Origin of the sequence: Streptomyces sp. NPDC048383 (assembly GCF_040651775.1) — a bacterium.
In the GTDB taxonomy this organism is placed as follows: Bacteria; Actinomycetota; Actinomycetes; order Streptomycetales; family Streptomycetaceae; genus Streptomyces.
This window is the reverse complement of the sequence record NZ_JBEZKS010000014.1, coordinates 56,143-113,042: the sequence shown is the minus strand read 5'-3', so window position 1 is coordinate 113,042 and position 56,900 is coordinate 56,143. Positions and strand designations below refer to the sequence as shown.

General features: G+C 73.7%; 47 protein-coding genes and 3 pseudogenes (2 of these 50 only partly in view). 23 read left to right on the top strand and 27 right to left on the bottom strand.

The features are described from left to right. The 3 genes from AB0D46_RS12950 to AB0D46_RS12940 all read right to left on the bottom strand — a co-directional run. Window positions 1–168, bottom strand: the 5' portion of a protein-coding gene (locus AB0D46_RS12950; RefSeq protein WP_362877359.1) for a nucleotidyltransferase domain-containing protein. 525 nt of this gene lie to the left of the window's left edge; 168 of the gene's 693 nt are visible here — the first part of the coding sequence; it begins with the start codon at window positions 166–168; its stop codon lies beyond the left edge, outside the window. A gap of 28 nt (window positions 169–196) precedes the next feature. Continuing rightward, window positions 197–652: a Rieske (2Fe-2S) protein gene (locus AB0D46_RS12945; RefSeq protein ID WP_362877358.1), complete on the bottom strand. Its 456-nt coding sequence runs from the start codon at window positions 650–652 to the stop codon at window positions 197–199. Between the two features lie 81 nt (window positions 653–733). Further along, window positions 734–1,075, bottom strand: coding sequence for a DUF952 domain-containing protein (locus AB0D46_RS12940; RefSeq protein WP_362877357.1), 342 nt, complete (start codon window positions 1,073–1,075; stop codon window positions 734–736). A 172-nt stretch (window positions 1,076–1,247) separates the two neighbouring features. Here AB0D46_RS12940 and AB0D46_RS12935 point away from each other — a divergent pair, with 172 nt between their 5' ends. The 5 genes from AB0D46_RS12935 to der all read left to right on the top strand — a co-directional run bounded on the left by AB0D46_RS12935 (window position 1,248) and on the right by der (window position 5,930). Then, complete coding sequence (locus AB0D46_RS12935) at window positions 1,248–1,700, top strand: YidB family protein (protein WP_362877356.1); 453 nt, start codon at window positions 1,248–1,250, stop codon at window positions 1,698–1,700. A 115-nt stretch (window positions 1,701–1,815) separates the two neighbouring features. Next, the gene (locus AB0D46_RS12930; RefSeq protein WP_362877355.1) at window positions 1,816–2,904 is read left to right on the top strand and encodes a prephenate dehydrogenase; all 1,089 of its coding nucleotides are present in this window, start codon (window positions 1,816–1,818) and stop codon (window positions 2,902–2,904) included. A 144-nt stretch (window positions 2,905–3,048) separates the two neighbouring features. Further along, the gene (gene cmk / locus AB0D46_RS12925; RefSeq protein ID WP_362877354.1) at window positions 3,049–3,750 is read left to right on the top strand and encodes a (d)CMP kinase; all 702 of its coding nucleotides are present in this window, start codon (window positions 3,049–3,051) and stop codon (window positions 3,748–3,750) included. Window positions 3,751–3,806: 56 nt separating this feature from the next. After that, entirely contained in the window at window positions 3,807–4,394 is a 588-nt protein-coding gene (locus tag AB0D46_RS12920; protein ID WP_362877395.1) for a lysophospholipid acyltransferase family protein, read from the top strand. Window positions 4,395–4,469: 75 nt separating this feature from the next. Further along, complete coding sequence (gene der / locus AB0D46_RS12915; RefSeq protein ID WP_362877353.1) at window positions 4,470–5,930, top strand: ribosome biogenesis GTPase Der; 1,461 nt, start codon at window positions 4,470–4,472, stop codon at window positions 5,928–5,930. A 12-nt stretch (window positions 5,931–5,942) separates the two neighbouring features. Here der and AB0D46_RS12910 read toward each other — a convergent pair whose 3' ends face one another. Next, complete coding sequence (locus AB0D46_RS12910) at window positions 5,943–6,323, bottom strand: hypothetical protein (RefSeq protein ID WP_362877352.1); 381 nt, start codon at window positions 6,321–6,323, stop codon at window positions 5,943–5,945. Window positions 6,324–6,539: 216 nt separating this feature from the next. After that, window positions 6,540–7,352, bottom strand: coding sequence for a hypothetical protein (locus tag AB0D46_RS12905; RefSeq protein WP_362877351.1), 813 nt, complete (start codon window positions 7,350–7,352; stop codon window positions 6,540–6,542). Between the two features lie 292 nt (window positions 7,353–7,644). Between AB0D46_RS12905 and AB0D46_RS12900 the strand changes: the two genes are divergently transcribed. Beyond that, on the top strand, window positions 7,645–8,421 hold the full coding sequence (locus AB0D46_RS12900; RefSeq protein ID WP_362877350.1) for a transglycosylase family protein: 777 nt from the start codon (window positions 7,645–7,647) through the stop codon (window positions 8,419–8,421). Window positions 8,422–8,493: 72 nt separating this feature from the next. Continuing rightward, window positions 8,494–8,743 (top strand): annotated as a pseudogene (locus AB0D46_RS12895) (WYL domain-containing protein); the annotation flags it as partial. Window positions 8,744–9,071: 328 nt separating this feature from the next. Here the strand turns inward: AB0D46_RS12895 and AB0D46_RS12890 are convergent. Next, complete coding sequence (locus tag AB0D46_RS12890; protein WP_362877349.1) at window positions 9,072–10,178, bottom strand: phosphatase PAP2 family protein; 1,107 nt, start codon at window positions 10,176–10,178, stop codon at window positions 9,072–9,074. A 282-nt stretch (window positions 10,179–10,460) separates the two neighbouring features. After that, window positions 10,461–11,585 carry a glycosyltransferase family 39 protein gene (locus AB0D46_RS12885; protein WP_362877348.1) on the bottom strand — a complete coding sequence of 375 codons (1,125 nt, stop codon included), beginning with the start codon at window positions 11,583–11,585 and terminating at the stop codon, window positions 10,461–10,463. A gap of 347 nt (window positions 11,586–11,932) precedes the next feature. On the opposite strand from AB0D46_RS12885, the gene AB0D46_RS12880 reads away from it, so the two are divergent. Together AB0D46_RS12880 and AB0D46_RS12875 are read left to right on the top strand one after the other, a co-directional pair. Next, the gene (locus AB0D46_RS12880) at window positions 11,933–13,645 is read left to right on the top strand and encodes an MFS transporter (protein ID WP_362877347.1); all 1,713 of its coding nucleotides are present in this window, start codon (window positions 11,933–11,935) and stop codon (window positions 13,643–13,645) included. A gap of 96 nt (window positions 13,646–13,741) precedes the next feature. Continuing rightward, on the top strand, window positions 13,742–14,944 hold the full coding sequence (locus tag AB0D46_RS12875; protein WP_362877346.1) for an acyl-CoA dehydrogenase family protein: 1,203 nt from the start codon (window positions 13,742–13,744) through the stop codon (window positions 14,942–14,944). A 9-nt stretch (window positions 14,945–14,953) separates the two neighbouring features. On the opposite strand, the gene sepF is transcribed toward AB0D46_RS12875, so the two are convergent. Further along, window positions 14,954–15,412, bottom strand: a complete 459-nt coding sequence (sepF, locus tag AB0D46_RS12870; protein ID WP_362877345.1) for a cell division protein SepF — start codon at window positions 15,410–15,412, stop codon at window positions 14,954–14,956. 285 nt (window positions 15,413–15,697) lie between these two features. Here sepF and AB0D46_RS12865 point away from each other — a divergent pair, with 285 nt between their 5' ends. From AB0D46_RS12865 to AB0D46_RS12850, 4 genes are all read left to right on the top strand, one after another. Then, on the top strand, window positions 15,698–17,068 hold the full coding sequence (locus tag AB0D46_RS12865; RefSeq protein ID WP_362877344.1) for a DUF5685 family protein: 1,371 nt from the start codon (window positions 15,698–15,700) through the stop codon (window positions 17,066–17,068). 119 nt (window positions 17,069–17,187) lie between these two features. Further along, the gene (locus tag AB0D46_RS12860) at window positions 17,188–18,009 is read left to right on the top strand and encodes a DUF1684 domain-containing protein (RefSeq protein ID WP_362877343.1); all 822 of its coding nucleotides are present in this window, start codon (window positions 17,188–17,190) and stop codon (window positions 18,007–18,009) included. A gap of 159 nt (window positions 18,010–18,168) precedes the next feature. Next, complete coding sequence (locus AB0D46_RS12855) at window positions 18,169–19,062, top strand: S1 family peptidase (protein ID WP_362877342.1); 894 nt, start codon at window positions 18,169–18,171, stop codon at window positions 19,060–19,062. 120 nt (window positions 19,063–19,182) lie between these two features. Beyond that, window positions 19,183–19,647, top strand: a complete 465-nt coding sequence (locus tag AB0D46_RS12850; protein ID WP_362877394.1) for a hypothetical protein — start codon at window positions 19,183–19,185, stop codon at window positions 19,645–19,647. A gap of 28 nt (window positions 19,648–19,675) precedes the next feature. On the opposite strand, the gene AB0D46_RS12845 is transcribed toward AB0D46_RS12850, so the two are convergent. The 6 genes from AB0D46_RS12845 to AB0D46_RS12820 all read right to left on the bottom strand — a co-directional run bounded on the left by AB0D46_RS12845 (window position 19,676) and on the right by AB0D46_RS12820 (window position 30,537). Next, window positions 19,676–20,572, bottom strand: coding sequence for a DUF4231 domain-containing protein (locus AB0D46_RS12845; protein WP_362877393.1), 897 nt, complete (start codon window positions 20,570–20,572; stop codon window positions 19,676–19,678). Between the two features lie 85 nt (window positions 20,573–20,657). Then, window positions 20,658–24,644, bottom strand: coding sequence for an FxSxx-COOH system tetratricopeptide repeat protein (gene fxsT, locus AB0D46_RS12840; protein WP_362877341.1), 3,987 nt, complete (start codon window positions 24,642–24,644; stop codon window positions 20,658–20,660). Next, window positions 24,628–26,076, bottom strand: a complete 1,449-nt coding sequence (locus AB0D46_RS12835; protein ID WP_362877392.1) for a TIR-like protein FxsC — start codon at window positions 26,074–26,076, stop codon at window positions 24,628–24,630. Before AB0D46_RS12835 ends, fxsT begins: the two co-directional genes overlap by 17 nt. A gap of 43 nt (window positions 26,077–26,119) precedes the next feature. Continuing rightward, window positions 26,120–26,935 (bottom strand): AAC(3) family N-acetyltransferase, encoded by an 816-nt coding sequence (locus AB0D46_RS12830; protein WP_362877340.1) that lies wholly within the window; start codon window positions 26,933–26,935, stop codon window positions 26,120–26,122. Beyond that, window positions 26,932–29,196, bottom strand: a complete 2,265-nt coding sequence (gene fxsB, locus AB0D46_RS12825) for a radical SAM/SPASM protein FxsB, inactivated metallohydrolase extension form (protein ID WP_362877339.1) — start codon at window positions 29,194–29,196, stop codon at window positions 26,932–26,934. Before fxsB ends, AB0D46_RS12830 begins: the two co-directional genes overlap by 4 nt. 438 nt (window positions 29,197–29,634) lie before the next feature. Continuing rightward, window positions 29,635–30,537, bottom strand: a complete 903-nt coding sequence (locus AB0D46_RS12820; protein ID WP_362877338.1) for an alpha/beta hydrolase — start codon at window positions 30,535–30,537, stop codon at window positions 29,635–29,637. A gap of 304 nt (window positions 30,538–30,841) precedes the next feature. On the opposite strand from AB0D46_RS12820, the pseudogene AB0D46_RS12815 reads away from it, so the two are divergent. Then, window positions 30,842–31,531 (top strand): annotated as a pseudogene (locus tag AB0D46_RS12815) (aldehyde dehydrogenase family protein); the annotation flags it as partial. A 70-nt stretch (window positions 31,532–31,601) separates the two neighbouring features. Here AB0D46_RS12815 and AB0D46_RS12810 read toward each other — a convergent pair. Further along, window positions 31,602–32,222, bottom strand: a complete 621-nt coding sequence (locus AB0D46_RS12810) for a TetR/AcrR family transcriptional regulator (protein ID WP_362877337.1) — start codon at window positions 32,220–32,222, stop codon at window positions 31,602–31,604. Window positions 32,223–32,364: 142 nt separating this feature from the next. Here AB0D46_RS12810 and AB0D46_RS12805 point away from each other — a divergent pair, with 142 nt between their 5' ends. Both AB0D46_RS12805 and AB0D46_RS12800 read left to right on the top strand, forming a co-directional pair. Further along, window positions 32,365–33,765 (top strand): cytosine permease, encoded by a 1,401-nt coding sequence (locus AB0D46_RS12805; RefSeq protein WP_362877336.1) that lies wholly within the window; start codon window positions 32,365–32,367, stop codon window positions 33,763–33,765. A gap of 49 nt (window positions 33,766–33,814) precedes the next feature. Continuing rightward, a complete protein-coding gene (locus AB0D46_RS12800; protein WP_362877335.1) occupies window positions 33,815–35,473 on the top strand; it encodes an amidohydrolase in 1,659 nt (552 codons plus the stop codon). A 187-nt stretch (window positions 35,474–35,660) separates the two neighbouring features. Here the strand turns inward: AB0D46_RS12800 and AB0D46_RS12795 are convergent, their stop codons facing one another. Further along, window positions 35,661–36,779, bottom strand: a complete 1,119-nt coding sequence (locus AB0D46_RS12795) for a DUF3533 domain-containing protein (RefSeq protein ID WP_362877334.1) — start codon at window positions 36,777–36,779, stop codon at window positions 35,661–35,663. Between the two features lie 159 nt (window positions 36,780–36,938). On the opposite strand from AB0D46_RS12795, the gene dnaE reads away from it, so the two are divergent. After that, a complete protein-coding gene (gene dnaE / locus AB0D46_RS12790) occupies window positions 36,939–40,451 on the top strand; it encodes a DNA polymerase III subunit alpha (RefSeq protein WP_362877333.1) in 3,513 nt (1,170 codons plus the stop codon). Further along, window positions 40,448–41,449, top strand: coding sequence for a hypothetical protein (locus AB0D46_RS12785; protein ID WP_362877332.1), 1,002 nt, complete (start codon window positions 40,448–40,450; stop codon window positions 41,447–41,449). Before dnaE ends, AB0D46_RS12785 begins: the two co-directional genes overlap by 4 nt. 1 nt (window position 41,450) lies before the next feature. Here the strand turns inward: AB0D46_RS12785 and AB0D46_RS12780 are convergent, their stop codons facing one another. Further along, entirely contained in the window at window positions 41,451–42,557 is a 1,107-nt protein-coding gene (locus tag AB0D46_RS12780; protein ID WP_362877331.1) for an acyl-CoA dehydrogenase family protein, read from the bottom strand. A 206-nt stretch (window positions 42,558–42,763) separates the two neighbouring features. On the opposite strand from AB0D46_RS12780, the gene AB0D46_RS12775 reads away from it, so the two are divergent. Next, a complete protein-coding gene (locus tag AB0D46_RS12775) occupies window positions 42,764–43,627 on the top strand; it encodes an alpha/beta fold hydrolase (protein WP_362877330.1) in 864 nt (287 codons plus the stop codon). A gap of 96 nt (window positions 43,628–43,723) precedes the next feature. Here the strand turns inward: AB0D46_RS12775 and AB0D46_RS12770 are convergent, their stop codons facing one another. The 4 genes and pseudogenes from AB0D46_RS12770 to AB0D46_RS12755 form a co-directional block, all read right to left on the bottom strand. Beyond that, window positions 43,724–44,809 carry a lytic polysaccharide monooxygenase gene (locus tag AB0D46_RS12770; RefSeq protein ID WP_362877329.1) on the bottom strand — a complete coding sequence of 362 codons (1,086 nt, stop codon included), beginning with the start codon at window positions 44,807–44,809 and terminating at the stop codon, window positions 43,724–43,726. 290 nt (window positions 44,810–45,099) lie between these two features. After that, window positions 45,100–46,268, bottom strand: a pseudogene (locus AB0D46_RS12765) (serine hydrolase domain-containing protein). A gap of 171 nt (window positions 46,269–46,439) precedes the next feature. Continuing rightward, window positions 46,440–46,925, bottom strand: coding sequence for a DUF402 domain-containing protein (locus AB0D46_RS12760; RefSeq protein ID WP_362877328.1), 486 nt, complete (start codon window positions 46,923–46,925; stop codon window positions 46,440–46,442). Continuing rightward, entirely contained in the window at window positions 46,922–47,863 is a 942-nt protein-coding gene (locus AB0D46_RS12755; protein WP_362877327.1) for a GNAT family N-acetyltransferase, read from the bottom strand. Before AB0D46_RS12755 ends, AB0D46_RS12760 begins: the two co-directional genes overlap by 4 nt. A 71-nt stretch (window positions 47,864–47,934) precedes the next feature. On the opposite strand from AB0D46_RS12755, the gene AB0D46_RS12750 reads away from it, so the two are divergent. After that, window positions 47,935–48,321, top strand: coding sequence for a GntR family transcriptional regulator (locus AB0D46_RS12750; protein ID WP_362877326.1), 387 nt, complete (start codon window positions 47,935–47,937; stop codon window positions 48,319–48,321). 42 nt (window positions 48,322–48,363) lie between these two features. Here the strand turns inward: AB0D46_RS12750 and AB0D46_RS12745 are convergent, their stop codons facing one another. Further along, entirely contained in the window at window positions 48,364–49,461 is a 1,098-nt protein-coding gene (locus tag AB0D46_RS12745) for a DUF5925 domain-containing protein (protein ID WP_362877325.1), read from the bottom strand. 205 nt (window positions 49,462–49,666) lie between these two features. Between AB0D46_RS12745 and AB0D46_RS12740 the strand changes: the two genes are divergently transcribed. After that, the gene (locus AB0D46_RS12740) at window positions 49,667–50,470 is read left to right on the top strand and encodes an SGNH/GDSL hydrolase family protein (protein WP_362877391.1); all 804 of its coding nucleotides are present in this window, start codon (window positions 49,667–49,669) and stop codon (window positions 50,468–50,470) included. Between the two features lie 44 nt (window positions 50,471–50,514). On the opposite strand, the gene AB0D46_RS12735 is transcribed toward AB0D46_RS12740, so the two are convergent. Next, window positions 50,515–52,179 (bottom strand): serine/threonine-protein kinase, encoded by a 1,665-nt coding sequence (locus AB0D46_RS12735; RefSeq protein ID WP_362877324.1) that lies wholly within the window; start codon window positions 52,177–52,179, stop codon window positions 50,515–50,517. A gap of 258 nt (window positions 52,180–52,437) precedes the next feature. On the opposite strand from AB0D46_RS12735, the gene AB0D46_RS12730 reads away from it, so the two are divergent. Beyond that, window positions 52,438–52,707: a hypothetical protein gene (locus tag AB0D46_RS12730; protein WP_281205829.1), complete on the top strand. Its 270-nt coding sequence runs from the start codon at window positions 52,438–52,440 to the stop codon at window positions 52,705–52,707. Between the two features lie 49 nt (window positions 52,708–52,756). Here AB0D46_RS12730 and AB0D46_RS12725 read toward each other — a convergent pair whose 3' ends face one another. Together AB0D46_RS12725 and AB0D46_RS12720 are read right to left on the bottom strand one after the other, a co-directional pair. After that, a complete protein-coding gene (locus AB0D46_RS12725; protein WP_362877323.1) occupies window positions 52,757–54,007 on the bottom strand; it encodes a CaiB/BaiF CoA-transferase family protein in 1,251 nt (416 codons plus the stop codon). 125 nt (window positions 54,008–54,132) lie between these two features. After that, the gene (locus AB0D46_RS12720) at window positions 54,133–55,254 is read right to left on the bottom strand and encodes a type ISP restriction/modification enzyme (RefSeq protein ID WP_362877390.1); all 1,122 of its coding nucleotides are present in this window, start codon (window positions 55,252–55,254) and stop codon (window positions 54,133–54,135) included. Window positions 55,255–55,414: 160 nt separating this feature from the next. On the opposite strand from AB0D46_RS12720, the gene AB0D46_RS12715 reads away from it, so the two are divergent. Next, window positions 55,415–55,576 carry a hypothetical protein gene (locus tag AB0D46_RS12715; RefSeq protein ID WP_362877322.1) on the top strand — a complete coding sequence of 54 codons (162 nt, stop codon included), beginning with the start codon at window positions 55,415–55,417 and terminating at the stop codon, window positions 55,574–55,576. A 146-nt stretch (window positions 55,577–55,722) separates the two neighbouring features. On the opposite strand, the gene AB0D46_RS12710 is transcribed toward AB0D46_RS12715, so the two are convergent. Together AB0D46_RS12710 and hmgA are read right to left on the bottom strand one after the other, a co-directional pair. Next, on the bottom strand, window positions 55,723–56,505 hold the full coding sequence (locus AB0D46_RS12710) for a GntR family transcriptional regulator (protein WP_362877321.1): 783 nt from the start codon (window positions 56,503–56,505) through the stop codon (window positions 55,723–55,725). Window positions 56,506–56,677: 172 nt separating this feature from the next. Then, on the bottom strand, window positions 56,678–56,900 hold the 3' portion of the coding sequence (hmgA, locus tag AB0D46_RS12705) for a homogentisate 1,2-dioxygenase (RefSeq protein WP_362877320.1). 1,100 nt of this gene lie beyond the right edge of the window; 223 of the gene's 1,323 nt are visible here — the last part of the coding sequence; its start codon lies beyond the right edge, outside the window — the gene reads right to left on this strand; it ends in the stop codon at window positions 56,678–56,680.

Genomic DNA, 56,900 nt, shown 5'->3' with positions numbered 1-56,900 from the left:
CCCCTCGACGTGCGTCGGAGGCTTCTCGAACCGCCAGAACAGCGGCGTGGGGGCGAGGTAGACACCGCGCACGTCGGTGTCGCTCGCCTCCGTCGCCAGACCGAAGGCCCGGGAGCCCATGACGCAGCTGTAGATCGTGTGGTCCCGTACCAGGCCGAGGTCGTCCATCCCGGGAGGTTAGGCGGGCCCGGGCCCGCTAGGCGAGCGAGATACTGCCGTCGGCCGCCACTGTGATCTTCTTCTCGGGCAGCGGGCGGGTGGCGGGGCCCTTGGTGGCCGCGCCGTCGGTCACGCTGAACGTGCTGCCGTGGCAGGGACAGTCGATCTGCCCGTCCCGGACCTTGTCGACCAGGCAGCCCTGGTGCGTGCACACGGCCGAGAAGCAGCGGAAGGACCCGGCGGTCGGCTGGGTGACCACCACCTTCTCCTCCTTGAGCACCGTGCCGCCGCCGACCGGCACCTCGGAGGACTTCAGCAGCGCCTTCGCCGCGGGGGCGGCGGTGGACCCGCCCGGCTCACCGGTGGAGGCGCCGCCCGGCTCGCTCGCCGGCTTCTCCGAGCCGCCGCCGCAGGCGGTGATCGTGCCGGCCGCCAGGGCGGCGGCTCCGGCCGCGAGTACGGTGCGCCGGGCGGTCTGCGTGGGGTCGCTCATGTGATCTCCTCGCTGGGGTGCCGGGATGGCGTGGAGCATCCTGGCGCGTGGCGGGCCCCAGGTGAAGCCCGCCACACCGGTTCATCCCTCCGGCTGCCACGGCGTCAGTTCCGCCGGGCGGCCGGGGGCTCGTACGACTTCCCACACGCGGGCCACCGCGTTCCGGTTCAACGGACCGTGCACATGGGGGTAACGGCCGTCCGACTCATCCGACCGGCGGACCTCGGCCGTCAGCGCCGTCTCGTCCAGCTCCACGGCGAGCAGGGTGCCGGGCGTCCGCCGGTAGTGGGCCTCCGCGATGGCCAGCAGGGTCGCCCGGTCCGCCGAGCAGTGGACGAAGCCCTCGGAGGCGAGCGAGGCGGGGGCGTACGGGAGCTCCGGCGCGGCGCTCCAGTCGGCGAGCGGGACGATGTGGAAGATCATGCCGGTCGTTCTACCGCACGGCGCGGGCGGCGGCGCGTGGAGGCCCGCCCTACCGGGGGCACGCGTGTACGGCGAGTGGCGGCTCGGATCGATTCGGGTGACATTGTCCGTGTCTCGACGCCGGGCGCCGCGCTGGATGAGCGGGCCCGCTCCCTCTTCGAAAGGCGTGACCATGGCGGGTAATGACCTCGGCTCCCTGCTCGGCTCCCTCCTCGGCGGCGGCCAGGGCGGCCAAGGCGGCCAGGGCGGCGGCGCGGGCAACATCCTGGGCGCCCTGCTCGGAGCCCTCGGCGGCGCGGGCGGCGGTGGCCAGGGCGCCCAGGCGGCGGGCGGCGGCAGTAACCCGCTGGGCGGGCTGTTGGACATGCTGACCAAGTCCGGTCTGGTCGACCAGGCCCGGTCCTGGGTCGGCACCGGCGAGAACAAGGCCGTCAGCGGAGCGGAGATCGCGCAGGCCCTGCCGGACGAGGCCCTCCAGAAGGTCGCCCAGCAGACGGGCGTCAGCCCGGAGCACGCCGCCGACCAGATCGCCCGGGCGCTGCCCACGGCGGTCGACAAGTTGACCCCGCAGGGTTCCCTCCCGTCGGGCTCGCTGGAGGACATCATCAAGCAGCAGAAGCTGTAGGCGGCAGCCCGCCCCGGGCCCGGCGCCGTCCCACGGGGTGGCCGCCGGGCCCTCGCGCCGTACCGGCCGGCTACCCTGAGTGGGGCCTGCCGTCCGCGATCACCCTGGAGCACCCGTGAGAACCGCCGTCGTCATCGGAACCGGACTGATCGGCACCTCCGCGGCGCTCGCGCTGACCGCCCGCGGCATCACCGTCCACCTCGTCGACCACGACCCCTCCCAGGCCCGGACGGCCGCCGCCCTCGGCGCCGGCACCGACGAGGCCCCCGAGCACCGCGTCGACCTCGCGATCGTGGCCGTCCCCCCGGCGCACGTGGCGTCCGCCCTCGCCGACGCGATCGGACGCGGCCTCGCCCGGGCGTACGTGGACGTCGCCAGCGTCAAGGGCGGCCCGCGCCGCGAGCTCGCCGCGCTGGGTGTCGACGCCGGGGCGTACATCGGCACGCACCCGATGGCCGGCAAGGAACGATCCGGCCCGCTGGCCGCGACGGCCGACCTCTTCGAGGGCCGCCCCTGGGTGCTGACCCCCACCCGCGACACCGACCACGAGGTGCTGAACCTGGCGCTGGAACTCGTCGCGCTGTGCCGGGCCGTCCCCGTCGTGATGGACGCGGACGCCCACGACCGGGCCGTGGCCCTCGTCTCGCACACCCCGCAGCTCGTGTCGAGCATGGTCGCGGCCCGGCTGGAGGAGGCCGACGAGACCGCGGTCCGGCTGTGCGGGCAGGGCATCCGGGACGTGACGCGGATCGCGGCGTCCGACCCCCGGATGTGGGTGGAGATCCTCTCCGCGAACCCCGGGCCCGTCGCCGACGTCCTCTCCGGGATCGCCGCCGACCTGGAGGAGACCGTGGAGGCCCTGCGCGGACTACAGTCCGCCGACGAGGCCAAGCGCCGCGGCGGCGCCGCCGGCATCGAGGACGTCCTGCGGCGCGGCAACGCCGGCCGCGTCCGGGTCCCCGGCAAGCACGGCGCGGCCCCCACCGCCTACGAGACGGTCGGCGTCTTCATCAGTGACCGCCCCGGCGAACTGGCCCGGATCTTCGCGGACGCGGGCCGCGCCGGCGTCAACATCGAGGACGTGCGCATCGAGCACGCCACCGGCCAGCAGGCGGGCCTGGTCCAGCTGATGGTGGAGCCGCGCGCCGTCCCCGGCCTGGAGGCGGAGCTGCGCGAGCGGGGCTGGGCCCTGCGCCAGCAGTAGCCCCGTCGGGCCGGGCCGCTCCCGGCCCCCGCGGGGGCCGCCCTCCCGGGCGGAGCCGGCGGGTGCCGGGGCCCGGTAACCTGGGGGGAGGGGCGCTTTTGGCGCGCCCGGACACGTACGCGCAACCAGGAAGGTGCCCGCACCGTGGAAACCGCAGCTCCGTCCGCCGTGATCGTCGCCATCGACGGTCCCTCCGGCACGGGCAAGTCCAGCACCTCCAAGGCCGTGGCCGCCAAGCTCGGACTCCGCTACCTGGACACCGGCGCCCAGTACCGGGCCATCACCTGGTGGATGATCACCAACGGCGTCGACACCGACGACCCGCAGGCCGTCGCCGTCGCCGCCGGCAAGCCCACCCTCGTGTCCGGTACGGATCCGGCCGCCCCCACGATCACCGTGGACGGCCTCGACGCCGCCGCCCCCATCCGCACCCGGGAGGTCACCTCCAAGGTCAGCGCCGTCAGCGCCGTCCCCGAGGTGCGCACCCTGATCACCGACCTCCAGCGCTCCATCGCCGCCGAGGCGGCCGAGGCGGGCGAGGGGATCGTCGTCGAGGGCCGGGACATCGGCACCACCGTGCTGCCCGCCGCCGACCTCAAGGTCTTCCTGACCGCCTCGGCCGAGGCGCGCGCCGCCCGCCGCAGCGGCGAACTGCGCGGCAAGGAGGCCACGGACCTCGCGGCCACCCGGGAAGCCCTGGTCAAGCGGGACGCGGCCGACTCCGGCCGCAAGACGTCCCCGCTGGCCAAGGCCGACGACGCCGTCGAGGTCGACACCACCGAACTCACCCTCGACCAGGTCATCGAGTGCGTCGTGACCCTGGTCGAAGAGCGGCGCACCAGGTGAGCGCAACGCCCTCCTTCAAGGGCGCGGCGGTCGGCAGGCGCATCGGCATCGGGCTCATGTACGGGCTGTGGAAGCCCCGCGTGCTGGGGGCCTGGAAGGTGCCCGTCTCCGGCCCCGTCATCCTCGCGGTGAACCACGCCCACAACATCGACGGACCCATGGTCATGGGCACCGCCCCGCGCCCCCTGCACTTCCTGATCAAGAAGGAAGCGTACGTGGGGCCCCTCGGCCCCTTCCTCGACGGCATCGGGCAGGTGAAGGTGGACCGCGGCGGCGCCGACCGCACCGCCATCACCCGCGCGCTCGGCGTGCTCGACGGCGGCGGCGCCCTGGGGATCTTCCCCGAGGGCAGCCGCGGCGACGGCGACTTCGGGTCCCTGCGCGCCGGACTCGCGTACTTCGCGGTCCGCAGCGGCGCCCCGATAGTGCCCGTCGCCGTGCTGGGCAGCACCGAGGCCAAGGGCCGCGTCGTCAAGGGGCTCCCCCCGCTGCGCAGCCGGGTCGACGTCGTCTTCGGCTCCGCCTTCGACGCCGGGGACGGGACGGGCCGCCGTACGCGGACCGCGCTGGACGCCGCCACCGTACGCATCCAGGACCGGCTGACCGCCCACCTGGCCGACGCCAAGCGCCTCACCGGGCGCTGAGCGAGACTTGAACCAGTAGTGGAACCGCGCTGCGCGGGCACCACCGATCACCACGAACGACGAGGAACGGACTTCATGAACGACCAGCAGGACCACGGAGCACTTGGCGACGCCGAGTACGCGGAGTTCATGGAGCTCGCCGCGGAGGAAGGCTTCGACGTCGAGGACGTCGAGGGCGCGATCCAGGAGGCGGGCCACGGCCCGCTCCCCGTGCTCGCCGTCGTCGGCCGCCCGAACGTCGGCAAGTCGACCCTGGTGAACCGCATCATCGGCCGCCGCGAGGCGGTAGTCGAGGACAAGCCGGGCGTCACCCGCGACCGCGTGACCTACGAGGCCGAGTGGGCCGGCCGCCGCTTCAAGGTCGTCGACACCGGCGGCTGGGAGCAGGACGTCCTCGGCCTCGACGCCTCCGTCGCCGCCCAGGCTGAGTACGCCATCGAGGCGGCCGACGCGGTCGTCTTCGTCGTCGACGCCAAGGTCGGCGCCACCGACACCGACGAGGCCGTCGTCCGGCTGCTGCGCCGCGCCGGCAAGCCCGTCGTGCTGTGCGCCAACAAGGTCGACGGCCAGAGCGGCGAGGCCGACGCGGCCTCCCTGTGGTCGCTGGGCCTCGGCCAGCCGCACCCGGTGTCCTCCCTGCACGGCCGCGGTACGGGCGACATGCTCGACGCCGTGCTGGAAGCCCTGCCGGAGGCCCCCGCGCAGACCTTCGGCACCGCTGTCGGCGGCCCCCGCCGGATCGCGCTGATCGGCCGCCCGAACGTCGGCAAGTCCTCCCTCCTGAACAAGGTCGCCAAGGAGGACCGGGTCGTCGTCAACGAGCTGGCCGGCACCACCCGCGACCCGGTCGACGAGCTGATCGAGCTCGGCGGCGTCACCTGGAAGTTCGTCGACACCGCGGGCATCCGCAAGAAGGTGCACCTCCAGCAGGGCGCCGACTACTACGCCTCGCTGCGCACGGCCGCTGCCGTCGAGAAGGCGGAGGTCGCGGTCATCCTGATCGACACGACCGAGAACATCAGCGTCCAGGACCAGCGCATCATCACCATGGCCGTGGAGGCCGGCCGCGCCATCGTGATCGCCTACAACAAGTGGGACGACCTCGACGAGGAGCGCCGCTACTACCTCGAGCGCGAGATCGAGACGGAGATGCAGCAGGTCGCCTGGGCGCCCCGGGTGAACGTCTCGGCGCTCACCGGCCGCCACATGGAGAAGCTGGTCCCGGCCATCGAGACCGCGCTCGCCGGCTGGGAGACCCGCATTCCCACCGGTCGGTTGAACGCCTTCCTCGGCGAGGTCGTGGCGGCCCACCCGCACCCGATCCGTGGCGGCAAGCAGCCCCGCATCCTGTTCGGCACCCAGGCGGGCAGCAAGCCGCCGCGGTTCGTCCTCTTCGCCTCCGGCTTCCTGGAGCACGGCTACCGCCGCTTCATCGAGCGCCGCCTGCGCGAGGAGTTCGGCTTCGAGGGCACCCCGATCCACATCTCGGTGCGGGTGCGCGAGAAGCGCGGAGCGCAGTACAAGAAGAAGAAGTAGGCGACCGCGGGGTCAGTAACCCCGGCGCGGAGCGGGCGGCAGGGCCGCCGGGATGTGTTGCATCCCGGTCTGGTGCTGCCGCCCGCCGCCGTATCCGGACCCGGTGGTGCCGGCGTGGGCGTACGAGGCCTGCGGGGAGGGCGTGGCCGGGACCGGGAGCGGGGCGTGGACGGGCTGCCAGGGGTCGCTCGGCCATGTGGAACTGTTCCATCCGCCGGTGCCGTACGAGCTGTACGAGGCACTCTGGGAGAACGCCGTGAAGCCGAGGTGCTCCTCGCCCGACCGGTCGCCCGGCAGCGCCCGGAAGGAGCGCCGGTACTCCGAATAGAGCGTGTCGTAGATCGGGGTGTGCGAGGCGGCCGGAGTGGTCTCCCGATCCCGTGAAGGGCGCATCGGGGGGACGCTGCTCGGAAAGGACGGGGCGCGGGATGGGTCGTATGAATGCACGTATCAGCCAACGAACCCGAGGCCGTGCGGATGCGGGGTGACGGGACGGAAAACGCAGATCGCCGGGGGTGCGCGGGACGGACCGCGCACCCCCGGCGCATGCCGCCCGGCCCCTGCGGAGGGGCGGGCGGCCGTTTCGGCGGGGAAGGTGAAGGGGGCGGATCAGGCGCCCGGCGTACCGGCCAGCGGCATGGAGGCGGCGACCAGCTTGCCGTTGCTCGCGGCCTTGTCCAGGGCGTCGCGGAGCAGGTCCTCGCGGGGCTGCTGACCGATGGAACCGACCGGCGCGGCGTAGATCAGCACGCGCTGGGTCCTGTTCACGGCGGCCCGCCAGCCGTCGGTGACGCTCAGCGCCTGGTGCGCCTGCCACCAGGCCACCTGGGGCCCGCCGTCGACTCCCGGCTGGAGGACGGCGTGCAGCTGGCCGCCCGCGAGCAGCACGGACCAGCCGCTCAGCGCCGACGGGACCTCGGCGGTGTCGGTGACCGGGATGAAGCCCTGCTCGATGAGGAGCGGGAGGAAGTCGTCGCCGGGGCCGGTGGTGCCGGGGCGGGCGATCGGGGCGGTCGGCTCGACGACCAGCGCCGGGTGCAGGTCACCGTGGAGCAGGACCAGACCGCTGGTGATGCCGAGGACGGCCTGGCCGCCGGGAACCGCCTGCGGGCCCTCGCCCTCGGGCATCGGGGCGGGGGCCGGGCTGTCCCCGGTGATGCTGCGGACCGCGCCCTGGAGCTGCTCCTCGGAGACGGTGACCACCTGCGAGGGAATGCAGTTGGCGTGGGCGAACGCCAGGACGGCGGTCTCCTCGCCGACGAACAGCACCGTGCTGGTGGGGTCGCTCTCGGGGTCGCCGGGGGTACGGCAGGAGGTGCAGTCGTAACTGCGCGGGGCGTCGTCGCCGGTGAGCAGCCTGTCGGCTTCCTCGTCACCGATCTCGGCACGTACCTCAAGACTGACGTCGAGCATGCGCGGCACGGGTTGGCTCCTCATTCGTGCGGAGGCCGGGAGGCTCCCGGCTCGCCGGGCTCAACGCGGAAGCGACGGCCGGGGTCACGCCGTTTGAGGGAACGGAATCGAACCGGACACCCGGAAGAGTGAACCGGCCGCGGCCCGCTTCGTGCTCGTGTCAACTCTTGTCCGGATGTGCCCAGTTGGTGGCCGCCGTCGGCCGTTTCGGGAGGGGTGGGCGGTCCGCCGTACGGGTGGGGTCGACGGCCGCGCCGCGTGGCGGGGTCGGCCGCCGGTGGGCGCCGCGTACCGTGTGCCGATGCCCGACCTCCGTCCTCGGATGCGGTGGGCCGCGGCCCGCGCCGCCGCCGCGCTGGTGCTCGTCCTCCCGCCGGGCGCGGCCACGGCCGCCCCCGCCGCCGGGTCCCTCGCACCGCCACCCCCCGCACCCGGACCCGCCGGCGCCGCCCACCCCGGCTCGCCCGGGGTGATCGGGCACGGGCCGGGGGACTGCGGGCCGGGCGGCGAGTGGCCCTGGGACTGCGTCGCCGACTGCGAGAGCGGCGGACGCTGGGCGGTCAACACCGGCAACGGCTTCTACGGGGGACTGCAGTTCTGGCAGCCGACCTGGGAGGACCACGGCGGCCTCGCGTACGCGGCCCGCGCGGACCTGGCCACCCGCGCCCAGCAGATCCGCGTCGCCGAGGAACTCCTCGGCACCCAGGGCTGGGAGGCCTGGCCGGTGTGCGCGAAGCGGTACGGGCTGGCCGGGCGGGCGCACGTGGTGCGGCCCGGGGAGACCCTGGCGGGCATCGCCGCCAAGCACCGGGTACCGGGCGGCTGGCGGGCGCTCCACGAGGCGAACCGGGCGGCGCTCGGCGAGCGGCCGCAGCACCTGACGGTGGGTACCCTGCTCAGCCTCCCGCCCGCCACCCCGCCCGCGCCGCGGCCCACCCCGGCCCCCGCTCCCGCGCCGTCGGCCTCGAACCCCACCGCGCCGGTGCCCGCGAGGCCGTCCGCGACCCCGCCCGTACTCGCGCCGCCGGCCCCGGCCCCGGCCCCCACCGCGTCCGGGCCCGTGCCGGGGGCCCGGTAGGGGAGCCGAGGCGGTCGGCGAGACTACGGGGATGCTGGAGACCTCCGTACGGGCCCGGCCAAGCTGGAACAGGTGCGGCTGCGGATCCCGGTCGAGGAGGCCGCCCGGCTCGTGGGTCCCGCGGACGGGGCGCCGGAACCGCTCGACGCGGGACAGCTGTCTGCTGCGCACCGGAGCGGTCGGCCTCGACGTCCTGGTCATTCACCTGATGCTGCTCGGCTGTGAGTTCGAGGTGGTGCAGCCCGCCGAGCTGACCGAGCGGATCAGGTCCGCCCGGGACCTTCTCGGCCGCGCCCTGGAAGGCGTAACGGACAAAAGGTGAGGGCGGCGGCCGGGCTTGCGGGGGTGTGGCGCCGCCCAATGCGCGAGGGGAATTCGGTGCCTTGCGGGCGGAATTCGAAAGGGGTTCCGACGGAGGTGCGCGGGAGGCGGGGAGGAATGCCGTCCGGCTCCGGGCGGCGGATCGCGCGCCGACCCCGGCGGGCATTCGACCGTCGACAACCCGTGACACAAGCGTGACCCGGTACGGAGGAACATCCGGGCGCGAGACTGACGGGCCGGGCATATGAACGACGAAGGCGGGCCGGTCAGGTGACCGGCCCGCCTTCGTGCGCGCGGGGAGGGTGTGCGTACCGTCCCGCGCGGTGTCCTCAGCCTCCGGTGGCCGGACGGGCCGCCGCTCCCCGGCTCCCCGTCCGCTCGGTGTGCGCCGGTCGGCGGCTGCCGGCCGGGGTGACCGGGGTGCGCTCGGAGCGGATCAGGTGCGGCCGGGGAGACGCGTGGGTCGCGGGGCGCAGCGCGGGCGAGTGCCCGGCGGGCGCCGCCGTCGCGGGGGCCGGGGCGGCGACCTGGGCCACCACCGGGGCGGCGACCGGGGCGGCGACCGGCGGGGCGGCCGGTGCCCCGGACCCGCCGGCGCGCCGGGGCTGCCACTTGCCGCCCGCGGAGAGCAGCGGGGTGAGCGCGGCGGCGACGGGCTCGGGGATCCGACCCTCCTCCAGCCGGCGCCGGAGCATCTCGCGCAGCTCGAAGACCCAGGCCTCGGCGCGGGCGATGAGCGGCTCGAACCAGGGCAGCGCCAGCATGATCAGGAGGCCGGCCGTCCAGCCGAGCAGGACGTCGGACACCCAGTGCGTACCCAGGTACACGGTGGTGGCGCCGACGCTCAGGGAGACCACCGCGGAGACGATGGACAGCACCCGCCGGGTGACCGTGGTGGACGCCAGGTAGGCCAGGATTCCCCAGGTCACGACGGCGTTGGCGGTGTGGCCGGAAGGAAATATATCGCCGCCCGCGAAGAGTTCGGCGGAGCCGATCTGGGTCGCGTAGTGGGGGCCGAGCCGGCCGAGGCCGAGCTTCACGGCGCCGACGGTGATGTTCAGCAGCAGCAGGGCCACGCCGAGGGTGATCAACGGGCGCAGCGTGTGCTGGCGCCAGGAGCGCCAGCCGAGCCAGGCCGCGACCATCACGGCGGTGGGGCCGCGCTGGCCCAGGACGACGAGGTAGTCGAGGAAGGCGTGCAGCTGAGGCCACTGCTCGTAGGGCCGGAAGAACATGATCTGCCAGTCCAGCCGGACCAGCCAGGACGTCATCAGCACGGCCACGACGATCGCGAGGTAGAACGCGAGGGTCGAGGCGAGGAGCACGACGCGGTGCCGGCTCATCCGCGGGGTTTGCAGATGAGCCGGCCGCTCGGGTTCCCGGTCCAGCCGGGCGAACACCGGCTCCAGCCGGGTCAGCAATTGGTCGGTACGCACTCAATCGACGTTACCGCGCGTCGAAGGGCAGCCCGGTCGAATCGCGGGCTTTGTGATGACCATGTGATGTGGAGTGCGTCTCACGCAGTACTTAATTCCCGTTATTGCGACACCCGTTGGAACTCCGGGGATTCAACTCCCGTGGCCCCGGCGGCGTAATTATCTGCATACTTACCCGACGCTTATTGCCGCAGGTCAATTCCTTTGCCCAATCATGGATTGGAATGATCCGTTCCGTGATCGCGGCCTCCTGACCGGTCCGGAGGCCTTCCCGCGGCCGTCCTACGGAGGTCCGGACCCGTTGAGCCAGAAGGCCCCGTACACCGCCGAGCCGACGGCCACCGCGCCGAGCACCGCCGCCGCGCGCCGCGTCCCCCACCGGCCCAGGGCGGCCGCCACCGGCAGCAGCAGCGGGAACGCCGGCAGCAGCAGCCGGGGCTTGGAGCCGAAGTACCCGGAGGCGCACAGGGCCAGCGCCACCACGATCCCGCAGTACACGAGCAGCGCGGCGGGCTGCCGCTGCCGGACGCACAGCCGGTACAGCCACAGCACCAGCAGCACGCCGACGACCAGCCCGACCCCGGCGAGGAAGGCGGAGGAGGCGAGCCGCGCCCCGATGAAGCGGGCGAAGGCCCAGCCCCCGTCGAAGCCGTTGCCCCAGCCGGCCTGCACGTCCAGGTACCCCAGCAGCCCGCCACCGGTGCGCCGCCCCACCCACAGCACGTACGCCGCCGCCCCCAACGGAGCCAGCACCACCCCGGTGGCCGTCCGCCAGGAGCCCTCGCCGCGCCGCCACGCCAGGGCGGCCCCCACCCAGAGCGCCGCGACGACGGCGGCGCCGACCGGGCGGGTCAGTCCCGCCCCGGCCGCGAGCAGGCCCGCCGTGATCCAGTGCCCGCGCAGCACCCCGTACAGCGCCCACGAGGCCAGCGCCGTGAACAGGGCCTCGCTGTACGCCATGGACTGCACGACGCCGACGGGCAGCGCCGCCCACAGTGCCACCGCGAGGATCCCGGCGCGGCGCCCGAGGAGCAGATCCGCCACCGCGAAGATCCCCCAGGCGGCGGCGAACCCCGCCACCACCGAGACGACGAGGCCCGCCGACCCGTACGAGAGCCCGGTGACCGCCGCAACGAGCCGCTCCAGCCACGGCAGGAGCGGGAAGAACGCCAGGTTGGAATGGACGGCCCCGCTCGGCAGGACCACCTCGTACCCGTACCCCTCGGCGGCGATCCGGGCGTACCAGAGCGAATCCCAGCGTGCCGAGAGCAGCGTGTGGGGACTGCTGCCGGCCACCGCCCCCCAGAGCGCGAGGACGGCGAGGCCGAGCAGGCGGACGGCCGCGAAGGCGGCCAGGGCGGGAGCGGCCCGCCGCAGCCGGGACGGCGCCGCGGGGGGCTCGCTCACGTCTGTCTCGGGGGGCACGGGGGGCACGGGCGTGTCGTTCACCCCGACAGTCTCGCGGGCCCGGCTCCCGGCGCCCGCGCCGCCCGGCCGCACCGCCGGCGCGGAACCACGGAACGTGCGTGCGCGCGCACCGGGAGAAAAGGGGGAATCGGGGGAGTGGCGCACACCACAGGCCGGCCGTCGTCGAGGTGAGAGCTTGACCACGTGTCGGACACGCGAACTCGCGTACGCTGACCGTTCACTCGCGTGTCGATGCCGGACCCCGTTGGACGCCGCAAGCGCACCACCCGCGGCGGGCCGACGACGCAGGTCCGCCGAGTGTGAGGGATCACCTGGGAGGTACATGCATGTCGGGCACGCACATGACCGGCGACAGGACCCCTTCCTTCCGGCAGCGGCTCAGCGCGGTCTCCGGCGGGGCGAACCGCTGGTGGGTCCTCGCGGTGCTGTGCGTCAGCCTGGTGCTCGTCGCGCTCGACGCGACGATCCTGCACGTGGCCGTCCCCTCCGTCACCGAGGACCTGCGCCCCGGCGCGATGGAGCTCCTGTGGATCGTCGACGCCTACCCGCTGGTCTGCGCCGCGCTCCTGATCCTCTTCGGCACCCTCGGTGACCGCGTCGGGCGACGCCGCGTCCTGCTCCTCGGCTACGCGCTCTTCGGCGTCGCCTCCGCCATCGCCGCCTTCGCCGACAACGCCCAGCTCCTGATCGCCGCGCGCGCCCTGCTCGGCATCGGCGGCGCGATGATCATGCCGGCCACGCTGTCGATCCTGCGCCAGGTCTTCCCCGACCGGCGCGAGCGGGCCCTGGCCATCGGCATCTGGACCGCCGTCGCCGCGTTCGGCGCGGCCGGCGGGCCCGTGCTCGGCGGATTCCTCGTCCAGCACTTCTGGTGGGGCTCCGTCTTCCTCATCAACATTCCGTTGATGGCCCTGATCCTCCCGCTCGGCCGCTGGCTGTTGCCCGAGTCCAAGGGCTCCTCCGACGGACCCTGGGACGTCCTCGGCGCGCTGATGGCCGCCGCGGGCGTGCTCGGCTCGGTGCTCGGCATCAAGCGGATCGGCGCCGAACGCGACCTCGCCGACCCCCAGGCGCTGATCCCGCTGGCCGTCGGCGCGGCGCTGCTGATCCTCTTCGTGCGCCGCCAGAAGCGGCGCGAGCACCCGCTGATCGACATGCGGATGTTCTCCCGGGCCGCGTTCTCCACCTCCGTCGGCTGCATCGTGCTGGCCATGCTGGCCCTGGTCGGCCTCGAACTCATCGCCGTCCAGTACCTCCAGCTGGTGCTGCACCTGAGCCCGTTGGAGACCGGGTTGCGGCTGCTGCCGCTCACCTTCGCGGCCATGGCCGCGGGCGCCACCGGCTCGTACACCCTCCAGCGGGTCGGCCCCCGCACGATGGTCTCGCTGGGCTTCGTGCTTACCGCCGGCGCGGTCCTGCTGCTGACGCTGATGGGCCAGCAGGACAGGCCCCTGCTGCTGACCGTCGGCTTCGTCCTGCTCGGCTTCGGCCTCCAGACGACCCTGTTCGCCGCCTACGAGTCCATGCTGAGCGAGGCCCCGTCGGCCACCGCCGGCGGCGCGGCCTCCATAGGCGAGACCTCGTACCAGCTCGGCGCGGGCATGGGCATCGCGCTGCTCGGCAGCGTGATGAACGCCGCCTACGCGCCCGGCCTCCACCAGGTCCCCGGCGTCTCCGCCGCCGACTCGGCGGGGGCCGCGCACTCCCTCGGCGAGGCCTACCAGATCGCCGCCCGGCTCGGCGGCCCGGCGGGGGAGTCCCTGTACGCCGCGGCGCGGCACTCCTTCGTGCAGGGCCTGCACGTCACCCTCGTCGTCAGCGCCGCCCTGCTGCTGGCGGGAGCCGTCATGGCGCTGAAGCTGCCGCGCGCCATGGACGCCACCGAGCCGGTCGGGGACGAAGAAACCGGAGCGGAATGCTCCGTACGGCTCCCCGCGCAGTCGACGGCCCCCGCCGCGAACGCCGGGGCGCGGATCCCGGGGCCGACCGGGTCCGACCGCGACCCGGCCGTCGGCGGGCGGCCCGGCCGCACCGCCTGACGGCACGCTCCCGGAAGTCGGGGGTGGACCCGGGGCCCGACCGGCGACAAACTTGCACTGCTAGGTTTCGCCCACGTGCCTGCCGGGAGGCCCCTCTTGTCCGCCTCGTCCGCGTCATCCGCGCCGAAGACGCCCTTCGTCCCCACCGATCCGCTCGGCCTCGACGAGCTCCTCGCCCCCGAGGACCTCGCCGTCCGCGACACCGTCCGTTCCTGGGCCGCCGACCGGGTCCTGCCGCACATCGCCCAGTGGTACGAGGACGGCGAACTCCCCGGCATCCGCGAGCTGGCCCGCGAACTCGGCTCCATCGGCGCCCTCGGCATGTCCCTGGAGGGCTACGGGTGCGCCGGCGCGAGCGCCGTCCAGTACGGCCTGGCCTGCCTGGAGCTGGAGGCCGCCGACTCCGGGATCCGCTCGCTGGTCTCCGTGCAGGGCTCCCTCGCCATGTACGCGATCCACGCCTACGGCTCCGAGGAGCAGAAGCAGCGCTGGCTGCCCGGCATGGCGGCCGGCGAACTGATCGGCTGCTTCGGCCTCACCGAACCCGACGTGGGCTCCGACCCCGCGGCGATGCGCACCCACGCCAAGCGGGACGGCGGCGACTGGGTGCTCAACGGCCGCAAGATGTGGATCACCAACGGCTCGGTCGCCTCGGTCGCCGTGGTCTGGGCGCAGACCGACGAGGGCATCCGCGGGTTCGCCGTGCCCACGGACACGGCCGGGTTCTCCGCGCCGGAGATCAAGCACAAGTGGTCGCTGCGCGCCTCGGTGACCAGTGAACTCGTCATGGACGACGTACGGCTGCCGGCGGACGCGGTACTCCCGGGCGTCACCGGGCTCAAAGGACCGCTGGGCTGCCTCAGCCACGCGCGGTACGGGATCATCTGGGGATCCATGGGCGCGGCGCGCGCCAGTTTCGAGTCCGCGCTCGACTACGCGAGGACGCGGGAGCAGTTCGGCCGGCCGATCGGCGGGTTCCAGCTGACGCAGGCCAAGCTCGCGGACATGGCACTGGAACTGCACAAGGGCATCCTGCTCGCCCACCACCTGGGTCGGCGCATGGACGCGGGAACGCTGCGGCCGGAGCAGATCAGCTTCGGCAAGCTCAACAACGTCCGCGAGGCCATCGATATCTGTCGGACCGCGCGGACCATCCTGGGTGCCAACGGGATCTCGCTCGAATACCCCGTGATGCGGCACGCCACCAACCTCGAATCGGTGCTCACCTACGAGGGCACCGTGGAGATGCACCAACTGGTGCTGGGCAAGGCACTCACCGGGCTCGACGCCTTCCGGTGATGGCCCCGCTCAGCTCTGGTTGAAGAAGTCGCGCGAGCGACCGCCCGCTTCACCGTTGACGATCTGGGTGTCGGCCGGGGTCAGGAGGAAGACCCTGGTCGCCACCCGCTCGATCGAACCGCGCAGGCCGAAGGTCAGCCCGGCCGCGAAGTCGACGACCCGCTTGGCGTCGCCCGGGTCCATCGACGACAGGTTCACGATGACCGGGACGCCCTCGCGGAACAGTTCGCCGATGCCGCGGGCGTCACGGAAGCCGTCCGGCGTCACCGTCGCGATGCGTCGGCCGTGCTCGACGGCCGACTCGGAGGCGACCTTCACACGGGGATCGGTGACCCACTGGTCGCCGGGGCCCGAGACCGAGCCCTGCTGGCGCTCCACCGCCTCCGCGTAGTCGTCGTCGTAGTACCGCTCGTCGTCGTTGTCCTCCACGAGACCCAACCAGGCACTCGCCTTGCGTACCGAACCCATGGACGCCTCCTTTCACCGTGGCCAGTCTTCTTCTTCTCCGTTGCCCCTATGGTCGTCCATGATGCTGACAACGCGCCAAGTGGATAGTCGCCGCGCAGGGGTTTCGTGACGGGACTGGTGCAGAACATCCGTTGCACGGTCAAGGATTCCGGGTGGCTGCCGCTGCTGTCTGAGTGAAAATACGACCGCCGCCGCCGTCCGGGTGAGCCCTTGGGGCGTACGGGTGAACGACCTGGCTGGATACGATGCCCGGGAAAACCGCGGATCACACACGGGGGAACCGGATTGTTCGGCATTGTCAGACCTTGCACGCACCGGCTCGGCGAGCGGTTCAAAATCGAGTGGATGGCCCATCTTTGTGGTCTCTGCCTGGCACTTCGTGGTGACCACGGTCAGTTCGCACGCGTCGTCACGAACTACGACGGGCTGCTCGTCTCCGTTCTGACGGAGGCTCAGTCGGGTCCGCTGCCCGGCGCCCGGCGCACGGCGGGCCCCTGTCCGCTGCGCGGCATGCGGACCGCTCCGGTCGCGAACGGCGAGGGGGCCAGGCTGGCGGCCGCCGTCTCGCTCGTACTGGCGTCCGCGAAGGTGCGCGACCACGTGGCCGACCGGGACGGGCTGTTGGCCCGCGCCCCGATCGCCGCCGCCGCGCGCAAGGTGGCCCGGGGCTGGGACCGGGCCGGCGCCCGCACCGGCGCCTCGCTCGGCTTCGACACGGCGGTCCTCGTCGACGCGGTGGACCGGCAGGGCGGCATCGAGACGCTGGCCGGGCACGGCACCTCCGTGCTGCTGGTGACCGAGCCGACGGAGACCGCGACGGCGGCCGCCTTCGCCCATACCGCCATCCTCGCGGGGCGGCCAGGCAACGGGTCCGCGCTCGCCGAGGCCGGCCGGTACTTCGGGCGGCTCGCGCACCTGCTGGACGCCGTCGAGGACCAGGCCGCCGACGCCGCCGCGGGCGCCTGGAACCCGCTCACCGCGACCGGGACCTCCCTGGCCGAGGCCCGCCGACTGTGCGACGACGCGCTGCACGGGATACGGCTGTCGCTGCGCGAGGTCGAGTTCGCCGACGCGGGGCTCGCCCACCGGCTGCTGGTGCACGAACTGCGCACCTCGGTGGACCGGACCTTCGGGACCAGCGCCTGCGGGCACGGAGTGGCGAACGCCGCGGGCCCCGGACCCGGGCAGCCCCAGGGCGGCCCGTACGGCCAGGGCGGCCCCTACGCGGGCGGCCCGTACCAGGGCGGTCCGTACGGCGGCGCGGGCGGCAACCCGTACGGGCAGCAGCCCACCCCCGGCGCACCGGCCGGGCCGCCGGGGGTGGGTTCCGGCGGCCCGTGGGGGCCGGGCGGTGGTGGCGGTCACGGCGGTCACGGAGGCGGGGGCGGCCACGGCGGCCCCTCCGGGCAGAAGCCGCGCCGCGGACTGCTGGCGGGCTGTGCCGTGGCCATCGGGCTGTTCTGCACCTGCCAGATCTGCTGCACCCAGCACGAGGGGCCGTGGTCGCGGAAGAAGCGTGACCCGTGGTGCGACGCCTGCGAGTGCTGTGACTGCTGCCGGCCCAACTCCTCGCCCTCGGGCGGCTCGGGCGGCGGGAGCGGCGGCGGGGACGGCGGTGGGTGCTGCGACTGCAACTGCTGCGGGTGCGACTGCTGACGATCCGCGGGCGCGGCCGCGGGGGGTGGACGTTTTCCTGAGGCCGCGTCAGTTCTCCCGGACCCCGGACGGCGTACCGGGGGATTCCCGGCCCGGCCCGTGTGGAAAGGCTGAGCGGCATGAGTGACGACGACGCCGCCACGGCCTGGCGGGAGTGGCACGAGCACCGTACGGCCACGGTTTCCGGGCCGTACGGGCCCCTGACGCTGACCGGTACCCACTGGCTCTCCGAGGCGGGTGCCGAGCACCCGGACGGTCGAATTCCGGCCGTTCCGGGCCGCTGGCGCGCCACCGACGGCGGCGTTCTGCTGAGCGCCGCCGCCGAGGACGGCCTCGCGCTCGACGGCGGGCCCTTCGTCGGCGAGGTCGTCCTCGCCGCCGACGGGGGCGGGGCCGCGCGCTCCCGGATCTCCGCCGGGGACGTACGGCTCCCGGTGATCCGGCGCGAGGGGGAGTGGGCCGTGCGCGTCCACGACCCCGACGCGCCGGCCCGGCGGGCCTTCGTCGGGATCGAGGCCACCGCGTACGACCCCGCCTTCGCGCTCCCCGGCCGCTTCCGCCCGTACGGCGAGGGCCGGACCGTCCAGGTGGCGAACGCCGACGGGCGCGAGCGCGGCCTCGGGCTCGGGGGCGAGTTGAGCTTCTCGTACGAGGGGAGCCCGCACACCCTCCAGGTGGCCGTGGACGACGAGGACGGCAGCCTTTGGGCCGTCTTCGGGGACACCACCGGCGGCCGTTCCAGCTACCGCTTCCGGTTCCTGCGGCCCGGGATCCCGGCCGCCGACGGGAGCATCACCGTCGACCTCAACCGGGCGCTGCTCCCGCCCTGCGCCTTCGCCGATCACTTCGTCTGCCCCTTCCCGCCCCCGGGCAACATGCTGCCCTTCGCGGTCGCGGCGGGGGAGCGGAGGCTGAAAGACGCCCTTGTCGCCGGTATCTGACGCCATGACACTCCCGTCAGCGTCATTCGGCGGACTTGTCAGGGGCACGGCGAAAGTGCGGGGTGGAACCCCGCCCGCCCGTCCTGCCCCTCCGCCGCTCACGGGCTCCGGCACCCCCACGACCGCCGGGCCCCCGACCCCCTTCCGGGAGGACGTGCAGTGAGGATCAATCGCATCACCCGTGTCAGGCTGCTCGCGGTGGCCACCGGCCTGGCCGCCGTCGGCGTACTCGCCGCCCCCACGACCGCCGGCGCCGCCGCACCCGAACCCACCGACAACGGCTTCAGTGCCGCCCGGCTCGCCGCCGCCGAGGCCTCCGTCCTACGGGCCGACATCGCCGGCACCGCCTGGCACACGGACGCCGCCACCGGCACCCTCGTGGTCACCGCCGACTCCACCGTCAGCGCGGCCGACCTGGCCGGACTCCGCCGCGAGGCCGGAGCCGACGCCCGCGCCCTGCGCATCGAACGCACCCCCGGCAAGCTGACCAAGCTCGCCTCCGGCGGCGACGCCATCTACGCCTCCAGCTGGCGCTGCTCGCTCGGCTTCAACGTGCGCAGCGGCAGCAACTACTACGCCCTCACCGCCGGGCACTGCACCGACGGCGCGGGCACCTGGTGGACCAACTCCGCCAAGACCAACGTGCTCGGCTCCACCACCGGCTCCAGCTTCCCGACCAACGACTACGGCCTGATCAAGTACGCGAGCAACACACCGGTCCCGCCGGGCACCGTCGGCAGCCAGGACATCACCAGCGCGGTCAACGCCACCGTCAACATGTCCGTCACCCGGCGCGGCTCCACCACCGGCATCCACAGCGGCAAGGTCACCGGCCTCAACGCCACCGTCAACTACGGCGGCGGCGACGTGGTCTACGGCATGATCAAGACCAACGTCTGCGCCGAACCCGGCGACAGCGGCGGCCCGCTCTACTCCGGCACCCGCGCCGTCGGCCTCACCTCCGGCGGCAGCGGCAACTGCTCCTCGGGCGGAACGACCTACTTCCAGCCCGTCGTGGAAGCCCTGAACGCCTACGGGGTCAGCGTCTACTGACGCACGCGCCCCCGTCGCGCCCCTGGACGTCCTCCCGCCTTCTGGGAGGATGTCCAGGTGCTCGCGTCCTTGGGGGAGGCAGGTTTGCCGCACGCAGGTTTCCACACGAAGCGCATCGGCGTGACCGGACACCGGACCATCCCGAGCGAGGCCCTCGACCACGTGCGGGCGGGGCTGCGGGCCGTCCTGGCGGCGCACGAGGGGCCGCTGGAGGCGCTCTCCAGCCTCGCCGACGGAGCCGACCAGCTCTTCGCCGACATCGCCCTGGAACACGGCGCCGACCTCACCGTCGTCATCCCCAGCGGCGACTACGAGAAGACCTTCGACGACGCGGACGCCCTCGCCGGCTACCGGCGCCTACGGCTGCGCGCCACCCAGGAGGTCCGGATGGCGTTCCCGCGCTCCACCGGCGAGGCCTACTACGCCGCCGGCACCTGGATCGCCGACTCCTGCGACCGGCTCGTCGCCGTCTGGGACGGGCTGCCCGCCCGCGGCCACGGCGGCACCGCCGAGATCGTCGCCTACGCCCGGACCCTCGGCAAGCCCGTCACCGTCATCTGGCGGGAGGGCGTGGCCCGGGACTGACCCGCGCGACCCCGCCCCGGTCCGCACCTCAACTGCTGTGCCGGGCCAACCAGTCGGTGTGCTGCGGCGACACGTACCGCTCCGTCTCGTACACGCTGGACGGCCACTGCGCCTCGGTGATCGTCGTCTGCATCACGACCATCATCGCCGACAGGTCCTGCTCGATCAGGGTGTGCGCCTCGATCAGCGGATGGTGGCGCCGCACCTCGTTCCAGGCGATCCCGGCCGCCGCCGCCGCGCTCAGCAACGCCGTCAGCCGCGGCCCCGGACCCGAACCCAACGCCCCGAACAGGGCGAACAGCAGGGCGAGACCGGTCAGCAGCACGATCGTCCACGACCACACCCGGGTCGCCCGCCGCGACACCTCCGTCTTGCGCTGGTACCAGGTGCGCTGCTCGATCAGCCGGTCCCGTACGTACGTCTCCCGCCGGACCTGGTAGTCCATCCCGCGCAGCCGCTGCATCGCCCCGGTGATCTCACCGCCCTCCGGCACCGGCCCCGAGGCGCGCGGATCCCGCCAGCCCATCTTGCGCAGTTCGGCCAGCCCCGCCTCCAACCGCGCGCGGTACGCCGCCTCCACCCCCTCGGTCCCCTTGCCGAACGGCGCCCCGTGCACGGCGTACCGCCAGGCCAACGACTTGATGAACTCGGCCGCGCTGCGGTTCAGCTGCCACTGCGGCCGCGCCCGCCGTCGCGTCGCCCGTACGCCCACGGCCAGCACGCCCGCGTACGCCAGCGTGCTCAGCGCCCCGAACAGGTGCAGCGGACCCACGGCGGGTCCGGACGGCAGGGCGGCGGCCCCGGCGGCCGCGACCAGCAGCAGCAACTGCGCACGGGTGGCCTTCACGGACTCCCGCTGGCGGGAGATCGCCGCCTGGTCGGTGTGGTGGAAGAGGGCCGGCAGGTCCTCGTTGCGAAAGGTCATGCTGTCGGTCACAGCGCCCCCCTGCTGTCGGGTGGCGGACGGCGGGGGCCCCGCGGTCGCGGAGCCCCCGCCGCCCTCCGTCGGATCACACGGCGAGCGGTTCCAGGTCCCGGTGGACCCGCCGCTCGTCACGGGCGTACCGGGTCAGACCGTGGTCCTCCCCGAGCAGCCGGGTCAGTTCGGCCACCGCCTCCGCCCGTACCCGGGCCGCCTCCTCCTTGCGGCCCATCATGTCCAGGCTCACCGCCATGTTCGACGCGCTCGCCAGGGTCTCCGGATGGTGCGCCCCCAGGGCCTCGCGCAGCCGCAGCACCGAGAGCCGCTCCAACTCCAGGGCGCCCTCCGGATCACCGAGGTCCGCCCGCGCGTTCGCCAGGTTCAGGTGGGCGAAGATCGTGTGCGGGTGGTTGTCGCCCAACACGTCGCGCATGTGCCCGATCGTCAGTCGCAGCATCGACTCGGCCGTCTCGGACGCCCCCGTGCCCCAGTGGAAGACCGCCAGGTTGTTCGCCGCGGCCAGGGTGTACGGGTGCCGATCGCCCGGCACCTTCACGTACTCGTTCACCACCTCCTGCGCCAGGTCCCGCGCGGCGCCCGGATCCCCGGTCGCGAACAGGTCGGCGGCCAGGTTCAGCTCGCAGGCCAGTAGGTCCGGGTTGACCGAGGTGTACTTGGCCCGGTACCGGGCGCGGGTCGCCGTCGTCAGCCGCAGCGCGTCCTCCAGCTCGCCCGCCCGGCGCAGCGACACCGCAAGGTTCTTCGCCGCCGACAGCGTCCCCGGGAAGGACCGGCCCAACTGTCGCTTGTAGATCTCGTAGGTCCGGCCCAGCAACTGCACCGAGTCCTCGTACCGGCCCACCTCGCGCAGGTCCCGGGCCAGGTTCTGCGCCGAGGACAGGGTGTACGGATGGTCCGGGCCCAACACCTCCGTGCGCCGGTCGAAGACCTCCTGGTCGATCTCCCGGGCCCGCGCGTACTGCCCGACCATGCGCAGGTTCAGCGCCAGGTTGTTCGCGGCGGCCAGGGTGCGCGGGTGCGCCTCGTGGAAGATCTGCCCGAACCCCTCGTGCGCCGCCGTCGCCAGCTCCATCGCCTCCCCGTACCGGCCGAGCGCGCCCAGGTCCATCGCCAGGCCGCTGGTCGTCATGTACGTGTGCGGGTGCGAGGGCCCCAACGCCGTCCGCTGCCGCTCCAACGTCACCTCGTCGAGTTCCTTCGCCTCCACGAAACGACCCTGCGACCGCAGGATGTTGGACAAGTGAAAACGCAGGTACAGGTACTGGAGGTCGTCGTTGCCCAAGGTCTCCTTCCAGGTGTCGCGCAGCTCCTCGCCCAGCGCGTACGCGGCCTTGAAGTCACCGCGCTTCCACAGGTAGCGGACCCGGTCGATCAGCAACCTGCGCGTCTCCGGCTCCTTGCAGAACCGCGCCTCCGACGGACTCAGGTGCGGCCAGATGGTGTTGAACCGCGGCCACGTCTCCGGATTGTCTATCGGCTCGTCGTCGTCCGGCCGGGCACCCGCCAGGATCCGGTGCACCGCGTGCCGCGCCTCCCGCTGCTCCTCCTCCGTCAACTGCGCCCGGATCACGGCCTGTACGAGCCGGTGCACCTGAATGCTGTTGCTCACCTGGTCGACCTTGGCCATCGCGAACCGGCCGATCTCCCGGATCACCCGGCCCAGTACCAACTTCTCCTGGAGCGAGGCGTCGTACGGCTTAAGCGCGTCGATCATCTCCTTGCTGTACAGCAGGTTCGCCGAGATCGGCTCCGGCGCGAAGAAGGCGCACAGTTGCAACAGCCGGACCGCGGCGGGGGAGCGGGACTGGAGCCGTTCGATCGACACGTTCCAGGTCGCCGCGACCGGCTCCGGGTAGCCGGGCGGCTGGTTCAGCCCGAGCACCCGAGCCGTCTGCTGGGCCAACTGCTCCAGGTACGCCGACACCGGTGTCGCGGTCTCCGCGATCCAGGCGCCCGCCTGTTCGACGGCCAGCGGCAGGTCGCCGACCGCCACGGCCACCTGCTCGGCGTCGTCCTTGGACAGCCCGGGCGCGCGACGCTGGAGGTGCTCGATGGACTCCTCGCGCAGGAACACGTCCACCGGCAGCGCGTCCCCGTACTGCGACCAGGACTGGTTGCGGGAGGTCACCAGCACGTGCCCCGGACCGCCCGGCGGGAAGAACCGCTTGAGCGTCTCCGGATCGTCCGCGTTGTCGAAGACCAACAGCCAGCGCGAGGACGGCACGCCGCGCCGCAGCAGGTCGATCGCCTCCTGGGACGCCGCCGACATGTCCTCGCCGGTCTGCGCGCCGAGCCGTACGGCCAGCTCCGCGAGGGCCGCGACCACGTCGTCGGTCTGTTCCGAGGAGATCCACCACACCAGGTCGTAGTCGGCCATGAACCGGTGCACGTACTCCAGCGCCACCTGCGTCTTGCCCACGCCGCCGAGCCCGTACAGCGTCTGCGGCTGCGGCAGCACCACGGCCATGCCGCCGCCGAGCTGGTCGCGCATCCGCTCCAGCACGATGCCGCGGCCGGTGAAGCCGGGGTTGCGGGGCGGCGCGTTCCAGATCTTCGGGACCGTGCCCGGGAAGCGGGGCCCCGGATGGGAGGCGCCGGCGACGCTGTCCGGCAGTGCCATAGGCCGCTCCACGGCCCGCAGCAGGGCGGTCGCCGCGTGCACCTCGTCGAGCCGGAACAGGTCCACCGGGTTGCGGTCGATGTACGGCGTCGCGAGGCGTACGTCGCCCACCCGCAGCGGCACCAACTGCCGCCGGCCGCCCGTCGGGTCCTCGGCGGCGGCCCGGTTCCACACGTCGACGGCCCGCGCCGACTTGAGGTAGGCGCTGGAGAGCAGCACCACCGTCCGGGCGGCCGTGTCGACGCTGATGCCCGTCCCGCCCAGGGTGTCGCCGGCGCCCGCCGCGGCCGGCGCCGGGGCCCGCTCGGCCGACACGTCCCGGGGGACGACCCGGAAACCGGCCCGGGTGAGCACGGACTCGATCCAGTCGGCCCACATCCGGTTCTCGGCGACGTAGGACAGGAACAGGTCGGCGGGCAGGGCCGGGCGCCGCCGGGTGAAGGCGTCCCGGATCCGCAGCCGCACCTCCTCGCCGATGGCCGGCATGGAGGTGACCGCACCCTCGGTGACCACCGTGGTGAGCCGCTCGAAGGCGGAGAGCAGGGAGTTGGTGAGCCCGGCCTCGTCGCCGAAGGTGGCCAGGGTCTCCTCGTAGGCGTAGTAGGGGCGGTACGGGATCTCCACCGCGCCCCAGTACGAAGTGAGTTCGTCGCCGATCAGGCCGTTCGGGAAGCGGTCGAACTTGATCCGGGCCAGCGCCCGGCCCGCGTCGGCCTTCTCCTTCTCGCCCTCGTCGATGCGCATCGGCACGGGGTAGATCTTGATGCCGCGATCGTTGAAGCGTTCGTCGATCTGCCGGGCGACGGAGGCGGCGCCGTCGATGGACTGGTCGGAGAGGGTGAAGCAGTCCACCAGCACGTCGGGGAGGTGGACGGTGCAGATGTCGGCGATGTCGGACAGGCCGGTGCGGCTGTCGATCAGGACGTAGTCGTAGGCGCGCTTCATGTCCGCGCGCAAGGCGTCGAAGAAGAGGCCGCCGCCGAGCCGGTCGTAGAAGTTGTCCCAGTCGAAGGTGGACACGGTCGCCGAGTACTCGCGGTTCTGCTTGCCCGCCGAGACGAAGTCGAGGGTGCCGCCGGCCGGGAACTCCCAGCCCAGGTTCTCCGGGGTGAGCGAGACGGCGTGCGGCTGGATCCGGGCGTAGTCCTTGTGCCAGTCGTCCGCGCGCCGCACCGGACTGGTGGCGGCCCAGGCGTACTCGCTGATCAGGTCGATGACCCCGGTGGTGGCCCCGAGCGTGGAGGGGTCCAGGAAGGGGTGGAAGAAGCGGTGCAGGCCGGGGGCCTCCAGGTCCCAGTCCACGGCGAGCACCCGTTTGCCGTTCGCGGCCAGGATCCAGGCGGTGTTGGCCAGCGCCATGGTCCGGCCGGTGCCGCCCTTGTACGAATAGAAGGTGACGATGCGTCCGTCTCGGTCGTCACGACTCGCTGTCATCCGCGTCCCCCCGGTCGGTGTCGTGTGGGTCGTCGTGCCCTGCGCGTCCTTCGGGTCCGTGCCGCCCGCCGTGCGCTCCCGCGTCCGGTCCTCCCCGTGGTCCCCCGCGCCCGCCGTGGGCGTCGGGCGGGAAGGGGGCCGGCGGGGGCGGGGGCGGGCCGCCCATCCCCATCGGCCCCAGCAGCCGGGGGCGTTCGGTGGTGCTGTTCCCGGCCGGGAGGTAGACCTGCGCGTGTCTGAGGAACTGCTGGGCTGCGGCCTCGACCACCTGCGGCAGGATCTGCCCGAGGGTCTCGATGTTGGCCACCCCGTTCGCGGCGGCCCGGCAGGCGGCCCGGCCCTGGCCCATCTTCACCGGCAGGGTCTCCTCCAACCGCCGGGTCAGTTCGGCCTCCTGGGCCCGGCCCTGGTGGTCGTAGCGGTTCCAGGGCACGACCACGTTGATCCACGGCCGGGCCTCCTGGTCGAAGGCGGCCAGCCGACGGCGGCGGTGTTCGTCCTGGACCGCCCAGCGGTCGACGATGAGGATCTCCGGCCGGGTCGGCGGCTGCTTGCTGTCGAAGTGGCCCGCCTCGTCGTCGAAGGACGACACGGTGGTGCGGTAGTTGAGGTTCTTGACCAGGTCCTCGGCCACGTAGGCGATGGGCCGTTGCGAGACCGGGTGGTACGGGTTCCAGTCCAGCGCGCTGTCCCCGTAGTACTCGGGGCTGCGGCCGTCGGGCAGGTCGTGCCGGGAGGCGGCGGCCACGGTCACGTGCAGCGTACGGGCCGGGCTGCCGCTGGGACCGAACGCGCTGGGCACCACCCGGTAGTCCAGGGGACGGACGGGTTCGAGGCGGACGGTCTCCGCCACCCGCACGATGCGCTTCGCCAGCTCGTAGACGGCCCGCTCGTACTGCTCGGCGTACCCGCGCAGCTTGATCAGCCCGTACAGCCCGTCGGTGACGTAGCGCTCGCCGAAGGTGTTGTGGTTGAACTGCAACCGCTCCGCGGGGCCCGGCAGTTGAGCGGGCGGAACGGGCACCCACAGCGCGGGCACGATGGCCTCGGCCCGCTCGTTGCTGGCCGCGCCGTGCTGGATGGCGCGCTGTGCGAAGGCGAACCACTCCTTCCCGCACATCTCGCTGGCGAAGTAGCGCGGCGAGAACAGCGGGACGAAGACCCGGCAGGTGGCGAGCGCCGCCCCGAGCCGTTCCGACCAGCCCTCGCCGCTGCGTATCTCCCGGTCCATGAAGCCGGCGTCGGATCCGGCGGGCAGGTCGGTCAGTGCCATGACGTGACTGCAGAGATCGCGGAAGAGGCGCTCGACCCACATGTCGGGATCGGGACCGCCGGCCCCGAACCTCGGTGTATGCGCATAACTGAGAAAAAAATACGGCTGCACTGATGCGGGCACACGACCCCCGTCCCGAAGATGCGAGCGAAGAAACATCATTCCGGAGCTGCTTCGCCACATCCCCTCATCGTTCAGTCAATCAGCGTCTGTTTTCGGTCATCCAGTCCATTGCGTGGTCAACGGCATCCGGAAGGGAGAACAACGTGGCGGGAGCCCCTCCCACCAGCCCCCGGCGCACCGCGGATTCCGGGAATGCGCTGCCGATCACGGCGAAATCACTGTCGTCCAGCGCGACGTCCTCGAAGGTGGTCCACTCTCCCCCCTGCTGACCACCGCGTCCCCCCGGAAGGTTCACCTTCACCACACAGTCGTACATGCGCAAGGGGGGCTTCGGAATTCGGTACTCCGCGAGATGGAAGGCGGTGCAGGCGGAAAAGCCCACATTGATCATCAGAACCTGACCCCCCTCCCCACACAGCTTTCCCAGGGGCGACTCCTCGCCGAGGTGATTGTCGAGCCGGTGCCCGGAACACAGCGCGCGCGCACCCGCGCCGAGCGCGGCGAAGGAGGTCTGCGGATGGTCGCTGCGCGCTGCGCCCGGCGCGGTCCGGACGGCCTCGGCGAAGGCGCCCATGCCCTGGCTCGGGGTGCGTTCCGGGTCGAAGGCCGGCATCCGGGCCCGGAACGCCCGTACCCCCGGCTCGTCCAGCCCCGCGATGCGCGCCCGGTGCGCGGTGGAGGTCAGCGAGTTCTCCGAGGTGAACGCCGGGACGACCAGGGTGCCGAGCGGGCCGAGCAACCCGGTCAGCGCGTCGCGCAGGGTCTCGGCGCGCAGCCCGGTGCCGCCCAGCGCGGCGTGCACCAGCAGCCGGGTACGGGGACGCACGCCCAGCCGCCGCAGCTGCGCGGCGAGCGCGAGCGGGCCGGGGGCGCGGCCGGCCGGGGGCGGGCTCACGCGTCGACCGCCTTCAGCTCCCAGTGCAGTTCCTCGACCAGCCGCTTGCCGGTCACCGTCAGCTCCGCCGCCCCCGCCAGCCGCTCCAGGGCCCGCTGGATCCGGTCCGCGCCGTCCGGCTCGTGGGTGGCGGTGGCCCGCCGGTACGCCTCCACAGCGACTCGTTCGTGCACGTCGGCCAGCAGCCGGGACACCGGTACCGGACGCTCCCGCCACGGCGAGGGGTGCTGCCAGGCCCCGTCCAGCGCGTACAGGTCGGCCACCTCGGTCAGCTCCCGCAGCCGGGCCCGGCGCCGCCCGGTCAGCAGCGCCAGGGCGGTTTCCCGCACCCCGGCCCCGTACGGGACGCCGAGCGCCCCCGGCCCGTGCCGCCCGGCCTCGCCCCAGCTCCCGGCCCGCGGGCCGCCGGCCAGCGGGGTCAGCGTGCTCAGCCCGGCGCCGGCCGCCCGGGCGAACCCGGGGACGGTGCGGTGCAGCAGCGCCCGGGCCGCGTCGAGCCGGTTCCGCCAGGCGTCGGCCTCGCCGGCCCCGAGTCGGAGCCTGGGCGGGCGGGCGAAGCAGTCGCGGTGCGGATCGAGGTCATCCAGCGCCACCGGGGCCGCGTCCGGCTCCGGGGACCAGGTCCGTACGGGGAACCAGCGGGCGTCGCCCGCGTCCGGGCCGAAGCGGTGCTCGGCGCGGCCGTCCCGGGCGGCGTACCCCTCGTCGGTGGCGCGCAGGGCGGCCCGTCCCCGCGTGCCGGGTTCCCCGAGTCGGAGCAGGCCCAGCGTCGGCAAGTACACCTCGCCGTCCCGGTAGGCCACCTCGGCGGGCAGGGCGAGCCCGCCCCGCAGCACCGCTGCGGCGCCCAGCGCGGCGAGCCTGCGGGCCGCCCCGGGGCCGTCCGGGCGACCGTCCCGGGCGGCGTCGAGGGCCGCGAGCACCCAGGTCCGGGTGAACGGGTGGTCCAGTACGGCGTCCAGGGCGTCCGCGCCCGCCTCCCCGGCGGCCTCGACCCCGGACACCGACTCCCAGGCGCGCAGCCATTCGGGATCGCCGGCGAGGTCCTCGTGCAGCCGGGCCAGCAGGACCCGGGTCAGCTCCGCCTGGGAGCGGGCGAGCTCCGCCGGGTCGGCGAGCTCGGGGGCGGCCTCACGGTCCGCGGTCCGTCCCGCCACGCCGTCCACGAGTTCGCGCAGGTCCGAGCAGTAGACGGAGGGGTGGTCGAAGCCCGGTCCGGCGGGGCCGTCCTCCCGGTAGCGGTGGGTGTAGAGGCCGCCGCCGCACGAACGTACGACCGGGCAGCGGCGGCACGTGTCGCTGACGCCCGCGAGCCCCAGCTGACGGGCCCGTACGCCGGGGTGCGCGGCCACCTCGTCGAGGGAGTGGTCGAAGACGTTGAACCCGGTGGCGGCGGCGCCCTCGTAGGCGGTCTTGAGCGAGTCGACCTGTTCCAGGCTCCCGTCGGTCTCGACCACGACGAGGTCGGTCGGCGCGAGCCCGAGGGACTCGGTCAGACTCGGGCCGCCGCGCAGGGTGGACAGCAGGGACTCGAAGAGCCGAACGGGTACCGGCCGCCCCAGCCGGTCCCAGTGGTCGAAGACCCGCAGCAGCCAGCGGGCGTAGGCGTCGGGGGCGCCGTCGGGCCGGGCCGGCGGGGCGGCCCAGGTGGCGTGCGGGAGCAGGAAGTCCACCCGGGGCGGCTCCAGCTCGACCAGCGCGTCCAGGACGGCGACGGGGTCGTTGGCCACGTCGACCGTGCACAACAGGCCCTGGTAGAGCGGGCGGTAGGGCTCGGAGCGGAGCAGGTCGACGGCGGCGAGGACCAGCGGGTGGCTCGTCCGGCCGTCGGCGAAACGCCGGTGACGGTCGTTGGCGGCGCGGTCCCCGTCGAGGGAGATGCCGACCCGGACGCCGTACTCGGCGAAGAGGTCCAGGTAACGGCGGTCGAGTTGGAGCCCGTTGGTGTGGATCCGCAGGTCAAGGGCGGCCGTGCCGGCGAGGGCGCGGGTGAACTCCTCGCACACGAGGCGGAGCCGGTCGGTGCCGGCCAACAGGGGTTCCCCTCCGTGGAGGATCACCGTGACGGAGGGGAGGGCATGGTCACGGGCATGTTCGGCGAGCCGTGACGCGGTCCGGGCGATGACCTCGGGGGAGATCGCTTTCGGACGGGCCCGCCAGCTCTGATCTGCGTGTTCGTAGACGTAGCAATGATCACAAGCGAGATCGCATCTGCTGTGAACCTTCAGGACGATCTCGCGAAATGCGATCAGGCCGGTCATTCCGCCAGTCTAGAGCGCGTACTTCCGCGTCAGAGCGCAGAGTTGAAGATCGGTGCCTGAACGCGACGACCGGATTCCGACGGAATCACCCGGTCGAGCGTCGCGGTGGCGGCCGCACTGCGGACGTCGATCAGCGCGAGCGGGACCCGGCGGTCCCTGTTCGTGCTGGTCGGGGGGGTTGCGGAAGTGTTCACGACACCGTCCTCGGGGAGGCCATGCGAAATGGGCGGGGAAGACACCAGCGCGTTGCTGCCGTCAAGCGTGGACTTTACTCGGCCACACCCCATTGGCAACCGAGACATGACGCCTGGTCAAGCGTTCTAGGGAAAGCGTGACGCATTTCTCGGGAACCGCTATTCGGCCGTTTGCCACACGTCAAGATCCTTTTTCCCCACAGCCGTCCGGCGGGCGGTCGGCAGCTGTCCGGCCGGCGGCGCCTCAGGCGGGTTGGCGGGTGTCGAGCGGGGGCGTGGGCAGGTCGCGCAGGAGCCAGGTGAGGACGTCGGGCAGGGCGCGCAGCGCCGCGAAGTGGGCGGCGGCCGGGTCGATGCTGGTGGTGGCCCCGGGGATGCGCCGGGCCAGCCAGCGGGAGTGGCCGACGGGGGAGAACACGTCGAGTTCGCCGTGCCACAGGAGCACCGGGCAGCGGATGTCGGCGGGGTCGAAGCCCCAGGGGCCGCTGAAGGCGAGGGCGTCGTCGATCCAGCCCCAGGCGGAGGTGCGCAGGCCCTCGCGGTAGTTGCGCAGCAGCATCGCCCGCAGTCCCGCGTCCGAGACGATCATGCGGTCGTTGGCGGTCAGCTCGCGGCGCAGTTCGTCCAGCAGGCGTCCGGGATCGCGGCGGATGCCGTCGGCGCGCGGGATCAGCCGGGCGGCCAGCTCCTCGGGGTCGTCGGAGGCGGTGGTGTACTCCCGTACGTTCGAGGCGGCCATCCCCGCGAACCAGTCCAGGTCCTCCGCGTCCCGGGGGGCGAGGGGGACCAGGGCCGCGGTGCGGGTGACCCGGTCGGGGAGCAGCGCGGCGCAGGCCAGGGCGCCGGGGGCGCCGCCCGAGCGGCCGGCGACCGTGAAGGTGTCCAGGCCGAGGGCGTCGGCGATGGCGGCGACGTCCTGGGCCACGTCGGCCACGGTGCGGCCCCGATGGCGGTCGGAGCCGCCGTAGCCGGGCCGGTCGTAGGCGATGAGCTGGGTCCGTCGCTGGTAGAGGACCATGCCCCGGGGGGCGGGGCCCAGACGGCTGCCGGGGGTGCCGTGGAGCAGGAATACGGGCTTGCCGTCCGGGTCGCCCCGACGTTCCGTCATCAGGACGCGTCCGTCGGCGGTGCGCACCTCTTGGCGCACGCGCTTCCTCCCTCACGTCGGTGCGGGCTGTCGGTCAGGGCGATTGTGCTCTTCCCCCGCGGAACGCGATAGGGCGCACTCCGCCGAAATTCTTGTGAAAGTTTTCACAAGCGCGCAGGGGTCTTTGGTCCTTGACCATCACCGCAGGTCATGAGGGTGCGGGAGGGGTGGTGAACGGCGGTGAACGGTCCTGCGACCCCCCGGGTCAGGGCCTTTTCGGCGCCGCCGCTTCCGCTTTCGGGTGTCGAATGGAGACATCAGGAAAAGGTCGAAATGAAGGAGTCCTGCCATGCGGGCCAACGAGATGGTGGACGGACTGGTCCAAGGGGCGCTGGCGGCGCTCGGCCGGTTCGAGTCGTTCAACCAGGAGCAGGTCGACCACATCGTCAAGAAGGCCTCCCTCGCGGCGCTGGGCCGGCACGGCGACCTCGCGCGGCTCGCCGTCGAGGAGACCGGGCGAGGCCTCTTCGAGGACAAGGCGGTCAAGAACCTGTTCGCCTGCGAGCACGTGGTGAACTCGATGCGCGGGCTGCGGACCGCGGGCGTCATCCGTCGCGACGAGGTGAACGGCATCACCGAGATCGCCGAACCCGTCGGCGTCGTCTGCGCGATGACCCCGGTCACCAACCCGACCTCGACCACCCTCTTCAAGGCGCTGATCGCCCTGAAGACCCGCAACCCGATCATCTTCGCCTTCCACCCCTCCGCGCAGAACTGCTCCGCCGAGGCCGCCCGCGTCGTGCGCGACGCCGCGATCGCCGCCGGCGCCCCGGAGAACTGCGTCCAGTGGATCACCGTCCCGTCCATGGAGGCCACCGCCGCCCTGATGAACCACCCGGGGGTCTCCACCATCCTGGCCACCGGCGGCAACGCCATGGTCAAGGCCGCCTACTCCTGCGGGAAGCCGGCCCTGGGCGTCGGCGCGGGCAACGTCCCCGCCTACGTCCACAAGAGCGCCAAGCTGGGCCGGACGGTCCACGACATCGTGCTCTCCGCCCGCCCGGGCCGGCGGGACCCGGGCGGGCCCTTCGGCGTGCCCGGCGATCCCGACGGGGCGGAGCGCGCTAGACCGGCGGGACCCTGAGCGGGGTCGGGACCAGCAGGGCCGTCGCCGAGCGGGCCCGGGCCAGGGCGGTGGTCCGGTCGGCGCCGCGCTGGCCCAGCACCACGCGGGTGCTCAGCCCGTCCAGCAGGGCGAGCAGCTCCGAGGCCCGGGCGGGTACGTCCAGCGGGGCGAACCGGCCCTGTTCCACGCCCTTCGTCAGCAGCGCCTCCAGGTCCCGCTGCCAGCCCTCGTCGATCTCCTCCTGGGCGGCCTTGAGCGGCTCGTTCGAAGCGGTACGGGCCCACAGCTCGATCCACAGGGTCCAGCGCGGGTCGCGCGGGCCGAGCGGCAGGTACAGCTCCACGAAGAGGCTGAGCTTGCGCTGAACGGTGACCCGACGGTTCATCAGTTCCAAGCGTTCGGCGCCCAGTTGGGCCTCGCTCCAGCGCAGGGCCTCCAGCAGGAGCCGGTCCTTGCTGCCGAAGTAGTACAGGATGTGGCCGCCGCTGGTGCCGAGCCGCTCGGCGAGCGCGGACATGGTGAGCGCGGCCAGGCCGTCCTCGGCGATCGCCGCCATGGCCTCTTCCAGCATCCGCTCCTGGGCGATCCGCCCGTCGCGCCGCCGTGCCGCTCCAGCCACCGGTCCGCCGCCTCCCTGATCTTCCTGGCCCGACCTTATCCCGGACAGGGTCTTGACGGGGCCGCCGTCCAGCGCGCATCTTGAATGCCATTCAAAGACTTAGAACGTCATTCAAGGTTCATCGTCGAGTCAGGGGCCCGTCATGAGACAGCAGGAGCAGGAGCAGGGGAGCGCCGACGTCGACGAGGTGTTCCGGGTCGAGACCCACGGGATCGACCCCATCCCCGACGCCGAGCGGCACGGCAGCGCCAAGGACCTCTTCTGGCTCTGGTTCGGTTCCAACCTCACCTTCACCTACGTGATCAACGGCGCCCTCGCCGTGGCCTTCGGGCTCTCCTTCTGGCAGGCCACCGCCGTGGTCGTGATCAGCGGCCTGTCCTTCTTCGCGATCAGCGCCGCCGGCCTCAGCGGCATCCGCACCGGCACCGCCACCCTGGTCATCTCCCGCGCCGCCTTCGGGGTCCGCGGCAACTTCCCGGCCGGCGTCCTGAACTGGGTGGTGAGCATCGGCTACACCATCGTCAACACCGTGGTCGGGACGCTCGCCCTGGAGGTCTTCCTCGCCGAGGTCGGCCTCGGCGGCGGCACCGCCGTGCGCGCCCTGGCGCTCACGGTCACCCTCGCGCTGACCTTCGCCGTCGCCATGTGGGGACACGCCACCGTGCAGTTCGCCGAGCGGTGGATGGCCTACGTCCTGGCCGCCGGGTTCGGCGTCCTGCTGCTGTTCGTGCTGCCCGGCGCCGACACCTCCGCCCCGGCCGCGGCCCCCGGCCCGTCCGGGTGGAGCCTCGCCTTCGTCGTGATGCTCGCGGGACCGTTCTCGTACCTGCCGATGCCCGCCGACTACACCCGCTACCTGCCCCGGACGACCTCGCTGAAGTCGATCACCTGGATGGGCGCGCTGGGCGGCTTCGTCTCCTCCGTGGCCCTCGGCGTCGCGGGAGTCGCCGCGGCCACGCAGACCGACATGACCGACGCCGTGGCCGGGGCGGAGAGCCTGCTGCCCGGCTGGTTCCAGCCCCTGTTCCTGGCCCTCGTGCTCGGTGGCTCCGTCACCAACTCGATCATCACCCTCTACTCCTCCAGCCTGAACCTCCAGGTCCTCGGCATCCCCTGGAGCCGCGCCCGCGCCATCGTGATCAGCGCCGCCGTCACCGCCGCGGGCTCCCTGGCCGCCCTCTTCCTCACCGACTTCACCACCTCCCTGCTCTCCTTCCTCTCCCTGCTGATCATCGTGTTCGCCCCCTGGGGCGGGGTCTTCCTCGCCGACATGCTGATGCGCCGCTGCCGCTACGACGCCGAGGCGCTGCACTCCGGCAGCGAAGGCGCCTACTGGTACCGCTCCGGCTACCACCCGGCCGGCCTCGCCGCCCTCCTCGCCGGCATCGCCTTCTCCGCCCTGACCTGCGACTCCGCCCTGTGGACCGGGCCCCTGGTGGCCCCCCTCGGCGGTGCCGACCTCACCCTGCTCGGCGCGGTCGTCTCCGGGCTCACCTACTGGGCCCTGGCCCGGCGCGCGCCCTCGTACGCCCCGGCGGCCTGACGCCGCCTCCCCCTCCCCGTCCCACCCCTCTGCACAGGAGCACCACCCCATGGCACCGCAGCCCTTCCCCGCCGACCTGCTGCTCACCGGAGCCCGCATCCACACCGTGGACCCGGACCTGCCCGAGGCGGAGGCCCTCGCCGTGCACGACGGCCGGATCGTCTGGGTGGGCCCCGACGCCGGCGCCGCGGACTGGGCCGGCCCGGACACCGAGCGGATCGACGCCGGCGGGAAGCTGGTCCTGCCCGGCTTCATCGACGCCCACAACCACGTCCGGCTCGGTTCCGACGACGCCTGCGTCCAGCTGGCCGGCGTACGGACCCTGGAGGCCATCCTCGACCGCATCGGGACCTGGCGCGAGGCCCACCCGGACGCCCCCTGGATCGAGGCCGAGGCCTTCGACTACTCCGCCATCCCCGGCGGCCGGATGCCCTGCGCCGCCGACCTCGACCCGGTCACCGGCGACACCCCCGCGATCGTCCTCTCGTACGACGTGCACACGGCCTGGCTGAACACCGCCGCTATGCGCCGCCTGGGCGTCACCCGCGAACGTACCGACCTGCCCTTCGGCACCGCCGCGGTGGACCCGGAGACCGGCGAGCCCACCGGCTTCGTCAAGGACTTCGCGATCAAGGGGCTCTCCCGGGACGGCCACCGCGCGCTGCGCGACCTCGGCGTGCCGTGGGCCTCGCCCGACCGGCAGTACGGGCGCCTCGCCAAGAGCCTCGACGACGCCATCGGCTTCGGCATCACCACCGTCGTGGAACCGCAGAACTCCCTCGACGACCTGGAACTGTACGAGCGGGCCCGCGCCGAGGGTCGGCTGCGCTCGCGGATCGTCGCCGCGCTGTTCCACCCGCGCGGCACCACCGAGGCGGAACTCGACTCCTTCGCCGCCGCCGCCCGCAGGTACGCCGGGGACCGGCTGCGGGTGGGCCCGCTCAAGCTGTACATCGACGACGTGGTGGAGCCCCGTACGGCCGCCCTGCTGGAGCCGTACACCGGCTGCGGCAAGCATCGGGGCGAGACCTTCTACCCCGCCGAGGAGTTCGCGGAGCTGCTGGCCGGGCTGGACGCGCGGGGCTTCCAGTGCTTCGTCCACGCCACCGGCGACCGGGGCATCCGTACCGTCCTCGACGCGGTGGAGCACGCCCGTACGGTCAACGGCCCGCGCGACGCCCGCCACCAGGTCGTGCACGTGGAGTGCCTGGACCCGGCGGACGTGCCCCGCTTCGCGGAGCTGGGCGTGGTCGCCTGCATGCAGCCCCGGCACTGCGCCCCGGAGATCGCGGGCCCCGGCCAGGACTGGGCGGAGAACGTCGGCGAGGACCGCTGGCACAAGGCCTGGCCGATGCGCAGCCTGCACGACGCGGGGGCCGTGCTGGCCTTCTCCAGTGACTGGAACGTGGCCGAGATGGACCCCATGGTCGGCATCTACACGGCGGTGACCCGCCGCCCGCTGGGCGGCGGCGACCCCTGGCAGCCGGCCGAGACGGTGGACGTGCGGACCGCCGTCCACGGCTACACGATGGGCTCCGCCCACGCCAACTTCCTGGAGGCCGAACGCGGTTCGCTGACCGTGGGCAAGGCCGCCGACTTCGTCGTGCTGTCCCGCGACATCCTCGCCATCGCTCCGGAACGCATCCCCGGCACGGTCGCGGAGACGGTGGTGGTGGCGGGCGAGGTGGTCCACCGGGCCGCCGCCTGACCGGGGTCGCGGGCCGGGCGGGACGGGGTTCACGTCTCCGGTTGGTCCTCGGGACCGGCGGGGGCCGGGAAGCGGCGGTGAACCCGGCAGGCCGAGCGCCCCCAGCCGCGCCTGGGCGCCGGGCTCCATCCGCTTGACGGGGACGGCCTGCTCGGCCGGTCCCCGACGGTTGCGGAAGGCGGGTGGTTCACCGGCGCGGGGTTCCGTCGTCGGCGAACCGGGCGACGGCGGGGGAGTCGTCGTCGAGGCCGCTGCCCACGGCGGCTCCCGGCCGGCCCTTGCGGAAGGCCGCGCAGGCGATCGTGATCGCCGATCCGGCCACCGCCCAGGCCGCCAGCACCAGCATCGGCCCGCCCGCGCCGTTGCCCTTGAAGTAGGCGATGGACCGCGCGGCGTAGGTGCCGGCGCCCGGCGGCAGGGCCGGACCGATGGCGCTCCAGAACGGCGGGAGCAGGGGGTACGGGTAGGCGCCGCCCGCGCTCGGGTTGCCGAACACGACGACCAGCAGGATCGCCAGGCCGATGCCGACGACGCCCGCCAGCCCCTGGAGGGCCAGGGTGATCGCGCCGACCGCGAAGACGACCAGGGTGCCGAGGCCCCACAGGGCCATCAGGGAGCCGGGCAGCGCGTCCAGGACGGGGCCCGCGATGACCGCGCCGAGCAGCCCGGCGACGATCGCGTACGCGAGCAGCGCGCCGAGCCGGATGACCGCGCGGGCGGAGTTGGCGGGCCGGGCCCCGGCGCTGATCGCGAGGATCGCGGCGCACAGGTAGCCGCCGACGCACCAGCCGACGACGAGGTAGAAGGAGCTCAGGCCGCGCCCGTCACCCGTGGCGGACGGGGCCACGTCGGTGATCCGGACGGTGCGGCCCCGGCTCTTCTCCGCGAGGGCGACGACTTCCTCGATGGCCTGGGAGAGGGAGGCTCCGGCGCCGCCCGCGACGAGCAGCCGGTCGGTGGTGCCCTCCGGGTCGACGACCAGGGCGCCGTCCACGTCGCGGTTCTGGATCAGCCGGACGGCGTCCCTCTCGTTCGTGGCCACCCGGGTGTCGAGCGGCTTGCCGGGCAGCCCGTCGAGCTGTTGCGCGGTCCGCTGGGCGAGCGGCGCGGAAGGCGCCGCCACGGCGATCGGGATCCCGCTGGGCTTCGGGTGGTGGAAGGCCCCGATGTAGGAGGTGATGAAGGCCAGCTGGAGGGCCAGTACGCCCAGGACCAGCAGGGCGGCCCGGACGGTCACGGCGTCCTTGATCTCGGCGAGGAAGCTGCCGGGCGGACCCGGGTCGGTGCTCTGGGTGGGCTGGGTCATGCCTCCCACGCTCGGCGTGTCGGGGGCGCGGCGCAGCAGGGGAGGACCGAACGGATGACCGAACAAGTGTTTCGCACGAATATTCGAATTGCTCTATGGTGGAGAGCGGGGGACAGACCGAACGAGCCGGGGGGCATCGAAGGAAGCAGGAGGCCGCGGGTGCCTGGTTTTACGCATCTGCACACCGTTTCGGGGTTCTCCACGCGCTACGGAGCCTCCCACCCGGAACGGCTGGCGGAACGCGCCGTCGAGCGGGGCATGGACGCCCTCGCCCTGACCGACCGCGACACCCTCGCGGGCGCGGTGCGGTTCACCAAGGCCGCCGCCGCAGCCGGGATCCGGCCCCTGTTCGGAGTCGACCTGGCGGTGGCTCCGGCGGCGGACGCGGGGGGCCCTTCGGGCGATCCGGTGTCCGCGCCGGGCGGGACCCCGTACCGACGGCGCGTCCCGGTCAAGGGCGGGGCCTTCGTGGACGAGTCCGCCGCGCGCGCCGTCTTCCTCGCCCGGGACGGCGCCACCGGCTGGGCCGAGCTGTGCCGGATGGTCACCGCCGCGCACGCGGCGGACGCCGCCGCCGACCCGGGCGCCACCGGCACCGCCCGCACCCGGGCGCCGCTGCTGCCCCGGGAGGCCCTGCGCGGCGACGGGGTGTTCGTCCTGCTCGGCCCCGGCTCCGAGGTCGGCCGGGCCCTCGCCGCGGGCCGCCCCGACCGGGCCGCCCGACTGCTCGCGCCCTGGCGGGAGGTCTACGGGGACTCCCTGCGCCTGGAGGCCGTCCACCACGGCCGCGCCGGTACCGGCTCCGGCTCGCTGCGGTTGGCCGCCCGTACGGTCGGCTTCGCCGAGCAGCAGGGCGTACCGGCCGTGCTGACCAACGCCGTCCGGTACGCCGACCCCGGCCAGGGCCCGGTCGCCGACGTCCTCGACGCGGCCCGCCGGCTGGTCCCCGTCGACCCCCGCGGCCCCCACGACACCGGCGAACGCTGGCTCAAGGCCCCCGCCGCCATGGCCGAGGCCGCCGACCGGATCGCCGAAGCCGCCGGGCTGCGCCCCGCCGACGCCCGGCGCCTGCTCGCCCGTACCCGGGAGACCGCCGAGGCCTGCTCCGTCGACCCCGAGGGGGACCTCGGCATCGGCTCCGTGCACTTCCCCGAGGCCCGCCTCGTCGGCGCCGCCCACCGCACCGCCCAGCGGGTCCTCGCCTCGCGCGCCGCGGCCGGCATGGTGCTGCGCGGGCACGCCGGCGAGCGCGCGTACTGGGACCGGATGCACGAGGAACTCGACGTCATCGCCCACCACGGCTACGCCTCGTACTTCCTGACGGTCGCCCAGGTCGTGGACGACGTGAGGGACATGGGCATCCGGGTGGCCGCCCGCGGCTCCGGCGCCGGCTCCCTGGTCAACCACCTCATCGGCATCGCGCACGCCGACCCCGTCGCGCACGGCCTGCTGATGGAACGCTTCCTCTCCAAGCGCCGCCGCGTCCTGCCCGACATCGACATCGACGTGGAGTCCGCCCGCCGGCTGGAGGTCTACCGCCGGATCATCGCCCGCTTCGGCGCCGAACGCGTCGCCACCGTCTCGATGCCCGAGACCTACCGGGTCCGGCACGCCATCCGCGACGTCGGCGCGGCCCTGTCCATGGACCCGGCCGCCGTCGACCGGCTCGCCAAGGCCTTCCCGCACATCCGGGCCCGTGACGCCCGCGCCGCCCTGGAGGAACTGCCCGAACTGCGTTCCGTGCGCGCGCAGTCGTACGGCCGGCTCTGGGACCTCGTCGAGGCGCTGGACGGACTGCCGCGCGGCACCGCCATGCACCCGTGCGGGGTGCTCCTCTCGGACGCCTCGTTGCTCGCCCGCACCCCCGTCGTCCCGACCAGCGGGGAGGGCTTCCCCATGTCCCAGTTCGACAAGGAGGACGTGGAGGACCTCGGGCTGCTCAAACTCGACGTGCTGGGCGTCCGCATGCAGTCCGCGATGGCGCACGCGGTCGCGGAACTGCGCCGGGAGACCGGGCGGGAACTTGACCTGGACGACCCGGCGCAGCTGCCGCCGGGCGACCCGGCGACGTACGAGCTGATCCGCTCCGGCGAGACGCTGGGCTGCTTCCAGATCGAGTCCCCGGGCCAGCGCGACCTGGTGGGGCGGCTCCAGCCCGCCACGTTCCACGACCTCGTGGTCGACATCTCGCTGTTCCGGCCGGGACCGGTCGCCGCCGACATGGTGCGGCCCTTCATCGAGGCCCGGCACGGGCGGGCCCCCGTCCGCTTCCCCCACCCGGACCTCGCCGACGCGCTGCGCGAGACGTACGGGGTGGTCGTCTTCCACGAGCAGATCATCGAGATCGTGCACGTCATGACCGGGTGCGGCCGCGACGAGGCGGACCGCGTCCGGCGCGGGCTGTCCGACCCCGGCTCGCAGGCGCGGATCAAGGTCTGGTTCGCGGCGGCGGCCGGCGGCCGCGGCTACGCGCCCGAGGTGATCGCCCGCACCTGGGAGATCGTCGAGGCCTTCGGCAGCTACGGCTTCTGCAAGGCGCACGCGGTGGCCTTCGCCGTGCCCACCTACCAGTCGGCCTGGCTCAAGACCCACCACCCGGCGGCCTTCTACGCCGGACTGCTGACCCACGACCCCGGCATGTACCCCAAGCGGCTGCTGCTGGCCGACGCCCGGCGCCGGGGGGTGCCCGTGCTCCCGCTCGACGTGAACCGGTCGACGGCCGCCCATCGAATCGAACTGGTGTCCGGTCCGCCGGAGCGGTGGGGGCTCCGGCTCGCCCTCTCCGACGTCCACGGCATCAGCGAGGCCGAGGTCGCGCGCATCGAAGCCGGACGACCCTACGCCTCCCTGCGCGACTTCTGGGACCGGGCCCGGCCCGGCCGCCCGGTCGCCGAACGCCTCGCCCAGGTCGGCGCCCTGGACTGCTTCGGCGCCAACCGCCGTGACCTGATGCTGCACCTGGCGGAACTGCACGGCGCCCACCGCGCCTCGGGCTCCGCAGGCGGCGGGAGCACCCAACTCCCCCTGGGGGGAGGCAGGTCCACCGCCCGCGTCGGCCTGCCCGACCTCGGCGACGCCGAACGGCTCAGCGCGGAACTCGGCATCCTCGGCATGGACGCCTCGCGCCACCTCATGGGCGACCACCACGCCTTCCTCACCGAACTCGGCGTCACCCCGGCCCGCCGGCTGCGGGACACCGACCACGGCCGGACCGTCCTGGTCGCGGGCGCCAAGGCCGCCACCCAGACCCCGCCGATCCGCTCCGGCCGCCGCGTCATCTTCAGCACCCTCGACGACGGCACCGGCCTGGTCGACCTCGCCTTCTTCGACGACAGCCAGGAAGCCTGCGCGCACACCGTCTTCCACTCCTTCCTGCTCCTCGTACGAGGAGTCGTGCAGCGGCGCGGACCGCAGAGCCTCAGCGTGGTCGGCGCCGCCGCCTGGGATCTCGCCGCCCTCGCCGAACTGCGCGCCGGCAGCGGCCTGGAAGCCGTCACCGCCCGGCTCGCCGAACCCCTGCCCCAGGGCTCCGGCGACTCCGGCGACTCCGGCCGCCGCATCCACCTGCCGACCGGCTACGAGATGAACCCGTGGGCCGACCTCCGCCCGCCCGGCGAAGGCGCCGCGACCGGCCGCAAGTTGTGGCACTCCAGCCCCGGGAGCGCCGGATGACCGCGATCCTCCACGTCCGCTGCGCCCCCGCGCTCCCCGAGCGGGGCTACCGCGACGTCCTGGACCTGCTCCGCGAGTTCTCCCCCCTCGTCCAGGCCCTGCCGCCGCGCGCCGCCCTCGTCCAGGCGCGCGGCGCCCAGCGGTACTTCGCCGCCGACGCCCCCCGCATCGCCGAGGTCGTCCGGCTGCGCGCCGTGGCCCGCCTCGGCACCGACGTGCGCATCGGCGTCTCCACCACCTGGGCCGTCGCCGCCACGGCCTCCGCGCGGATCCCCGGATCCGGCGGGATCCTCGCCGTGCCCGCGGACGAGGTCGCCGCGTTCCTCGCGCCGCTGCCCGTGGAGGAGCTGCACGGACTCGGGGCCCGGCAGGCCGAAGCGCTGCGCGGGTACGGGCTGCACACGGTCGGGGCGCTCACCCGGGTCCCGCCCGGAGTCCTGGAACGGATCCTCGGCAAACGGGCCGGCCGCACCGTCGCCGAACGCGCCCGCGGCGTCGACCCCCGCCCCGTCACCCCGCGGGACCTGCCCGCCTCCGCCGTCGTGCGCACCCGCTTCACCCGGCAGGAACTCGACGGCCCCCGCACCCGGGCCGCCCTGCTCGCCCTCGTGGTCCGGCTCGGCGCCGGCCTGCGCGAACGCCGGCAGGCCGCCCGCTCCCTTGGCCTGACCCTCCACTTCGCGGACGGCACCCGCTGGGAGAGGTCCCGGCGGCTCACCGAGGCCTCCGCGCACGACGAGGACCTGCGCACCCTCGCGTACCGCCTGATGTACGCGGCGGGACTCCAACGGGCCCGGCTGACCGGCATGACGCTGCGCGCCGAGGACCTCACCGGCGCGGCCGGGGTCACCCGGCAGCTCTCCCTCGACCCCGTCCGCGAATCCCGCCTCACCGTCGAAGCCGCCGTCGACCGGGCCAACGCCCGCTTCGGCCCGGGCACGGTCAGGCCGGCGTCCACCTTCCTGGCGGATCACGTCCCCGGGGTGGTCGCGGCCTGACTCACAGGTCTTCGAGCATCAGCCGGGCCGTTTCCGTACGCAGGGACGTGGTCTGGGCCTGGATCAGGTGGAACTGCGCCTCGCGGGAGAGCCGGCCGGCGGTGTGCCCGTACTGGATCGCGCGGCCGCCCGTCACGGCCACGCAGGTCGCGGCGGCCCGCACGGCCAGGTCCAGCGCGGCCGCCCGCAGCGCGAGCCGCTCCGCCGCCCCCTCGCCCGGCGGGAGTTCGTCGCGCAGCGCGTACGCCCGCGCCCGCAGCCCGGCCGTCCGGCGGGCGACCCGTACGCCGAGGTCCTCGTACGGGGGCGACGCGAGCAGGAAGTCGGCGGTGGCCCGCAACTGGCCGAAGACCGCGGGCTGGGCGTCGGCGTTCTCCAGGTCGTACGCCCGGATCCAGTCGGCCCGCGGTTGTCGGCCCAGCACCCGGGCGTCGGGCACGTGGACGTCGCGCAGCTCCACGGAAGCCGTGTGCGTACCGCCCATCGCCCACAGCGGGGCCCCCGCGACGGTGGTCATGCTCCCGTCCGATGCCCGGTCGACCAGCGCGAGGACCACCTCGTCGGAGGCGGTGACGGCCCCGACGAACAGGGAGTCGGCCGCCTCCCACCCGGTCACCCAGGGGGCCCGGCCGGCCAGCCGCCACCCGCCCGGTACCCGTTCGGCGGTGACCGGCGGGCGCGGGTGGCGCAGGAAGGCGAAGCCGGCCGTGGCCCGTCGGGTGCCACCGGCCAGCGCGGGCAACCATTCCTCGCGCAGCGCGGCGCCCACCGGGCCGTCCGCCGCGAGCAGCGCCTTGGCCAGCGGAACGTGCTGGGTCCACACGAACCACGTCGACGGGTCCACCGCCGCCAGCACCTCGTGCACCTCCCGGCCCACCTGACGCGGTGTCAGCTCGCTCCCCGGTGCCGGTTCGTATCCGATCAGGCCGTACGCGCCGCAGGCGGTCAGCGCCTCCAGGTGCCCGGCGGGCACCCCCGCCCGGGCCGTCCGCTCCGCCTCGGGCCGCAGGACGCGTACGGCGGTCTCCGTGACGGCCGCGACCAGCGGATCGGCCGCCAGGGCCGGGGGAGCGGCGAGTTCGGTACCGGCACCAGGGGCCCTCTGCATGGCCGTGCTCACCTCAACCGGGGGTTCGGGGGCGCCCATTGTTCCCGAGCGACACCGGAGAAGTACTCGACACGCGATTTTTTACCGACGCGTAACTTCCCTGTCTTGCTACTCGCCCGTAATTTAACGACAGCAGCCCCACCTTGTGATCCGGATCACGGGCCGAACCCCCACGCATTCCCCTTGACCCGCAAGGAGATCACACGATGCTGCCCTGGAGACGCCTGCTCCGCCCGCTGGCCGTCCTCACCCTCACCGCCGCCGCCCTCGTCGCCCCCACCGGCGCGGCGCAGGCGGCGCCGACCGCACCCAGCAGCGGCTGGAACAACTGGTCCTGCAAGCCGTCCGCCGCGCACCCCCGCCCCGTCGTCCTCGTCCACGGCACCCTCGGCAACTCCGTCGACAACTGGCTCGGGTTCGCGCCGTACCTCGTCCACCGCGGGTACTGCGTCTACTCCCTGGACTACGGACAGCTCCCCGGCGTGCCCTTCTTCCACGGCCTCGGCCCCATCGACAAGTCGGCCGGCCAGCTCGACGTCTTCGTCGACAAGGTCCTCGCCGCCACCGGCGCCTCCAGGACCGACATCGTCGGCCACTCGCAGGGCGGCATGATGCCGCGCCACTACCTGAAGTTCCTCGGCGGCGCCGCCAAGGTCAACGCGCTCGTCGGCATCGCCCCCGACAACCACGGCACGACCCTCCTCGGCCTCACCCAACTCCTCCCGTACTTCCCCGGAGCCGAGGACCTGATCAGCACCGCGACCCCGGGCCTCGCCGACCAGATCGCCGGATCCCCCTTCCTGACCCGGCTCAACGCGGGCGGCGACACCGTCCCCGGCGTGAAGTACACCGTGATCTCCACCCGGTACGACCAGGTCGTCACCCCGTACCGGAGCCAGTTCCTCGACGGGCCGAACGTCCGCAACGTCGTGCTCCAGGACCTGTGCGCCCTGGACTTCTCCGAGCACGTCACCATCGCCCTGACCGACCGACTGACCTGGCACGAGGCGCTCAACGCCCTCGACCCGGCCAACGCCGAACGGACCACCTGCGCGTCGGTCTTCGACTGACGCGCAGGTGGTCCGCGGCGGGAGGGCGCCGTTGGGGCGGCGCCGTGGATCATGACACCCGGGTCGGGGCCCTCGGCCCCGACCCGGGTCCGGTGCTCAGCGGCCGTGCCGGCCCGCGATCGCGCGGCGGCGGGCCAGCCCGAACAGGACGGCCGCGCCGGCGGCCAGCGCGCCCGCGCCGGCGATCGCGATCGTCGGGGTGGCGCCGCTGCCGCCGGTCTCCGCGAGGTTGTCGCCCTTGGCGACCACCGGCGACGAGGACGCGAGCGGCGCGGGGCCGCCGGTGTCGGTGCGACCGTTGGTCTTCGCGTCGTCGTCCCCGTGACCGTTGTGCTCCACCGAGGACTTGTCCGCGCCGTCCGCGATCTGCTGGTCCGTCGGGGCCTGCGGCTTCGGGGCCTGCCCGCCGGTGGCGGGCGTGGCGGGGGCGGAGGTGACCGTGCCCGGCTTGGCGCTCGGCTTCGTACCCGTCGGCGCGCTCGCCGAGGCGCTCGGCTTGCCACCGGGGGCGGGCGCGGTCGTACCGCCGCCCGCGGAACCCCCGTTGTCCTTCCCGAAGACGACGTCCGAGCAGGTGTAGAAGGCCTCCGGGCTGTCCGAGCGCTGCCAGACGCTGTAGACGAGGTGGCGGCCGGTCTTCTTCGGGACCGTCCCGCTGAACACGTAGTCGCCGTTCTGCATCCCCGGGTCGGTGACCTTCGCGAACGGCGCCGCCTCCAGGTCGGACCACTTCAGCGGCTTCGTCGGGTCGTAACCGTCCTTCGTCACGTACAGCTCGAAGGAACCCCTGTGCGGGGCGGTGCCCTTGTAGCGGAAGGTGTGCGCGCCCGCCGTCATCGGGCTCGCCGGCCAGTCCGCGCGGGGCAGGTCCAGGCCCTTGTACTTGGCGTTGCCCGCCGAGCACAGCTGTCCGTCCGGGATCAGGGACTTGCTCTTGCCGGCCGCGTTGGCGATGTTCACCGCGTTCCAGTCGTAGAACGCCTGCGCCCCGCTCGCCGCGACGGCCGCCTTGCACGCCGCCGACTTCGGGGACTCCGGACCCTCCGCGTAGCACGCCGCCACCCGGCTGACCGGGTCCGTCATCGAGCCGTGGGCGGCCGCGGGCACGGTGGCGTACGCGGCCACCGCGAGCGGGGCGAGACCGACGACGGCGATCCGGGTGGCGGTGCGGCGTACGGGCATGGGGGAACTCCTTCGGGCACGGGGCAGGGTGCGCCAGCGGGCCCGGACTGCGCGGCGCCGCCCCCGAATCGGGACCCGGCGCCGTCCCCGGCCCTCCCTGGCCCCGCCAAGCTAGCCCGCCGAAACGCCCGCTCCGCCCCCTCGCACCCACCGAAGCCGATCCTTAGGCTCCACTTAAGGCAGGGACAAGCGGGGGCTCAGGTACGGGGCCCAGGCGTCGACGGATCCGGCGTGCACCGGCATGCCGAAGCGCCCGGGGACGTGATCACGGCCCCGGGCGCTCGCGCCCGTCAGGTGTTTTTCGGGGCCGGTGGTTCGTGGCCCGGGTAGACGTGGGCGGGGGTGACGATGTCGGTGACGGCCTCGCCGAAGAGGGTGCTGGGCTCCTGGCCGTCATGGAGGTTGTCCGTGTTGAGGAGGATGACCATGGTGGCCTGCGCCTCGGGCAGGTATACCGGGAGGACCTCGTAGCCGGGGATCGAGCCGTTGTGGCCGATCCAGCCCTGGATGTTGAAGATGCCCAGGCCGTAGCCGTCGCCCGGGATGTTCATCGGGGTGGTCCTCAGGCGCTCGGCCTGCGTCGCGGGCTTCAGGAGCGTGCCGGTGGCGAGCGTGCGGGCCCAACTGCGCAGGTCGTCCAGGTCGGAGGCCATCGCGCCGGCGGCCCACCCCCAGGAGGGGTTCCAGGCGGTCGCGTCCACGGTGCTGCCCGAGGGCGTCTGGTCGGTGTAGCCGTGCGCGTACGGGACCGGCAGCGCCGCGTTCGTGGGGAAGACCGTGTTGCGGAGCCCGGCCGGTTCGATGACGTCCCGCTCGATGACCTCGTTCAGCGGCCGGCCGGTCACCTTCTCCAGCACCAGACCGAGGAGGATCAGGTTGGTGTTGGAGTAGTCGAACCGTGCGCCCGGCGCGAACTGCACGGGGTGCTTGAAGGAGTAGTCGAGCAACTGGCGTGGGGCGATGGGCTTTTCCGGCGCGGATTCGAGCCGCTTGATGAAGTCCGCGTCCTGGCTGTAGTTGAAGAGCCCGCTGCGCGCATGCCGGCCAGTTCGCGCAGGGTGATGCGGTCCCCGTTCGGGACGCCCTCGACGTACTTGCCGATGGGGTCGTCCAGGCCGACCTCGCCCCGGTCGACCAACCGCAGGAGGGCGGTGACGGTGAACGTCTTCGTCTCGCTGCCGATGCGGACGTGCAGCCCGGTCGTCATGGGCGCGCCCGTCGCCTTGTCCGCCACGCCGAAGGTCCTGACGTAGCTCCCCTTGCCCGGCGCCCACAGCCCCACGATCGCGCCCGGCACCCCCGTCTCGCGCATGACCCGGCGCAGGGCGGCGTCCAGCCGCGCCGCGACGGCCGGCGTGAGCTGTGGGAAGTCGTCGTCGGTGCTCGGCGAAGGGGCGGCGGGGGCGGCGGTCACGGACCGCGCGGGCGGCTGGGCCCCGTACGCGGACCCCGTGAGCATCGGGGCGGCGAGCAGGCCCGCGGCGGCGGCGGTCGCGCAGGCCCGGCGGAGCCGGATGTGGGTTGGCGTCACGGCAGTCTCCGGTCGTCCGGGAACCAGGCGAACCACCTCAGCGTAGGCCCGCCCCACCCCGGTCGCGCGGTGAGCCGTCCGGGGCCCGGCCGCGGGGATCTACGGGAGGAGCGGGGCGAGGCCGTCGGGGGCCTTGGCAAGGTCCTCCAGCGCGTCCAGGGCCCGCACCGCCCGGGCGGCCGCCTCGGGGTCGCGCGTCCGCAGGCCGCTCGCCTCGAACTCGTCCTCGTCGAGCCGCAGCACCGACGCCCCGTCCGCGGACACCCACAGGTCGAGGTCCAGGTCCTCGACCAGGATCTCGCCCTCGCGGACCACCGCCGGGCGCGTGATGTCGCAGTACCAGCCCTTGAGGACGCCCTCGCCGGTCCACACCTCCTTCACCGCGTACCAGCGCGTCCGCCAGAAGTGCTCGACGAACACGTCGCCGGGTTCGAAGCGTACGAAGCCGAAGTCCTTGACGCCCTCGGCCGCCCAGGGCGCGCGCACGGAGATCCGGTCGCCGTCGTCGGCCACCTCCGTCGCCGGATAACGGATCTTGGTGCGGCCCGCCTTGGTCAGGGTGACGGTCCACCGGCGGGTGTTCATCGGGCGGCTCCCGCCTTCTTCGTGTAGCGCGTCTCGGACGCGCAGATCTCGTACCCGAACCACCGGTTGATGGCGAGCATCGGTTCGTTCCCGCTGTCGTTGCCGGTGAACGCCTCCCGGTACCCCGCGGCGCGGGCCCGGTGCAGGGAGTCGGTCTTGGCGAGCTTGGCCAGTCCGCGGCCGCGGAAGGCGCGCAGGGTGCCGGTCATCGCCGAGCCGTAGCGGCCGGCCCCGTCGGTCCGCGCCGCGGAGAAGGCCGCCACGACCCCGTCGACGAGGACGGCCGTGGTCAGCTCGTGGTCGAGGCCCGGGTCGAGCCACACGTCGTTCAGCCAGTCCTCGTAGTCGTCCAGCCCGACCGGCACGTCCCCCGGCTCGTCGGCCGTCGCCTCGGCGTCGGCCCGGTACAGGGGGCGCGGATCGGAGGCGAAGGCGCTGCCGGGGCGCAGCTCCACCCCGGCGGGCAGCCGCGCGGGCAGCGGCGGCAGGGTGGCGGCCGTCAGGTCCAGGCGCAGGAAGTGCGCCGAACGGCTCGGTCGGTACCCGCGCCGCTCCGCGAACGCCCGGTGCTCCGGCTCGTCCAGCACCCAGGTGTACGTGTCCACCACGTCCAGGGCCGCCAGATGCTCCTCGGCCGCCCGAACCAGTAGGCCGCCGGCGCCCAGTCCGCGGTGCTCGGGGTCGACGTACGCGTTGAGGTACGCCTGTCCGGGCTCCGTTCCCCGGTGGGCCACGCCCACCGAGACGGTGCCGACGGGAAGTCCACCGGCCTCGGCGAGCAGGACGCGGTGGTGGCCGTCGGGGTGCGCGGAGGTGAGCTCGTGGCCCACGCCCGCCGCGGTGGTGATGAGGAAGGGGAGTGCGGAACGGCGTACCCGGACGACGGATTCGGCGTCGGCGACGTCGCCCGCACGGAGGTCGCGGATCGTGGGAATCATGTGGCCGACGCTACGTCCGCGAGGGTGGGGGACGCCTCCGAATTACTTGGCGGTGGGGGAGAATCGGCCGGGTGACCCCGACGAACCTGAAGATCACTCTTGACGACGGGGCGGGATCGCCCGCCCCCTACGAGCAGCTGCGCGCGCAGATCGCCGACCGGGCCCGGTCCGGGAAACTGCCGGCCGGCTTCAAGCTGCCCACCGTACGGGGACTGGCGGAGGAGCTGGGACTGGCCGCCAACACCGTCGCGAAGGCCTACCGGGCCCTGGAGACCGACGGGGTCATCGAGACGCGGGGCCGCAACGGCACCTTCGTCGCGGCGGCCGGGGAAGGCGCCGCCCGCGAGGCCGCCGGGGCCGCGCAGGCCTACGCGGAACGGGCCCACCGGCTGGGCCTGACCCGCGAACAGGCCCTGGCGGCGGCCACGGAGGCCCTCCGGGCCCGGTACGGGAAGTAGCCCCGGCGCGTGCCCCCGGTGCCGTCGGGGCGCCCCTCGGCGTCAGAGGTAGAGGCCCGCTTCCCGGTCGGGGGACTGCGCCGGCAGGACGGCGGCCGGGCCGGTGCCGCGCCGCAGGGCGAAGAGCTCGGCCAGGGTGGCGCCCTCGCGGGACACGCCCTCGTCGGTGCCGAGCCACTCCACGGCCTCCCCGTGGGTCAACCGGCCGACCTCGACGCGGGCCAGGCAGCGGCCCGGCCGGACCACCGCCGGGTGGAGCCGCTCCAGGTCCTCGTTGGTGGTGACGCCGACCAGGACGTTGCGGCCCTGACCGAGCAGACCGTCCGTCAGGTTCAGCAGCCGTGACAGCGCCTGGCCCGCGGTGTGCCGGGCCTCGCCGCGGATCAGCTCGTCGCAGTCCTCCAGCAGCAGCAACCGCCAGCGGCCCTTCGCCGTGCCCTCGTCCTCGCCGATCGCGATGTCCATGAGGTAGCCGACGTCGTTGAACAGCCGCTCCGGGTCCAGGACGCAGTCCACCTGGCACCAGTCCCGCCAGGACCGGGCCAGCGTGCGCAGCGCCGAGGTCTTGCCGGTGCCGGGCGGTCCGTGCAGCAGGAGCAGCCGCCCGGCGATGTCGTCCGGGGTGACCTTCATCAGCCGGTCCATCGCACCGGCCACCGGAGCCGTGTAGTTGGGGCGGACCTCGTCCCAGGTGCCCGCGGAGATCTGCCGGGTCGTGCGGTAGGGGCCGCGGCGCGGGGAGACGTACCAGAAGCCCATCGTGACGTTCTCCGGCTGCGGTTCGGGCTCGTCCTGCGCCCCGTCCGTAGCCTCGCCCAGGACCCGTTCGGCCACCTCGTCGCTGACCGCCGTCACGGTCACGTCGGCGCCCCGGCTCCACCGGGAGACCAGCAGCGTCCAGCCCTCGCCCTCGGCGAGGGTCGCGCTGCGGTCGGTGTCGCGCGCCGAGCGCAGGACGGTCGCCGCCGGGGGTAGCAGCGTCGCCTCCGTCTTCACCCGTTCGATGGAAACGCTCTGCGAATAGGGCTGTTCGCCGGACGCGAAGCGGCCCAGGAACAGCGCGTCGACCACGTCCGACGGCGAATCGCTGTCGTCGACATTGAGCCGGATCGGCAGCACGGCATGCGGGTCTGGTGGCATGGCGCCCATGATCCGGCACGAACTGGCCTCCTGCACCTGTGTTTCGCCGGATGGGGTGTCCGAATTCCCTCTTCAAACGCGTCGGGAGTGAAGATTCCGGCGCGTTCCCACCCCGAACATTCTTGGCATGAACGCTTCCAGAAACCGCCGGCTGCTTGTACCACGGACTCAGGAGTAACCCCCACAAGGAGCCGCACACATGAGCATGAGAATGTCGCGCTTCGCAGCACTCGCCTCCACCCTGGTCCTCGCCGCGGGTACCGCCCTGTTCGGCGCCGGTCAGGCGTCCGCCGCCCAGGCCGATTTCGGATACGTCGCCCTCGGCGACTCGTACTCCTCCGGCGTCGGCGCCGGCAACTACGACAGCGGGAGCGGCAACTGCAAGCGCACCAACCGGGCCTACCCAGCCCTGTGGGCCGCCGCCCACTCCCCGCAGACCTTCTCCTTCACCGCGTGCTCGGGCGCCCGTACCGGTGACGTCCTCGCCAACCAACTCGGCCCGCTCAACTCCGGCACCGACCTCGTCAGCATCACCATCGGCGGCAACGACGCCGGATTCTCCGACGTCATGACGACGTGTGTGCTCCAGTCGGAGTCCACCTGCGTCAACCGCGTCAACCAGGCGAAGGGGTACGTCGACTCCACGCTGCCCGGTCAGCTCGACCAGGTCTACAACTCCATCCGCGGCCGTGCGTCCGGCGCCAAGGTGGTCGTCATCGGCTATCCCCGCTTCTACAAGCTGAACGGCAACTGCGTCACCGGCCTCACCGAGGGCGAACGCTCCGCCATCAACGGCGCGGCCGACCACCTCAACGCCGCCATCGCCAAGCGCGCCGCCGACCACGGCTTCACCTACGCCTCGGTCGCCGGCGCCTTCACCGACCACGAGATCTGCTCCGGCAACGCGTGGCTGCACAGCCTCAACTGGCTCAACATCGGCGAGTCGTACCACCCCACGGCCGCCGGTCAATCGGGTGGCTACCTGCCGGTCTTCACGTCGAAGGCCTGAGCCCCTGGCCCGAGTACCCGGGCCTCAGCCCCGGGGAGTGAGCCTCAGGAAGTGAGCTCCGGACCCGGCGCCCCGGAGGGCGTCGGGTCCGCAGACCCGGACGTCGACGGCGTCGGCGAACCGGACGGGGAAGGGGAGGGCGGCGTACCCGTCGGGGTCGGCGCCGCGCAGGTCACCGAGAAGTCCAGCCACGCGGAGTCCGTCCGCACCGGCTGCCGCACCTCCAGCCGCACCGCGTCGGCCAGGACGGCCCCCGCCCGGTGCGCGAGCTCGGTGTGCAGGAGCTGCCGGGTCCGCGGCCCGCCCTCCTCGTACGCGAGGCTCACCCAGCCCTGCCCCGTCGGCACCCCGCTGCGCGTGGCCCACCGGTACTCCAACTCGGCGGGGGTGCGGGCGACCTCCAGGGTGGCGGTGAAGGCGGGCGCGCCCACCGCGGGCGGCGGGCAACTCCCGCTGTACGCGGCCCGCAGGGTGTGGACGTGGACGGTGACCACCTGAGCGGCCGCCGTCCCGGCGGACACCGAAGCGGAGGCGGAGGCCGAAGCCGAGGGCGACGGGGAGGCGGAGGCCGACGCGGAGTCCGGGGCAGCGGCCGAGGGGACCGACGCCCCGGCGCCCTTCCCGTCGCCGCCCGGGGGGTCCTCGAACAGCAGCCACACCAGTACGCCCAGGGCCACGAGCAGCACCACGACCCCGAGGACCAGCACCGTCCCCGCGTTCCCCTGCCGCGAAGCCGCCCCCGGCCCGGGCTCCCGTACCGGCACCGGCATCGCCGGCGTGTCCGCCCCGTACGGGCCGCCGCCCTCCTGCCGCAGCCGCACCGTCGTCGCCGCGGCGCCCGGCCCCGACACCGGGCCGCCGGAGGCCCGTGCGGCGCCGCCCGCGCCGATCACGCGCAGCATCCGGGTGGCCTCCGCCGGGTCCAGCCGCCGCTCCGGGTCCTTGCGCAACAGCCCCTCCAGTACGGGCTCCAGGGCGCCGGCCCGGCGGGGCGGCGGCAACTCCCCGTCCACCACGGCCCGGAGCGTCGACAGCGGGGTGTCCTGCCGGAACGGCGAGACCCCCTCCACGGCCGCGTACAGCAACACCCCGAGCGACCACAGGTCCGACTCCGGCCCAGGGTCGCGCCCGAGCGCCCGCTCCGGCGCCAGGAACTCGGGGGAGCCGATGACCTCGCCGGTCATCGTGATGGCCGAGGAGCCCTCCAGGCTCGCGATGCCGAAGTCGCCCAGCACCACCCGTCCGTCGTTGGCGATCAGCACGTTGGCCGGTTTGACGTCGCGGTGCAGCACGCCCGCCTCGTGGGCCGCGCGGAGCGCGGCGAGCACCTGCTCGCCGAGGTGCGCCGCCCGCTGGGGGCTCATCGGTCCCTCGGCCTCCAGCACCTCCGCCAGCGAGAGTCCGCGCACCAGCTCCATCACGATCCAGGGGCGGCCGTCCTCGTTCGGCACGTCGTAGACCGTGACGACCCCGCGGTGCGAGACCCGGGCCGCCGCCCAGGCCTCCCGTTCCAGGCGCCGGTACATGCGCGCCATCCCGGCCGCGTCCGTCCCGGCGGGCGCGCGCACCTCCTTGACGGCGACCTCGCGGCCCAGCACCTCGTCCCGGGCCCGCCACACGATCCCCATGCCCCCGCGGCCGAGCGGACCGAGCAGCCGGTACCGTCCGGCGACGACACGCGCGGCGTCGTCACTTTCGTTCCCACTCACGCCTACCCCCATGCGTCAACGGGTGATCACTCCAAGTTAGCGCAGGAGGGGTTCGTCGGCCCCTGTCGTGACGACAATCTCCACGAGGCTCCCCAAGTGGGCCGATTTGTGCGGAGAGTGACGAATGACTGCGTTGAGTAATCTTCAACTACCCGTAAGGACAGGGGTAATTCACACCACCGGGATACCCGAGCGCGACGCGGGGGCGATAGGGTTAACCTGCCCGGGCCGGGTGCCCTCGTACGGGTGGGGAGAGACATGGAACAGATAGCAATGCGCAGCAGGCCGCCCCGCGTGCCTGCCATCACCTGCGGCAGCAAAGCGACAAGCTCGCGCCTCGACCGTCACCTCGCGGTGTTGGGCGGCCCCGCCGTCCCGCACCACGAGGCCGCCGAGGCGACCCTGCTGATGCGTGAGCTCACGTCCCGCGACCACACGCACGTACAGCGGAGCCGGAGCGCGCGCGTCGCGCTCTTCGCGCCGCTGCGCAGGCTGCGGCGCACGCTCTTCGGCAGCCGCCGCTCGTAACTGCCCCGTAGTGCAGCCGGTCGCCCCGGCCGCACCCCGGCACCCGTCCCTACGCGCCGGCGTCTCCCCGGCCTCCGGCGATCACACCGTCCCGGCGCAGCCCCGCGATCTGCGCGCCCGTCATCCCCAGGGCGCGCAGCAGGGGCTCGTCGTGCTCGCCGAGCGCGGGCACCGCACCCATGCGCGGTGCCACGCCGCCCGGCAGCCCGATCGGCGGCAGCAACGCCCGCAGCGGGCCCACCGGCGAGTCCACCTCCCGCCAGCGCTCGCGCGCCGCCAACTGCGGGTGCCCGGCCAGCTGCGCCACCGAGTTCAGCCGGGCACAGGCGATCCCCGCCTCCTCCAACCGGCGGACCGCCTCGTCCGCCCCCAGTACCGCGAGCGCCGCCGCCACGACCGCGTCCGTCTCCGCGCGGCCCCGGGTGCGCGCCGCGTTCGTCGCGAACGCCGGGTCCTCGGCCAGGTCCGGCCGCCCCAGCACCTGCCGCGCCAACCGCCGCCACTCCCGGTCGTTCTGCACCGACAGCAGCACCCGGTCCCCGTCCGCCGTCGGGTAGGCGTCGTACGGGGCGATCACGGCGTGCGCGAGCCCCGTGCGCACGGGCTGCTCCCCGCCGTGCATCGTGTGGTGCAGCGGATGCCCCATCCACTCGGCGAGCGAGTCCAGCATCGAGACCTCGACGGGGCCGCCTCGCCCGGTGACGCCGCGGCGCAGCAGCGCGGCGAGGACGCCCGAGAAGGCGTACATGGCCGCCGCGATGTCGGCGGCCGGGATCCCGGCCTTCACGGGCTCCTCCGGGGTGCCGGTCACGGACACCAGGCCCGCCTCGCACTGCACGAGCATGTCGTAGGCCCGCTTGTGGGCGTACGGGCCCCGCGGACCGTAGCCCGAGACGTCCACGGCGATCAGTCGCGGGTGGCGGGCGCACAGCGTGGCCGCGTCGAGTCCGAGGCGGGCGGCGGCCCCGTGCGCGAGGTTCTGGACGAAGACGTCGGCCCCGTCGAGCAGCCGGTGCAGCACCTCCAGGCCGCGCGGGTCCTTCAGGTCGAGCGTCAGGGACTCCTTGCCGCGGTTGGCCCACACGAAGTGCGAGGCCAAACCGTGGGCGGCGGTGTCATAGGCGCGGGCGAAGTCCCCGCCGTCGGGGCGCTCGACCTTGATCACGCGGGCGCCGAGGTCGGCCAGCTGACGGGTGGCGAAGGGCGCCGAGACGGCCTGCTCGACGGCGACGACGGTGATCCCGGCGAGGGGGAGGGGCTCGGTTCCGGGGCGGGGGTGCGGGTGGGAATCGTTGTCCATGACACCGATCCCTATCCCGGCAGGCCCCGGCCTGTCACCAGGCACGGACGTGGCGCCGACGGTTCGCCCGGGTTCGTCCGCGTACGGTCCCGGGATGTCGGACCGCGTACGGAGGTCCACGGAGGTCAGAGCAGCGCGAACTGGCCGCCCGGGCCCTCCTCCTGGTGGTCCAGCACCGAGGCGGGCCGGCGGGACGCGCGCGGCGGCGGCAGCACCCCGCCGGCCGCGAGTTCCGCGGTCGTCAACAGCGGCCCGGGGGTGAACGCGGCCCGCTCCGGGGCCAGCTCCGCGAGCAGCGCCAGGGTCGTCACCAGCGCGAGCAGCTCCGAGGTCCAGGCCTGCGGCCACCCGGCGGGGCCCAGCGCGTCCAGCCCGTCCGCGTCCGGCCCGCGGTGCGCGCACCGGGCGGCGAACCAGACCTCCAGGACGCGGACGCCCTGGGCCTCGTACTCCCACGCCGCCTCCGGCACGGGGGCGACGACCCCGTCCCCGAGGGTCAGCGTCAGCGTCCGCGGGTCGTACGCGAGGCCGTCCGGCCAGCCCGTGACCGCCGCCCGTACGTACGGGCGCCGCCCGCCGGGCAGCCTCGGCGGCTCCCCGCCCCGCGCCCCGCGCAGCTGGACGGACAGCAGGCGGTGCCCCAGCTCCAGGCCCGCCCGCCAGCGCTCCGGATCGGCCGCCAGGGGCACCTCGTACCCCCGGGGTCCCGGGCGGCCCGCGGCGAGGATCCAGCACAACACGTCCTCCGGAGTGACCCAGCCGCCGTGGCGCTCGCCGAGCAGCGTCAGCAGCCCCGGCGCGAGGTTCGGCTCGGCGCCGCCCGGCCGGCGGTGCAGCGGCCGGATCCGGCCCAGCCGGCCCGCCGGGAGGTGGGCCGTGACCAACAGCTCCGGGGTCTCCACCGCGAACAACTGGTACCCGTCCCGGACCCGCCACAGCTCCGGCCGGGCCGCGTCGATGAGCCGCTGGTCGGGCAGCAGCCACTGTTCGTCGAAGGGGGCCCGGAGCACCCGTACGGGTTCGGGGAACGGGCCGGGCTCGTCGGCGAGCCGGGCCGTCGCGGAACGCTGCCCCGGCAGCGCGGCGGCGCCGGCGGCGGTCGTACGGCTCCGGGACGGGCGGAACAGCCGCTCCCGCTCGGCCCCTTCGGCGCTCGTCAGCGCCGTCCAGCGGGCCCGCAGCGTGGCCGGGTCGGGGGCCGCGACCCAGTCCCGGCCCAGGCGCAGGCCGCCCACGGCCCAGGGCATCAGGTCGTCCAGCAGCGGGTTCGGCGGCGGTGTCTCAGCGCTCACCCGGCAGATGGTAGCGACGCCCCACGGGGCCGGGCCCCGTCCTGGCCGAAGCGTTACGCTCCTTATGGGAGTGGATGCGGCATTTCTGCCCATCCGTACCGACGGAGGAGCGGCCATGAGCCAGTACGACGAGTACACGACGCCTTCGCAGGCCGAGGGCGAGCGCCTCGACGAGGACCTGGACGAGACCCAGCGCAAGCAGCGCCACCCGCAGACCACGCGCACCACCCCCTCCCAGGCCGAGGGCGAACGCGCGGCGGACGACGACCGGAAGTGACGGCGGGGGGCGCGCCGACCTCGGGCCCCGTCGCCGGGCTCCCCCCGGGTTGAGTGCGCCTCCCGGGGTTCAGGGCGCTTCCCGGGGGTTCAGGGCGCTTCCCGGGGTGCAGGGCGCCTGCCGGGGTTCAGGGCGCGTCCCGGGCTTCAGGGCGCGTCGACCGTCACCGTGAAGGAGAACCGGTCGCCCCGGTACCGGATGCGGGCCACGTCGGCGACCCGTCCGTCCTCGTCGTAGGTCACGCCCGTGTAGTGCAGGATCGGGCTCAGCAACGGCACCCCGAGCAGTTCGGCCGTCACGGGGTCCGCCAGCCGGGCCTCGACCGTGTCCGTGATCCGGCTGATCCGCACGCCGACCACGTCGCGCAGCACCTTCGTCATCGGCCACCGCGCCAGGTCCGCCAGGTCCACGCCCTCGGCCAGGTCCGGACGGACCGCGTTCTCCGCCCAGTTCGACGGCTCGTCGCTCTCGCCGTCGTACCGGAGCCTGCGGTACGTGACCACCTCGGGCGTGTCCGGGAAGTGCTCCAGCAGTTCCCCGGACACCGGGGTCCGTTCGTGGCCGAGGATCGTCGTGCGCTCGCCCGACTGCTGCGCGACGATCGCGTCCACCGAACCCAGCAGCCGCACCGGGGCGCCCCGCCGCGCGCCCGGCTCGATGAAGGTCCCGCGCCGCCGGTGCCGGCTGATCAGGCCCTCGCCCTCCAGCTCCTTGAGTGCCTGGCGCATCGTCAGGACGCTCACCCCGTAGTGCTCGGCGAGCTGTTCCTCGGTCGGCAGCCGCAGCGAGGCGTCCGGGGTGCGACCGAGTATCGAGGCGCGCAGGGACTGCGACACCTGATACCAGAGCGGCAACTTCCGGTTCAGTACGAGGGAGTCGGGAGCGAAGGCGGTCACGGGTGGTTCTCCGTACGGCTGGCTGGACGTCATGCGGTGCGCGGCGGTAACGCGGGCGGGCGGGGGTGCGGGCGGAGGCGGGGGCCGAAGGCGGAGCGGGTGCGCGGCCGGTTTCGCGCCGGCGTCCCCGCCCTGGTCCTCGTGTCCGTCCTCGTCCTCGCGCTCGCCCCCGCTCCCGCCCCCGTTCCCACCGCGCATGCGCATGTTAGGCGCGGAAGTGGCGTTCGAGACCCTGCCACACGTCGTCGTATCCGCGCTGGAGGTGGTCCGCGTCGGCCGCCTGCGGGGTGGCGGTGATCGGCCAGCGGGTCTCGAACATGAAGGCCAGCCCGTCGTCGATCTTCTGCGGCTTCAGCTCGGCGGCGCTCGCCTTGTCGAAGGTCTCCCGGTCCGGCCCGTGCGCGGACATCATGTTGTGCAGCGAGCCG

Bases quoted from the DNA above. Each gene is read 5' to 3' on its own strand.
- fxsT (WP_362877341.1), bottom strand. From the start codon at position 24,644: ATGACAGCGAGTCGTGACGACCGAGACGGACGCATCGTCACCTTCTAT.
- AB0D46_RS12935 (WP_362877356.1), top strand. From the start codon at position 1,248: ATGGCGGGTAATGACCTCGGCTCCCTGCTCGGCTCCCTCCTCGGCGGC.
- AB0D46_RS12805 (WP_362877336.1), top strand. From the start codon at position 32,365: ATGAGACAGCAGGAGCAGGAGCAGGGGAGCGCCGACGTCGACGAGGTG.
- AB0D46_RS12725 (WP_362877323.1), bottom strand. From the start codon at position 54,007: ATGGACAACGATTCCCACCCGCACCCCCGCCCCGGAACCGAGCCCCTC.
- AB0D46_RS12920 (WP_362877395.1), top strand. From the start codon at position 3,807: ATGTACGGGCTGTGGAAGCCCCGCGTGCTGGGGGCCTGGAAGGTGCCC.
- AB0D46_RS12780 (WP_362877331.1), bottom strand. From the start codon at position 42,557: ATGCAGAGGGCCCCTGGTGCCGGTACCGAACTCGCCGCTCCCCCGGCC.
- AB0D46_RS12740 (WP_362877391.1), top strand. From the start codon at position 49,667: ATGAGAATGTCGCGCTTCGCAGCACTCGCCTCCACCCTGGTCCTCGCC.
- AB0D46_RS12775 (WP_362877330.1), top strand. From the start codon at position 42,764: ATGCTGCCCTGGAGACGCCTGCTCCGCCCGCTGGCCGTCCTCACCCTC.
- AB0D46_RS12770 (WP_362877329.1), bottom strand. From the start codon at position 44,809: ATGCCCGTACGCCGCACCGCCACCCGGATCGCCGTCGTCGGTCTCGCC.
- fxsB (WP_362877339.1), bottom strand. From the start codon at position 29,196: ATGACCGGCCTGATCGCATTTCGCGAGATCGTCCTGAAGGTTCACAGC.
- sepF (WP_362877345.1), bottom strand. From the start codon at position 15,412: ATGGGTTCGGTACGCAAGGCGAGTGCCTGGTTGGGTCTCGTGGAGGAC.
- AB0D46_RS12755 (WP_362877327.1), bottom strand. From the start codon at position 47,863: ATGATTCCCACGATCCGCGACCTCCGTGCGGGCGACGTCGCCGACGCC.
- AB0D46_RS12785 (WP_362877332.1), top strand. From the start codon at position 40,448: ATGACCGCGATCCTCCACGTCCGCTGCGCCCCCGCGCTCCCCGAGCGG.
- AB0D46_RS12880 (WP_362877347.1), top strand. From the start codon at position 11,933: ATGTCGGGCACGCACATGACCGGCGACAGGACCCCTTCCTTCCGGCAG.
- AB0D46_RS12720 (WP_362877390.1), bottom strand. From the start codon at position 55,254: ATGCCCTGGGCCGTGGGCGGCCTGCGCCTGGGCCGGGACTGGGTCGCG.
- AB0D46_RS12910 (WP_362877352.1), bottom strand. From the start codon at position 6,323: ATGCGCCCTTCACGGGATCGGGAGACCACTCCGGCCGCCTCGCACACC.
- AB0D46_RS12945 (WP_362877358.1), bottom strand. From the start codon at position 652: ATGAGCGACCCCACGCAGACCGCCCGGCGCACCGTACTCGCGGCCGGA.
- der (WP_362877353.1), top strand. From the start codon at position 4,470: ATGAACGACCAGCAGGACCACGGAGCACTTGGCGACGCCGAGTACGCG.
- AB0D46_RS12835 (WP_362877392.1), bottom strand. From the start codon at position 26,076: ATGTTTCTTCGCTCGCATCTTCGGGACGGGGGTCGTGTGCCCGCATCA.
- AB0D46_RS12845 (WP_362877393.1), bottom strand. From the start codon at position 20,572: ATGACCTTTCGCAACGAGGACCTGCCGGCCCTCTTCCACCACACCGAC.
- AB0D46_RS12760 (WP_362877328.1), bottom strand. From the start codon at position 46,925: ATGAACACCCGCCGGTGGACCGTCACCCTGACCAAGGCGGGCCGCACC.
- AB0D46_RS12860 (WP_362877343.1), top strand. From the start codon at position 17,188: ATGAGTGACGACGACGCCGCCACGGCCTGGCGGGAGTGGCACGAGCAC.
- AB0D46_RS12800 (WP_362877335.1), top strand. From the start codon at position 33,815: ATGGCACCGCAGCCCTTCCCCGCCGACCTGCTGCTCACCGGAGCCCGC.
- AB0D46_RS12730 (WP_281205829.1), top strand. From the start codon at position 52,438: ATGGAACAGATAGCAATGCGCAGCAGGCCGCCCCGCGTGCCTGCCATC.
- AB0D46_RS12940 (WP_362877357.1), bottom strand. From the start codon at position 1,075: ATGATCTTCCACATCGTCCCGCTCGCCGACTGGAGCGCCGCGCCGGAG.
- AB0D46_RS12715 (WP_362877322.1), top strand. From the start codon at position 55,415: ATGAGCCAGTACGACGAGTACACGACGCCTTCGCAGGCCGAGGGCGAG.
- AB0D46_RS12745 (WP_362877325.1), bottom strand. From the start codon at position 49,461: ATGCCACCAGACCCGCATGCCGTGCTGCCGATCCGGCTCAATGTCGAC.
- AB0D46_RS12795 (WP_362877334.1), bottom strand. From the start codon at position 36,779: ATGACCCAGCCCACCCAGAGCACCGACCCGGGTCCGCCCGGCAGCTTC.
- AB0D46_RS12900 (WP_362877350.1), top strand. From the start codon at position 7,645: ATGCCCGACCTCCGTCCTCGGATGCGGTGGGCCGCGGCCCGCGCCGCC.
- AB0D46_RS12710 (WP_362877321.1), bottom strand. From the start codon at position 56,505: ATGACGTCCAGCCAGCCGTACGGAGAACCACCCGTGACCGCCTTCGCT.